General features: G+C 73.9%; 44 protein-coding genes and 2 pseudogenes. 18 read left to right on the top strand and 28 right to left on the bottom strand.

What is annotated here, in order from left to right; all coding sequences use genetic code 11:
* Positions 1–187 precede the first annotated feature (187 nt).
* On the bottom strand, positions 188–1,054 hold the full coding sequence (locus ACIRFL_RS35430; protein ID WP_404037072.1) for an endo alpha-1,4 polygalactosaminidase: 867 nt from the start codon (positions 1,052–1,054) through the stop codon (positions 188–190).
* Between the two features lie 242 nt (positions 1,055–1,296).
* Here ACIRFL_RS35430 and ACIRFL_RS35425 point away from each other — a divergent pair, with 242 nt between their 5' ends.
* Positions 1,297–2,265, top strand: a complete 969-nt coding sequence (locus ACIRFL_RS35425) for an aldo/keto reductase (protein ID WP_404037069.1) — start codon at positions 1,297–1,299, stop codon at positions 2,263–2,265.
* Positions 2,266–2,577: 312 nt separating this feature from the next.
* A complete protein-coding gene (locus ACIRFL_RS35420) occupies positions 2,578–4,566 on the top strand; it encodes an RICIN domain-containing protein (protein ID WP_404037066.1) in 1,989 nt (662 codons plus the stop codon).
* A 63-nt stretch (positions 4,567–4,629) separates the two neighbouring features.
* Here ACIRFL_RS35420 and ACIRFL_RS35415 read toward each other — a convergent pair whose 3' ends face one another.
* Positions 4,630–5,340 (bottom strand): DUF4232 domain-containing protein, encoded by a 711-nt coding sequence (locus ACIRFL_RS35415; protein ID WP_404037064.1) that lies wholly within the window; start codon positions 5,338–5,340, stop codon positions 4,630–4,632.
* Between the two features lie 234 nt (positions 5,341–5,574).
* Positions 5,575–6,960: a serine/threonine-protein kinase gene (locus ACIRFL_RS35410; RefSeq protein ID WP_404037061.1), complete on the bottom strand. Its 1,386-nt coding sequence runs from the start codon at positions 6,958–6,960 to the stop codon at positions 5,575–5,577.
* A 46-nt stretch (positions 6,961–7,006) separates the two neighbouring features.
* Between ACIRFL_RS35410 and ACIRFL_RS35405 the strand changes: the two genes are divergently transcribed.
* Complete coding sequence (locus ACIRFL_RS35405) at positions 7,007–7,552, top strand: RNA polymerase sigma factor (RefSeq protein WP_404037058.1); 546 nt, start codon at positions 7,007–7,009, stop codon at positions 7,550–7,552.
* A gap of 37 nt (positions 7,553–7,589) precedes the next feature.
* On the opposite strand, the gene ACIRFL_RS35400 is transcribed toward ACIRFL_RS35405, so the two are convergent.
* The 3 genes and pseudogenes from ACIRFL_RS35400 to ACIRFL_RS35390 all read right to left on the bottom strand — a co-directional run bounded on the left by ACIRFL_RS35400 (position 7,590) and on the right by ACIRFL_RS35390 (position 11,096).
* Positions 7,590–9,971, bottom strand: coding sequence for a SpoIIE family protein phosphatase (locus ACIRFL_RS35400; protein ID WP_404037055.1), 2,382 nt, complete (start codon positions 9,969–9,971; stop codon positions 7,590–7,592).
* 269 nt (positions 9,972–10,240) lie between these two features.
* Positions 10,241–10,579: pseudogene (locus ACIRFL_RS35395) on the bottom strand (2OG-Fe(II) oxygenase); the annotation flags it as partial.
* A 10-nt stretch (positions 10,580–10,589) separates the two neighbouring features.
* A complete protein-coding gene (locus ACIRFL_RS35390) occupies positions 10,590–11,096 on the bottom strand; it encodes a methylated-DNA--[protein]-cysteine S-methyltransferase (protein WP_404037052.1) in 507 nt (168 codons plus the stop codon).
* A gap of 201 nt (positions 11,097–11,297) precedes the next feature.
* On the opposite strand from ACIRFL_RS35390, the gene ACIRFL_RS35385 reads away from it, so the two are divergent.
* The 3 genes from ACIRFL_RS35385 to ACIRFL_RS35375 all read left to right on the top strand — a co-directional run bounded on the left by ACIRFL_RS35385 (position 11,298) and on the right by ACIRFL_RS35375 (position 14,171).
* Positions 11,298–11,543, top strand: coding sequence for a hypothetical protein (locus ACIRFL_RS35385; RefSeq protein WP_404037049.1), 246 nt, complete (start codon positions 11,298–11,300; stop codon positions 11,541–11,543).
* Between the two features lie 4 nt (positions 11,544–11,547).
* Entirely contained in the window at positions 11,548–11,925 is a 378-nt protein-coding gene (locus ACIRFL_RS35380) for a toxin Doc (protein ID WP_404037046.1), read from the top strand.
* A 596-nt stretch (positions 11,926–12,521) separates the two neighbouring features.
* Positions 12,522–14,171 carry an RICIN domain-containing protein gene (locus ACIRFL_RS35375; RefSeq protein WP_404037043.1) on the top strand — a complete coding sequence of 550 codons (1,650 nt, stop codon included), beginning with the start codon at positions 12,522–12,524 and terminating at the stop codon, positions 14,169–14,171.
* A gap of 78 nt (positions 14,172–14,249) precedes the next feature.
* Here the strand turns inward: ACIRFL_RS35375 and ACIRFL_RS35370 are convergent, their stop codons facing one another.
* Entirely contained in the window at positions 14,250–14,813 is a 564-nt protein-coding gene (locus tag ACIRFL_RS35370) for a hypothetical protein (protein WP_404037040.1), read from the bottom strand.
* A gap of 324 nt (positions 14,814–15,137) precedes the next feature.
* Between ACIRFL_RS35370 and ACIRFL_RS35365 the strand changes: the two genes are divergently transcribed.
* Complete coding sequence (locus ACIRFL_RS35365) at positions 15,138–15,572, top strand: subtilase-type protease inhibitor (protein ID WP_404037038.1); 435 nt, start codon at positions 15,138–15,140, stop codon at positions 15,570–15,572.
* Positions 15,573–15,822: 250 nt separating this feature from the next.
* On the opposite strand, the gene ACIRFL_RS35360 is transcribed toward ACIRFL_RS35365, so the two are convergent.
* The gene (locus tag ACIRFL_RS35360) at positions 15,823–17,322 is read right to left on the bottom strand and encodes an MFS transporter (RefSeq protein WP_404037036.1); all 1,500 of its coding nucleotides are present in this window, start codon (positions 17,320–17,322) and stop codon (positions 15,823–15,825) included.
* 254 nt (positions 17,323–17,576) lie between these two features.
* Here ACIRFL_RS35360 and ACIRFL_RS35355 point away from each other — a divergent pair, with 254 nt between their 5' ends.
* On the top strand, positions 17,577–18,104 hold the full coding sequence (locus ACIRFL_RS35355; protein WP_404037033.1) for an SRPBCC family protein: 528 nt from the start codon (positions 17,577–17,579) through the stop codon (positions 18,102–18,104).
* A 4-nt stretch (positions 18,105–18,108) separates the two neighbouring features.
* On the opposite strand, the gene ACIRFL_RS35350 is transcribed toward ACIRFL_RS35355, so the two are convergent.
* From ACIRFL_RS35350 to ACIRFL_RS35330, 5 genes are all read right to left on the bottom strand, one after another.
* A complete protein-coding gene (locus ACIRFL_RS35350; protein ID WP_404037030.1) occupies positions 18,109–20,934 on the bottom strand; it encodes an NHLP bacteriocin export ABC transporter permease/ATPase subunit in 2,826 nt (941 codons plus the stop codon).
* A 1-nt stretch (position 20,935) separates the two neighbouring features.
* Positions 20,936–23,158 carry an NHLP family bacteriocin export ABC transporter peptidase/permease/ATPase subunit gene (locus ACIRFL_RS35345; RefSeq protein WP_404037027.1) on the bottom strand — a complete coding sequence of 741 codons (2,223 nt, stop codon included), beginning with the start codon at positions 23,156–23,158 and terminating at the stop codon, positions 20,936–20,938.
* Entirely contained in the window at positions 23,155–23,958 is an 804-nt protein-coding gene (locus ACIRFL_RS35340; protein ID WP_404037025.1) for an HlyD family efflux transporter periplasmic adaptor subunit, read from the bottom strand. Before ACIRFL_RS35340 ends, ACIRFL_RS35345 begins: the two co-directional genes overlap by 4 nt.
* Positions 23,959–24,064: 106 nt before the next feature.
* Positions 24,065–24,280: a type A2 lantipeptide gene (locus ACIRFL_RS35335; RefSeq protein WP_404037023.1), complete on the bottom strand. Its 216-nt coding sequence runs from the start codon at positions 24,278–24,280 to the stop codon at positions 24,065–24,067.
* 426 nt (positions 24,281–24,706) lie between these two features.
* Positions 24,707–25,384: a hypothetical protein gene (locus ACIRFL_RS35330; protein WP_404037021.1), complete on the bottom strand. Its 678-nt coding sequence runs from the start codon at positions 25,382–25,384 to the stop codon at positions 24,707–24,709.
* A gap of 244 nt (positions 25,385–25,628) precedes the next feature.
* Here ACIRFL_RS35330 and ACIRFL_RS35325 point away from each other — a divergent pair, with 244 nt between their 5' ends.
* Positions 25,629–27,047: a S1 family peptidase gene (locus ACIRFL_RS35325; RefSeq protein WP_404037019.1), complete on the top strand. Its 1,419-nt coding sequence runs from the start codon at positions 25,629–25,631 to the stop codon at positions 27,045–27,047.
* Positions 27,048–27,132: 85 nt separating this feature from the next.
* Here ACIRFL_RS35325 and ACIRFL_RS35320 read toward each other — a convergent pair.
* Positions 27,133–29,272: pseudogene (locus ACIRFL_RS35320) on the bottom strand (PP2C family protein-serine/threonine phosphatase).
* Positions 29,273–29,999: 727 nt separating this feature from the next.
* On the opposite strand from ACIRFL_RS35320, the gene ACIRFL_RS35315 reads away from it, so the two are divergent.
* The 6 genes from ACIRFL_RS35315 (at position 30,000) to ACIRFL_RS35290 (ending at position 36,699) form a co-directional block, all read left to right on the top strand.
* Positions 30,000–32,447, top strand: coding sequence for a SpoIIE family protein phosphatase (locus ACIRFL_RS35315; RefSeq protein WP_404037017.1), 2,448 nt, complete (start codon positions 30,000–30,002; stop codon positions 32,445–32,447).
* 80 nt (positions 32,448–32,527) lie between these two features.
* A complete protein-coding gene (locus ACIRFL_RS35310; RefSeq protein WP_404037014.1) occupies positions 32,528–32,803 on the top strand; it encodes a hypothetical protein in 276 nt (91 codons plus the stop codon).
* A gap of 146 nt (positions 32,804–32,949) precedes the next feature.
* On the top strand, positions 32,950–34,017 hold the full coding sequence (locus tag ACIRFL_RS35305; protein WP_404037012.1) for a glucose-1-phosphate thymidylyltransferase: 1,068 nt from the start codon (positions 32,950–32,952) through the stop codon (positions 34,015–34,017).
* Positions 34,014–34,985 (top strand): dTDP-glucose 4,6-dehydratase, encoded by a 972-nt coding sequence (rfbB, locus tag ACIRFL_RS35300; protein ID WP_404037010.1) that lies wholly within the window; start codon positions 34,014–34,016, stop codon positions 34,983–34,985. Before ACIRFL_RS35305 ends, rfbB begins: the two co-directional genes overlap by 4 nt.
* Positions 34,982–35,899 (top strand): dTDP-4-dehydrorhamnose reductase, encoded by a 918-nt coding sequence (gene rfbD / locus ACIRFL_RS35295; RefSeq protein ID WP_404037007.1) that lies wholly within the window; start codon positions 34,982–34,984, stop codon positions 35,897–35,899. The genes rfbB and rfbD overlap by 4 nt, the downstream gene beginning before the upstream one ends.
* Positions 35,896–36,699: a class I SAM-dependent methyltransferase gene (locus ACIRFL_RS35290; protein ID WP_404037004.1), complete on the top strand. Its 804-nt coding sequence runs from the start codon at positions 35,896–35,898 to the stop codon at positions 36,697–36,699. Before rfbD ends, ACIRFL_RS35290 begins: the two co-directional genes overlap by 4 nt.
* On the opposite strand, the gene rfbC is transcribed toward ACIRFL_RS35290, so the two are convergent.
* From rfbC to ACIRFL_RS35270, 4 genes are all read right to left on the bottom strand, one after another.
* Positions 36,689–37,297 carry a dTDP-4-dehydrorhamnose 3,5-epimerase gene (gene rfbC / locus ACIRFL_RS35285; protein ID WP_404037001.1) on the bottom strand — a complete coding sequence of 203 codons (609 nt, stop codon included), beginning with the start codon at positions 37,295–37,297 and terminating at the stop codon, positions 36,689–36,691. The two genes, ACIRFL_RS35290 and rfbC, sit on opposite strands and share 11 nt — an antisense overlap.
* Positions 37,298–37,301: 4 nt before the next feature.
* Positions 37,302–39,281, bottom strand: coding sequence for a glycosyltransferase family 2 protein (locus ACIRFL_RS35280; protein WP_404036998.1), 1,980 nt, complete (start codon positions 39,279–39,281; stop codon positions 37,302–37,304).
* Between the two features lie 125 nt (positions 39,282–39,406).
* Complete coding sequence (locus ACIRFL_RS35275; protein WP_404036996.1) at positions 39,407–39,991, bottom strand: hydrolase; 585 nt, start codon at positions 39,989–39,991, stop codon at positions 39,407–39,409.
* A 58-nt stretch (positions 39,992–40,049) separates the two neighbouring features.
* Entirely contained in the window at positions 40,050–40,487 is a 438-nt protein-coding gene (locus ACIRFL_RS35270) for a MarR family winged helix-turn-helix transcriptional regulator (protein ID WP_404036993.1), read from the bottom strand.
* A 165-nt stretch (positions 40,488–40,652) separates the two neighbouring features.
* Between ACIRFL_RS35270 and ACIRFL_RS35265 the strand changes: the two genes are divergently transcribed.
* A complete protein-coding gene (locus ACIRFL_RS35265; RefSeq protein ID WP_404036990.1) occupies positions 40,653–41,147 on the top strand; it encodes a metallophosphoesterase family protein in 495 nt (164 codons plus the stop codon).
* A 130-nt stretch (positions 41,148–41,277) separates the two neighbouring features.
* On the opposite strand, the gene ACIRFL_RS35260 is transcribed toward ACIRFL_RS35265, so the two are convergent.
* From ACIRFL_RS35260 to ACIRFL_RS35230, 7 genes are read right to left on the bottom strand one after another with little or no spacing between them, the layout of a single operon-like run.
* Positions 41,278–41,883: an SRPBCC family protein gene (locus ACIRFL_RS35260; protein ID WP_404036987.1), complete on the bottom strand. Its 606-nt coding sequence runs from the start codon at positions 41,881–41,883 to the stop codon at positions 41,278–41,280.
* Between the two features lie 16 nt (positions 41,884–41,899).
* The gene (locus ACIRFL_RS35255; RefSeq protein ID WP_404036984.1) at positions 41,900–43,006 is read right to left on the bottom strand and encodes an XdhC family protein; all 1,107 of its coding nucleotides are present in this window, start codon (positions 43,004–43,006) and stop codon (positions 41,900–41,902) included.
* Complete coding sequence (locus ACIRFL_RS35250) at positions 42,999–44,210, bottom strand: VWA domain-containing protein (protein ID WP_404036981.1); 1,212 nt, start codon at positions 44,208–44,210, stop codon at positions 42,999–43,001. Before ACIRFL_RS35250 ends, ACIRFL_RS35255 begins: the two co-directional genes overlap by 8 nt.
* Positions 44,207–45,091, bottom strand: coding sequence for an AAA family ATPase (locus tag ACIRFL_RS35245; RefSeq protein WP_404036980.1), 885 nt, complete (start codon positions 45,089–45,091; stop codon positions 44,207–44,209). Before ACIRFL_RS35245 ends, ACIRFL_RS35250 begins: the two co-directional genes overlap by 4 nt.
* Before the next feature lie 15 nt (positions 45,092–45,106).
* Positions 45,107–45,961, bottom strand: coding sequence for an FAD binding domain-containing protein (locus ACIRFL_RS35240; protein ID WP_404036977.1), 855 nt, complete (start codon positions 45,959–45,961; stop codon positions 45,107–45,109).
* Complete coding sequence (locus ACIRFL_RS35235; RefSeq protein WP_404036974.1) at positions 45,958–48,339, bottom strand: xanthine dehydrogenase family protein molybdopterin-binding subunit; 2,382 nt, start codon at positions 48,337–48,339, stop codon at positions 45,958–45,960. The genes ACIRFL_RS35240 and ACIRFL_RS35235 overlap by 4 nt, the downstream gene beginning before the upstream one ends.
* Positions 48,336–48,836, bottom strand: coding sequence for a (2Fe-2S)-binding protein (locus ACIRFL_RS35230; RefSeq protein WP_404036971.1), 501 nt, complete (start codon positions 48,834–48,836; stop codon positions 48,336–48,338). The genes ACIRFL_RS35235 and ACIRFL_RS35230 overlap by 4 nt, the downstream gene beginning before the upstream one ends.
* Before the next feature lie 256 nt (positions 48,837–49,092).
* On the opposite strand from ACIRFL_RS35230, the gene ACIRFL_RS35225 reads away from it, so the two are divergent.
* On the top strand, positions 49,093–51,093 hold the full coding sequence (locus tag ACIRFL_RS35225; RefSeq protein ID WP_404036968.1) for a GTP-binding protein: 2,001 nt from the start codon (positions 49,093–49,095) through the stop codon (positions 51,091–51,093).
* Positions 51,094–51,173: 80 nt separating this feature from the next.
* On the opposite strand, the gene ACIRFL_RS35220 is transcribed toward ACIRFL_RS35225, so the two are convergent.
* Complete coding sequence (locus tag ACIRFL_RS35220) at positions 51,174–52,433, bottom strand: YncE family protein (RefSeq protein ID WP_404036966.1); 1,260 nt, start codon at positions 52,431–52,433, stop codon at positions 51,174–51,176.
* Positions 52,434–52,621: 188 nt separating this feature from the next.
* Between ACIRFL_RS35220 and ACIRFL_RS35215 the strand changes: the two genes are divergently transcribed.
* Complete coding sequence (locus tag ACIRFL_RS35215) at positions 52,622–53,275, top strand: TetR/AcrR family transcriptional regulator (protein WP_404036963.1); 654 nt, start codon at positions 52,622–52,624, stop codon at positions 53,273–53,275.
* A 515-nt stretch (positions 53,276–53,790) separates the two neighbouring features.
* On the opposite strand, the gene ACIRFL_RS35210 is transcribed toward ACIRFL_RS35215, so the two are convergent.
* Both ACIRFL_RS35210 and ACIRFL_RS35205 read right to left on the bottom strand, forming a co-directional pair.
* Positions 53,791–54,144, bottom strand: coding sequence for a hypothetical protein (locus ACIRFL_RS35210; RefSeq protein WP_404036960.1), 354 nt, complete (start codon positions 54,142–54,144; stop codon positions 53,791–53,793).
* The coding region (locus ACIRFL_RS35205) for a cbb3-type cytochrome c oxidase subunit I (protein WP_404036958.1) at positions 54,141–54,838 on the bottom strand (698 nt) is incomplete at its 5' end. The genes ACIRFL_RS35205 and ACIRFL_RS35210, both read right to left, overlap by 4 nt.

The raw sequence follows: 54,838 nt of genomic DNA, 5'->3' as shown, positions 1-54,838 counted from the left end.
CGAGCCGAGCACCGCGATGCGCCACCACCAACCACGGCAGTCCTCACGATCTCCAGACCGAACACCACCTAAGTCACCGGCATTGGTCCTAGACCCTGTCGTCAAACCCCCGCCCGCCCTCCGGGCGAACGACGGGAGTGTGACGACAGGACCCAGCCGCGGGGCCGTGCGCCGGGCAGGGCCAGGGTCAGCGGACCTTGCGCACGTAACCGTCGCTGCCCGGCGTCGACACCGCCAGGTCCCGGCGGACGATGCTGAGGCGGTCGCCGAAGCCCGCGAGGGCCTTGCGCAGTCCGTCGTCCGTGTACTCGACGATGAGGACGCGGTCGTCGAAGGCGTCGGCGTACGCGCCGCACTCGTCCCACTCGGCGCACTCCTCCACGACCGCGAAGTCGAGGCCCGCCCGTCGTCGCTGGTCGGCCAGCTCCAGGGTGTTCTTCTGCGCGATGGCCAGGTTCCGGGCGTGCGCGCGCCGGGACAGCAGGGTGATGAACGCGGTTGCGTCCTCGGCGGTCAGCAGCTTCCCGGACCGGGTGTAGCTGTCGTAGTTGTCCGGCTCCACCGCGTCGAACCCCCGGTCCGCGCAGCCGTCGATCCAGCGGCCCACCCGCTCGGCCACCCGTTCCCGCTTGGCCGCGGTGCCGATGTCGAGCAGCGGCTCGTCCCAGTCCTCGTCCACGACGACCTTGCCGTGGGCGTCCCGCAGCAGCAGGTCGGCGGGCCATGCGTCGGCCTCGTCCGGCTGGGCCTGGAAGGCGTTCACGTAGCAGATGTTGTACAGGCCGGGCGCGGGCGGGTCCGTGCGGTCACGGCTGACGACGCGGACGCCGGCCGGGGGCGGATAGGCGCCGCCGAGCTGGTAGTCGAAGCCGGCGTGCCGCGGCGGAAGCCGTACCCCGGACGACGCACGGCCGGAATCGGGCCGGGCCTTGTCGGAGTCTGCCGAGGATCCGCAGCCGGCCAGCAGCAGGGTCGCCGTGACGACCGTGGCCACGAGCCGCGCGCCGACGGTCGTTGCGCAACCTGCGACGCGGAGTGCACCCTTCGCGGGCATGACCGCTCCATCCATCGCGGGTACGGCCCCGCCTCGGACCCGCGGGGCGGTCCTGGCGACTTCGGCCGGGCTGAGAACGAGAACGTGTCCGTCACCGGCTGGGCGCACCTCTGCGTGCCCGCGCGGGGCGCCGGACACGTGATCACGATGAAAGCCCGCGCGCCCCGCCGCCGTCAAATCGGGGGGCCGGCGACCACGTACGCTCCGAGGAGGTAACCGTCCCGAAGGCAGGAGCAGCAACGATGCAGTACGTGAAGCTCGGTTCGACGGGCCTGGACGTGTCGCGGATCTGTCTGGGCTGCATGACCTACGGGGAGCCGGACCGCGGCGCCCACGAGTGGACCCTCGGCGAGGAGGCCGCCCGCCCGCTGATCCGCCAGGCGCTGGAGTCGGGCATCAACTTCTTCGACACCGCGAACGTCTACTCCGACGGCACCAGCGAGGAGATCGTCGGCAGGGCGCTGCGCGACTTCGCCAGGCGCGACGAGATCGTGCTGGCCACCAAGGTGCACGGCCGGATGCGGCCCGGACCCAACGGGGGCGGGCTGTCCCGCAAGGCGATCATGTCGGAGATCGACCACAGCCTCACCCGCCTCGGCACCGACTACGTCGACCTTTACCAGATCCACCGCTACGACCACGACACGCCCGTCGAGGAGACCATGGAGGCGCTGCACGACCTGGTCAAGGCGGGCAAGGTGCGCTACATCGGGGCCAGTTCGATGTACGCGTGGGAGTTCTCCAAGGCCCAGTACACGGCGGACCGGCACGGCTGGACCCGGTTCGTGTCCATGCAGAACCACTACAACCTGATCTACCGCGAGGAGGAACGGGAGATGCTGCCGCTCTGCGCGGACCAGGGCGTGGGTGTGCTGCCCTGGAGCCCGCTCGCCCGCGGCCGGCTCACCCGCGACTGGGGCGCCGTCACCGAGCGCAGCGCCAACGACGCCTTCGGCAGCCGGCTCTACCTGGACAGCGACCGCTCGATCGTCGAGGCCGTCGGCCGGATCGCCGCCGAGCGGGAGGTGCCGCGGGCCCGGATCGCCCTGGCCTGGCTGCTGCACCGGGCCACGGTGACCGCGCCGATCGTGGGCGCGGCCAAGCCGCAGCACCTTCAGGACGCCGTCGCCGCCGTGGAACTGGAGCTGACCGACAAGGAGATCGAGGAACTGGAGCAGCCCTACGCCCCGCACGCCATCAGCGGCCACTGACGGTCGGTGGGGTCCGTGCGGCGTGAGGCCGCCGCCGCACGGACCGGCTGCCGAGGGCACCGCGGCCGGACCGCATACCGGGACGTAATTCGGCCGTCGCCCGGCGGCAACCGGCAAAATGCCGCGCCCTGACTTTGCGTCAATTCCCCCTGCCCCGCCGGGCAATGCCAAAAACCTCGAATCCCTTGTTCTGTCATGAGGCCCTGTGCCAAGGTGTGCCGTGCGGCGCTGCGGACCATTGATTTTCCTTCAAAAAGGCCGCGCACGGCCGACGTTCGAGATGCCGCGTCCCCTGGTACGGACTTATTCCGCATGGCGTCTGGGAGGAATGCAGCCGTGAAAGACGCAGGCCCGCCGAATTCCCCGGTTTCCGCTCGGCCGTTCGATATCACGGACGAGCAGTTGAGCGCTGAACTGCGGAAGTGGACGGGGACGATGCCCGCACCGCATCCCGTGGGCGAACTCCTCGACCGGCACTGGGAAGCGGTGTTCGGCTACGCCCGGCTGTGCACCGACGGGCCGCGCGCGGCCGGCATGCTCACCACGGCCGCCTTCACCCGGCTCTTCGGCGAATCGCTCAGACAAGTGGGGCCGCGCACCTCCGCGTGGCGCCCCCAACTGCTGGTCACCGTGCGGCGCATCGCGGCCGAGTGGGACGGCGACGGACGCCAGGAACTGCTCCATGCCGCGCTGCGCTCCGCCGCCGGGGAACGGGCCGCGGCCCGGCTGCTGCCGCCCCGGGACCGGCGCCTGCTGTCCCGGGCGTTCCAGCGGCTGCCGCAGACCGCCCGCGCCCTGCTGTGGCACACCGAGGTCGAGGCGGAACCGCTCGCGGTGCCGGTCGCCCTCCTCGGCCTCGACGAGCGGGTCGCCGGCGTGGAACTGCGGCGGGCCCGGGAGCGACTGCGTGAGGAGTGCCTACAGGTCCACCGCGAACTCGCCCCGCAGGAGGAGTGCCTGCGCTACGTCCGGATGCTCGACGTCACCTACCGGCGCACCGGCGTCGACGTCGACCCGGACCTCGGACAGCACCTGGGCGGCTGCGGACACTGCCGGGACACCGCCGACCAGCTGAACCAGTTCAACGGGCTGCTCGGTATCGCGCTGGCCGAGGCCGTGCTCGGCTGGGGCGCCCGGGAATACGTCGCCTCCCGGGTCGGACCGGCAGAAGAGCCCGCCGGGGACCGGCCCGCACCGCCCCCGCAGGCCGGGCCGCCCGGAGGCGAGCCCTTCGGCCCGCCGGCGGACGCACCGGCCGCGTCATCCGCGGCGGCCGGAACCGAGGCGGCAGCCGCCGGTCGTGGGCCGGCGCGGCGCCGCGCCGCACCCCGCCGCCCCTTCGGCGGCGGTGCCTCCGGCCGTCCGGTGCCGTCCGCTCCGCGTGCCCGCGCCGCACGTTCGGCCGAGCGTGCGGCCCGCCGGGTCCGCCGGCGCAATCTCGCCCTGGCCGCGACGACCGTGAGCACGCTGGTCGTGCTGCCGTTCGTGCTGTGGTCAGTCCTGGGCCCCGGCCACGACGCCGCCCCCGGCCCCGGTACGGAGCCCGGCCGGACACCCGGCTCGGGCACCGCGTCGTCCGACCCGTCCTGGATCGGGGCGAGCGCGACCGCCCAGGGCACCCTGCGCGGCAGGCTGCACCACGTCGCCTCCGGACGCTGTGTCGGCATCGTCGGCAAGAAGGCCGTCGACGGCGCGGAGGCCGAACTGGCCCCGTGTTCCTCGGCCGCGTCCCAGCAGTGGGCGTACGAGAGCGACGGACTGCTGCGCAACGCCGCCGCCCCCGACCTGTGCCTCGACTCCCACCTCGGCTACTCGGTCCGGTTGGCGCCGTGCGCGGGCGCCGCGCAGCCCCGCACCAGGAACGTCCGCTACGACTTCACCCTCCAGGGCGCCCTCGTGCCCCGCTGGAACCAGGACCTGGCCCTCGTCCCCGCCGCCACCGACGGGTCGGGCGCCCTCGTCGTGAAGACCCGCTCGGCCGGCGACGCCCAGCGCTGGGTGATCGACACCTCGCGGCCCGAACTGCGGATGCAGGTGGTCAACTGGGGCACCGACGGCGGGCCGTCGCCCACGGCCACCGCCGGACCCCCGCCCGAGGCCGAGCCGGCCCCGTCCGCGTCCCCGGCGGCATCGCCGACGAGGCCGCCGGATCCGCGGCCCACCCCGTCCGGCACCGGCTCCACCGGCCCCTGCACCACCGGCGCAGACCGCCACCGCTACCCGTACCCCGGCACCTGCTCCTGGGACGGGTGGTACGGCGGAGGCGGATACGGCTCGGGCGGCGGTCACACGGGACGCTGACCGGCCATCACGAGGAGCCCGCCCCGGCGCCCCCAAGAGCAGGTGCCACGTGCCCGGGGACGGTCAGGCGCCGGTTCCGGGGGCGAGAACCGTCAGCGAGACGGCGGAGGCGTTGCCGGACACCGGCACCGCGCCGGCCGTCCACGCCACCTTCAGCTGGTCCCGCTCGTCCGGCGGGGTGACCAGCAGCGCGGCGGGCGTCGCCGTGCGGGCGCCGCTGATCTCCGGGTTGGAGAAGGTCAGCCCGGCCCAGGCGCTCTGACCCGGCTTCAGCGTCACCGTCGCGGGCGTGCCGGAGGTGCGCTTGGGGTCGGGTCCGAGCTGGCCGCCGGAGGCGTTCACGAAGGCGGCGCCCGGGTAGCCGTGCACGGTGCAGGTGCGGGCGGAGGTGTTGGTGAGCACGATCGGGAAGTTCTCCTGGCCCGCGCCCGGGTTGTTGCGGCCCACGGACGCGCTCAGCTCAGAGGTGTGACAGCGGGAGCCGCCGCCGGACGCGGGCGCCGCCGGGCTGTTCGCGCCCTCGTGCGAGGCGGGCGGCGAGGAGGGCTCACCGGCCGGGGTCCCGCTGTCCGCCGTCGGCGTGCGCGCCGGCGTGCCGCCCGCTGTGGCGTCCCCGGTCGTCGGGCCGCCGGTCGCGGGCGCCGCCGTGCCCGAAACCTGCTGCGGGCCGCTCCGGGTTCCGGTGCCGTCGCCGCACCCGGTCAGCAGGCCCAGCACGGCCACGGAGGCCACGAGGAGGACCGCCCGGTGCGAGGTCTGGGACGTGTACGCCATGTCTGTCCACACTCCTGGATCTTCGGGGCGCGCGCCGGACGCGTGCCCGCGGCGCCCCGTGCGCCGTCATCACACTGCGATGCACGGCCCGCGGAAAAGGTTCGCGGTCCGCGGGGATTCCTACCCGGCCCGCCGGTTCCCCCGCCGCCCTCACGGGTGACCAGGACCGGGCCGGGTATGCCGGGCCGTCCGCTCAGGCGACCCATACCGGGCCGAGTATGCGGCGCCGTCCGCTCAGGTGACCCGCAGTGAGCGGAGTATGCCGTCCGTAGCGTCGGGACTTCCGTGCTCGCGGACCTGCACGTACACCTGCCCCCCGGCCCCGCCGTCCGCCGCGAGCCCCGTCTCCGTGATCGAGCCGCCACCGGCGCAGCCGTCCCAGGTCCGGGTGCGGCCCCGCCAGCGTGCGTCGGTGAAGGCCCGGCTGCCCGCGTAGTGGCAGCCCGGGTGTGCGAGGGCGCTTACCTCGGGCGTCACCCCGCCGTGCTCGCTCAGGCCGATGAACACGCCGTTCACCGGCGCCGTCAGGTCCTGCCACCGGTCCAGGTCGTCGGCGACGGCCAGCCCCGGCTGCTGCCCGGACCGCAGGCCGAGCGCCCGTGGATTCCAGCCGGAGTCACGCAGCCGGCGGGCCCAGCCGGACGGCACCTCGGCCACGATCCGGCCGGTGGCGTCCGTGACCCGCACCGCGTCCGGCGCGGACTGCCGGGTCACCAGCGTGACGGCGACGGCCGCGACAGCGGCGGCCAGGGCCGCCGCGCCGGCCAGTGCGTGCATGCCGAACCGCTTCCTGACCCGGGCGGACCGGCCGCGCGGTGGCGGCGCCGGCGTCCGCGCGGCCAGCCGGTCCAGCTCCTCCGCGAACGCCCGCGCGCTCGGCCAGCGCCGCTCCCGGTCCGGCTCCAGCGCGCGCATCAGGGCCCGCCCCGCCTCCGCGTCGAGGTCCGCACGCAGCCGCTCGGGCCGCACCACTCTGCCCGGAGCCGCCGGGACGGTGCCGGTGACCAGTTCGTAGCCGACCGCGCCGAGGCTGTAGACGTCGGCGCGCGCGTCGATGCCCGTGCCCGGCTCCGCCTGCTCGGGCGGCCGGTACCCGGCCGAGCCGGCGGCCAGGGTGAGCCCGGACGCCTCGGCCAGGCTCTTGGCCAGCCCCAGATCGGCGAGCAGCACCCGGCTGCTGCCGTCCGGCGCGGTGCGCAGCAGCACATTGCTCGGCTTGATGTCGCGGTGCACGATCCCCGCCTCGTGCAGCGCCGCCGCGGCGCGCGCCGCCTGCGCCGTCAGCCGCAGCGCCCGCGCCACCGGCACTTGGCCCGCGGCCGGCAGTTCGGCGAGGGTGCCCCCGTCGGCGTACTCCATCACGAAGTAGGGCCTGCCGTCGGGCAGTTCACCGATGTCGTAGACCTGTACGACCCGGTCGGAGCCGGCCCGGCGCAGCAGCCGGGCCTCGGACAGGAACCGGTCGTGGATGTCGAGGCGGTGCGACCAGTTCTCGGCGAGGACCTTCACCGCGACGGGCGCCTCCAGCTGGTCGTCGTGGGCGAGCCACACCGTGCCGAAGGCGCCGCTGCCCAGGCGCCGTTCGAGACGGTAGCGGCCGATCCGCTCGCTGGATTGCATGGGACTATCATGCCTGCCCTGAGATCGACTTCGAGGGGGCCCTTACGTGCACGACCCGGCGCTGACCGAAGACCTCGCCCGGCGCGCCGCAGCCGGCGACCCGGCGGCCCTTGAGCGGCTGCTGAGCGAGGTCCGGCCCGAGGTCGTGCGGCGCTGCGGACGCTTCCTGCCGTGCCGGGAGGACGCGGAGGAGGCCGCCCAGGACGTGCTCCTTCAGGTCGCCCGGAAGATATCCACCTTCGAGGGCCGCAGCCGCTTCAGCACCTGGCTGTACACGGTCGTCGCCAACTGCTCCCGGCAGAAGTACCGCGAACTCAAGCGCCGCGCCGCCGAACAGCCGGCCACCATCGAGCCCGCCGCGCAGGTCGACCCGCGCACCACCAGCGTGATCGCCGGCTCCCGGGTGGACCTGCTGGAGGCGCTGGAACGGCTGGAACGCGAGCACCCCGACCTGGTCGCTCCGCTGGTCTACCGCGACATCTGCCAGCTGGACTACGCCGAGATCGCCGACCGCGTCGGCATCCCCCTCGGCACCCTCAAGTCCCGCCTCCACAAGGCCCGCAGACACATCCGCCCCTGGCTCACCGCCTGAGCCGTGGATGACGTCCTGGGCTGTGTCCGACCGGGTGTCACTCCGGCTCGGCCAGGCTCAGTTCCGCCCAGATCGTCTTGCCCTCCATCGTGTGCCGGCTGCCCCAGCGCTGGGTGAGCTGCGCGACCAGGAGGAGTCCCCGGCCGCCCTCGTCCCAGGTCTTGGCGCGCCGGAGGTGCGGTGCCGTGTGACTCGCGTCGGACACCTCGCAGATCAGCGTCCCCGCGCCGTGGATGAGCCGCAGCCGGATGGGGTGCGCGCCGTACCGGATGGCGTTGGTGACCAGCTCGCTCACCACCAGTTCCGCGGTGAACGAGACCCCGTTCAGCGCCCAGGCGTCCAGCTGGTCGACGGCGTCCTTGCGGATCGGCGCCACCAGGGCCGGGTCGGCGGGGACGTCCCACGAGGCCACCTGGGAGGCGGGCAGCCCCCGGGTGCGCGCCACCAGCAGGGCCACGTCGTCCGGGATGCCGCCCGGCGGGAGCACCCGGCCCAGGATCCGGTCGCAGGTCTCGTCCAGTGAGTCCCCGCGGCCGGTCAGGGCCTCCAGCAGCAGCCGCTGGCCGGCGCCCGCCTCCCGTTCCCGGTTGTCGATCAGGCCGTTCGTGTACAGGGCGAGCACCGTGCCCTCGGACAGCTGCACGTCAGCCGATTCGAAGGGCAGCCCGCCCAGGCCGAGCGGCGGCCCGGCCGGCAGGTCCAGCTGCCGGGGGGTGCCGCCGGGCGGCACCAGGACGGGCGGCGGATGACCGGCGCGGGCCACGGTGCAGCGGCGCGAGACCGGGTCGTACACCGCGTACAGGCAGGTCGCGCCGACCGCGCCGACGTCGCCGTCCGAATCGCCGGACTCCTCGGACAGCCGGACCACCAGGTCGTCGAGGTGGGTGAGCAGTTCGTCGGGTGCCAGGTCGATGTCGGCGAGGGTGCGCACGGCGGTGCGCAGCCGCCCCATGGTGGCCGACGCCTGGATGCCGTGGCCGACGACGTCGCCGACGACCATGGCGACCCGCATCCCGGACAGCGGGATCACGTCGAACCAGTCGCCGCCCACCCCGGCGCGGGCCGCGGGCAGATAACGGGAGGCGGCCTGCACCGCGGAGGTGTGCGGCAGGGTCCGGGGCAGCAGGCTGCGCTGCAGGGCGATCGCGGTGTCGCGCTCGCGGGAGTAGCGGCGGGCGTTGTCGATGCAGACCGCGGCCCGCGCGGTGACCTCCTCGGCCAGCAGGACGTCGTCCGCGGTGAACGGATCGTGCCGCCGGTGCCGGCTGAGGACCGCGACGCCGAGGGTCAGGCCGCGGGCCCGGATCGGCACGGACATCACGGAGTGCACGCCGTGTTCCAGGGCCCGCCTGGCGCGCGCCGACTCCGTGGCCAGCCACCGGGTCAGCCGCTCGGAGGGCACCGAACCGACGACCGTACGGCCCGAGGTGAGCGATCCGGCCTGCGGGGAGGACTGCGGGTAGACGGCGACCCGGCCGGCCGGGGTGACCACCTCGGGGCCGCCGGGCAGCACCGAGCGGTGCGCGACCCGGCGCAGCGTGACCGGCGCGGTGATCCGCCGCGGTGGCTCGCTGCCGTGTCCGCGCGGATCCAGCAGGTCGATGCTGACGAAGTCGGCGAGCGCGGGCACGCACACGTCCGCGAGTTCCTGCGCCGTGCGGGTGACGTCCAGGGTGGTGCCGATGCGCATGCTCGCCTCGTTGACGAGTTGCAGCCGCTCCCGGGCCTGCAAGATCTCGGTGAAGTCGTGGGCGGCCAGGCACACGCCCCGCACCCGCCCGTCGCCGTCGGTGACCGGGGCCATCCGGGCCAGCCAGGCGTGTGCCTGCTTCTCGCCGCCGGTGCGGGTGTGCGTGTGCACGTCCTGGGCCCGGCCGGTGGTGAGCACGTCCAGGAGGGCGGCTTCGAGCTCGTCGCTCTGCGGTTTGCCGCCGATCTCCGACAGCCGCAGGCCCCGGGCGCGCTCCTGGGACAGGCCCAGTACCCCGGCCATGGCGTCGTTCATGTGGCGCAGCCGCAGCCGGTCGTCGTAGACCGCGACGGCGCACGGCGACTGGGTCAGCGCGGCGGTGGCCAGCAGGTCGTCGGTCGGGTCGGGCGCGCCGCCGGTGAGCGGGGTGACGACGAGCCAGTCGCCGGGCCGGCCGTCGCGCGGCGGCCGGCGGTGGGCGAGCAGCCACACCGGTACGGCGCGGCCGTCCCGGTGGCGCAATTCCACCGTCCCGTCCCAGCGGGGGCCGGCGGGTGCGGTCGGGGTGCCGTCACCGGCCAGCAGCCGGGCCGCGGGGCGGCCCACGACCTCGGCCGCCGGGTGGCCGAGCAGCCGGCGGGCGCCCTCGTTCCACTCGACCAGGGTGCCGTCGTCGCCGATGACGGCCCGGGCCGTCGCCGTGTCGTCGAACGGATAGACCGGGCTCATCGTCGCCACTCCCAGCGCACACTCACAGTGAGCAGGTGCGTCACTTGTGTTCCAGGGTAGTGCTTCGGGCCCGTGGACGGTCGGCGACCGGGTGCCGTCGCATCGGCGACTCCCGGTCCGTCAAGAGCGAATTCCGGCCCACGTGCGCCATCGCCGGGGGTGCCCTCCGATCCTTGACCCGAGTGTATGACGCCTCGTCAGATACCGCTGGGTGGTGATCAGTTGCGAGAGGCGGCCGGTGGCCGGGGGTGCGCCGTGATGTGCCGCACGAGGGAGTCCGGCCACGGCGCCGGACGGCCCAGCCGCGCCGCCCGGTCGCGGGCGACCGGCAGCAGACGCGGATAGAGCGCGGCACGCAGCGCGGCCACCGGCGCGGGCAGGTCATGGGTGAAGTAGCGGTACTGGCCGGCGCCGAACCGGTGCCTGGCCAGGTCGACGGTGGTACGGAACAGCTCCGGCCTGTCGTACAGGGCGGCCAGCTCGCGGCACTCGGCGGGCGTCAGCAGCGCCGCCGTGGCCGCGCTGCCCTGCGCGTCCAGCTCCGCGGCGAGCGCGCCCCAGTCGGTGTGCGCCACGCGGCGGCGGACCTCGGCCTCGGTGGGAAACACGGCCGCCGCCTCAGTGGACCGGCAGCGGACGCAGCGCGCCCTCGTGGGTGAGCAGCCACACCTTGCGCTCGACCCCGGCCGCATAGCCCCGCATCGAGCCGTCGGCGCCGATCACCCGGTGGCAGGGGCGGACGATCAGCAGCGGGTTGGCGCCCACGGCGGCGGCGAGCGCCCGGACCTCCGTCCGTGGCACGCCCAGCCGCTCGGCCAGCGCGCCGTACGTCGTCGTGGTGCCGTACGGGATGTCCTCAAGGGCCCGCCACACCCGCTGCCGGAACGCGCTCCCGGCTGCGGCCGAGGGCAGCTCGAACCGGGTGAGCCGGCCCGCGAAGTACGCGTCCAGCTGGGTGGTCGCCGCGGCGAAGGCTCGGTCGTCGCGGCGCGGTCCGGGCCGGAGCGGGGGCGCGCCGCGCTGCCCGGGCAGGGACAGGGAGGTGAGCGCGATGCCGCCGGCCGACTCCTCGCCGGTCAGCAGCAGTTCGCCCAGCGGGCTGTCGTGGACGGTGTACAACGTCATCGTGATCCGCTCCTTCGCCTTGGGTGTGTCCTGGTGTGTTCAAGTGCGATCCCCCGTGCTCACGGATACGAGTCTGCTGCGCGGACCGCCGCGTCACCGGCGGAAGTCGGACATGGTGCTCACCCGCCGCGGGTACCGTGGAGCAACCAATGTGACCTGCGGATATTTACCGGCGAGTACCCCGGGCGGTACCGTGAGGGCATGCCAGCTCTGAATGTGGAGTTCAGCGAACGCGAGCTAGAGGATCTGCGGCAGATCGCCAAGGAACGCGGTACGTCGATGAAGGCACTCGTGCGCGAGGCGGCGGCGGCCGACATCGCCCGGCACCGGGCGCTCAAGGAGGGTGCCGAGGCGTTCCGCCGTTTCTTCGCCGCCCACGCCGCCGAGTTCGCCGCCGCCTTCCCGGACGACGAACCGCCTGCCAAGGGTGTGGGACGGGCCGCCTGAACCGATGCCGCCCGTGCTCCACATCGACGTGCCCTGGCTGCTCCAGCGACATGAGGAAGTGCTCCCCGACCAGCCCACGGTCAACGACTTCTCCGCGCTGGTCGCCGCCGTGGCCCGGCACCGCGTCGACCCGCCCCGGCTCGGCGTGGACTCCGACCCGGCCTGGCGGGCCGCCGCGCTGCTGCACACCCTCGCCCTGCTCAGACCCCTGCCGTCGGCCAACGCCCGCTTCGCCTGTGCCACCGCCGTGGCCTACATGTTCGCCAGCGGCGTCGGCATCGACCCGCCGTACGGCGCCCTCGTCGACCTCACGCGCGACCTGATGTCCGGCAAGGCGGACGTGTACGCCGCGGCCGACCGGATCCGCTCCTGGCAGCTGTGAGCCCGGCGGCCGGGCGCGCCGCAACCACCGGGCGGAGGACGGAGGACGGGGAACGGCGGCCGTCGAGCGCCCCGGCGACAGCGGCCCGGCCACTGCGCGGGGGAGCGCCCCCCGCCACCGGGGCGGCGGGGGAACGGCTCCCCGGCCGCCGGCCCCCCGCCCCGGGGCCGCCGACCGAGGGCGGGAGGAACGGGGTCGGCGGCCGGTTTCGCGCGGAAGAGCCGCCGTTCCGCGCGAGACCTTCGAGGAGGGCCGGTTCCCAGGGGACCATCCGGCCGGCCGTGGCGGGAGCGTGCGCGCCGGGCCGACGCGTGCGCGCGCTTCACACGGGGCGCGCTCCCGCACCGCGGCCCAAGGTGAACACCGGCTTTCCGCAAGGATTCTGACCTTCTTTCAAGGCGACCGATGTTGCGCGAGCGCCTTGTTGGTCGTGTGGGAGTTGTGCAAAGGTGAACCGGCCCGTGCGGGGGGAAAACGGCCGGGCCTCATTCCACCACCGAGGAACCCGGACCGGGACCGGATGAGACACCGGTGAATTCCCGCTCCCCGCGCGCACGCAACAGGGTCACCCCGTACGCACCAAAGGAATCCGCTCCGTGCTCACCCCCCACCCCCCTCGTCCTCCGTTTCCGCCGCCCGGCGCGGCACCCGGAGAATCGGACGAGTCCCTCGCCGCCCCGCTGCGCGCCGGCTCGGACGCGGAGGCCGCCCTAGCCGCCGGGCTGCTGATGGCACGGCACTGGCAGCCCGCCCAGGACTACGCCGCGATCTGCCTCGCCACCCGGGGCGGCCTCGCCCACCTGGTCACCGCCGCCGCCTTCCACCATGTGCTGGACCTGGTCGCACTGGGCGAGAGCGCCGACGCGCTGCGGCCCCGGCTGCTGGTCGCCGTCCGCGACACGGTCGGGAACTGGTCCGCCGACCCGCGCATGGCCGCGGCCCTGCCGGACCTGGGGAAACCCGCGGGGGGCCGTGGCATGCGCGCGGCGAAGTCGCTGACCCCGGAAAACCGCGCACTCGCCGAGCGCGCCTTCCGCTCTCTTCCGCCGCTCGCCCAGAGCCTGCTGTGGCACACCGAGGTCGAGGCCGAGCCCATAACCGTTCCCGCCGCCCTGCTCGGCATGGACGCGGACTCCGCGACCGTCGCCCTCGAACACGCCCGGGAGAAATTCCGGGAAGGCTGCGTGAACGCCCACCGCGAACTCGCGCCGAGCAAGGAATGCCGCTTCTACAACCGCCTCCTCGACGTGCCGATCCGGCGGGGCGGCGGGCTGCTGCCGGACGTCCGACGGCATCTCGCGGAGTGCCGCCACTGCCGGCACGCCGCCGAACAACTCGGCCATGTCGAGGCCGGTTTGGGGCTGTTGCTGGCCGAGGCCACGCTCGGCTGGGGAGCCCGCCGCTACGTCGACTCACGCCCCGGGCGCACGCGCACGGCCGGCGCACGAGCCCGCGGCACGGGCCGGCGCTCCCGCGGACGGGCGCACGGGGGCGGGCGGCACCGCCTGCTGGACCGGATACCGGCGCCCGCGCGGCGCGCCGCCCGGCTGGCGAGCCGGTCGCCGAGGACCCTGCTCACCGGCGTCGGCATCGCCGGGGTCGGGCTGCTCGCCGGCGTGCTCGCGGTCGGCCTGTGGCCGGACGGCGGCGACGGCTCCGAACCGGTCGCCTCCACCAGCGCGTCCGGCGCCCGCGGCACACTGCCGGGCCGCGACGCCGGCTCCCCGCCCGCCTCCTCGGGCCCGTCCCGGCCCGGCACGCTCGGCCAGACCCGGCTGCGCAACGCGGCGGCCGACCTGTGCCTCGACATCAAGGGCAGCCCGCGGGCCGGGGCCGGTGTCGTCCTCGCGGCGTGCTCCCCGGCATGGAGCCAGCAGTGGACGTACGAGAACGACGGGCTGCTGCGCAGCGCGGCCGACGCCGGGCTGTGCCTGGACTCGCACGCGGACGCCGGCGTGGTCATCCTCGGCTCCTGCGCCCCGGCCACCGGCGCCCGGGGTACCGATGTGCGCTACGACCTCACGGTCCAGGGCGAGTTGCTGCCCCGCTGGGACGAGACCCTGGCGCTCGCCCCGAGCGCCGCCGGCCCGGCCGCCGACCTCGTCGTCAAGGTCCGTGACGGGTCCGACGGCCAGCGCTGGCTCACCGACCCGCCCCCGGCCACCCCCGGCTCCCTGTCGATCACCGGCACCGGCGCCCCCACGGCCCGCCCGGCCCGACTCCCGGCCCGGCCCACCGCGGAGTAGACGCCCCGCCGGCCGGGTGACGGCCGGGTTCAGGCGGTTGTGGCCGTTCGGCTCCGGCCGCCGGGCGGCGCGGACGGCTCATCCCTCGTCCGCGTCGTCGCCGGGCGCGCCGTGCACCTCCTCGGTGTCCGGTCCCTGCGCCCGCACCCGCTGGACGTGCTCCAGCGACGCGCGCAGTTCGGTGAGCCAGTCGTCGGTGTGACGCTGGACCAGGCGTACGCACCAGGCGAGGGCGTCGCTGCGGCTGCGGGCCACACCCGCGGCGATCAGGGTGTCGAGGACCTGCCGCTCGGGCTGCCGCAGCCGGGTCATCACCGGCGCGGCGACATGGGTGAACAGGGCCCGCCGGCCGCCGCACTCCACGCCCCAGGACACCTTCCTGCCGAACCGGTGCTCGGCCTCGGCGGCCACCGCCATCCGGGCCTGGCGGGTGCGTTCCCGGAACTCCTGGACGCGGCCCTCGACGGCCGCCGCCCGCTCGGCGTCCGCGGTGCCCTCGGCGAGCCGGGGTTCGTGGATGCGTCCGATGACGGTGATCTCCTCGCGGTCGGCGGTCACCTCGACCAGTTCCGTGAAGAGATCCTCGGGGACACGGCCGGCGAACCAGCCGCGCAGTTTCTCCAGCTGCTCTTCCGTAATCATGTAATGACGATTACTCCGCCCGGGCGTGCATGCAAGGGTCCGGTGGGGAGGTCCGCCGAGAGCGGAACCGGAATGTTTCAGGACGTTTGCGGGGGCACCGCAATCCGGCCAGCCGGGGGTGGGCGCCGATCAAGGACCGCCGGGTTACTGGCCCGCACGGCCGCCGCCCCGTCACTTCCCGCCACTGATTCAATACGCAAGGTTACTGAAAGTCATGGGTCGGACGTGAGTTCCGGCGGCGGACTCGGCAGACTCGCGCTCGCCGCCCTGGCACCGACCGGGCCGGGCGGCACCCTCGTCGAATCGAGCGGAAGGGTGCACACAATGCGGAACACCGCGCGCCGGGCAGCGACCATCGGCCTCACGGCCGCCACCGTCTGCGGAACCCTGACCGGGGCCGCCGTCGCCTCTCCCGGCCCCACCCCGTCGTCGCTGTACGCCCCGTCGGCCCTGGTGCTCACCGTCGGCCGCGGCGACAGCGCGGCCCTCGCCGCCCCGGAGCGCGCCGTCACCCTCTCCTGTGCCCCCGCGCCGTCCGGTAGCCACCCGGCCGCGGCCCCGGCCTGCGCCGAACTGCGGCTCGCCGATGGTGACTTCGACGCCCTGACGCGGCGTGAGGAGGCGGTGTGCACCAGACAGTACGACCCGGTGGTCGTCACGGCCGAGGGTGTCTGGCAGGGCCGACGCGTCTCCTACGAGCGCACCTTCGCCAACGCGTGCGTGAAGAACGCCCACGGGGCCGGCGTCTTCGCGTTCTGAGAGACCGGGATTGCCGCCCCGCGCCCACCGGAGCGGGCCCGCGCACGGGGAGCGCGGACTCCGAGCGCGGATCGGTGATTCCCGCCCGGGGCGGCGGCCGGGGTGGGGCCGGCCGCCGCTTCCGGGATCGCACCACTCGCGGGATGTTCCTGTCGGCCTCTGTCGCGCGAGGGTGTCGGGGTGTCGGCGGACGACGGCGAGGGGGCGCCGTCTCCCTGGGGACCGGGGCCCCCTTGCCATGTGGGGGTGGTCACATGTGGACGACCGGGGCCGTCGTGGCGTCCTGCTGGGGCACTCCGCGGCGGAACAGGACCAGCGCGATGAGCGCGCCCGCGGCGAACAGGCCCGCCGACCACCAGAACGCGGTGGTGTAGCTCTCGATGGTCGCCTGCGCCTGGACCACCTTGCTGGTGGCGTCACGGCCGGCCAGGTAGTCCGTGGCGGCGCTCGCGGCGAGCGTGTTCAGCAGGGCCGTGCCGACCGAACCACCCACCTGCTGCATGGCGTTGACGGTCGCCGAGGCCACGCCCGCGTCCTCGGCGGCGACCCCGCCGGTGGCCAGCTGCATGGCGGGCGGCATGACCAGGCCGAGGCCCACACCGGTCACGATCAGCTGCGGCAGCACCGTGGAGGCGTAGGAGGAGCCGATGCCGATGCCGGTCAGCCAGGCCATGCCCACGGCCGCGACGGCGAAGCCCAGGGAGATGACGGCCTTGGGCCCGATCCGGGGCAGCAGCACCGTGGTCCCGAGCTGGGCGGTCACCATCAGGGCGCCCACCATCGGCAGGAACGCCACACCCGTCTTCGTCGGGCTGAAGCCGAGGTTGAGCTGGAGGTAGTAGGTGAGGAAGAGGAACACACCGAACATGCCCGCGCCGGTGATCAGCACCGAGAGGAAGGAGGCGGCCCGGCCGCGGTCGAGCAGGATGCGCAGCGGCAGCAGCGGGTGCTCGGCCCGGGTCTGCCACCAGGCGAACGCGGCCAGCAGCAGACTGCCCGCGATCAAGAAGCCCCAGGTCAGCGGCGAGCCCCAGTCGTGTGTCTCGGCGTTGGAGAAGCCGTAGACCACGGCGAAGAGGCCGGTGGCGACCAGGATCGTGCCCGGCACGTCGAGCTTGGAGTTCGCGGCGTCCCGGTGGTTGGTCAGCAGCAGCGTGCCGCCGATGAAGGCGACCACCGCGATGGCCACGTTGACGTACAGCGTCCAGCGCCAGTCGAGCGCGTCCGTGAGGAGACCGCCGAGCAGCAGCCCCACGGCACCGCCGGCCCCGGCGATGGCGCCGTACACGCTGAACGCCCGGGCCCGCTCCCGGGCGTCGGTGAACGTGGTGTTGAGCAGCGACAGCGCGGCGGGCGCGAGCAGCGCGCCGAAGGCACCCTGCAGGGCGCGCGCGGTGACCAGCATGGCGAAGCCGTTCGCGGCGCCGCCGAGCGCGGAGACGGCGGCGAAGCCGACGACCCCGACGAGGAAGGCCGGCTTGCGGCCGAACAGGTCGGCGATGCGCCCGCCGAGCAGCAGCAGCGAGGCGAAGGCCAGCGCGTAGGCGGTGACGATCCACTGCCGGTTGCCGTCGGAGAAACCGAGGTCCGCCTGTGCGGACGGCAGCGCGATGTTCACGATCGTGGCGTCCAGCACCACCATCAGCTGCGCGACGGCGACGACCGCGAGGATCCACCAGCGCCGCGCGGAGGGCGAGGGCGGCGCCGCGGCGCCCGCTACGGCGTCGTCGGTCAGGGTCTTCTGGGACATCTAGAAGCACTCCAGGGAATGTTCGTCCGGGGCTTGGGCAAAGAACCGGTAAACGAAACTGTTTCGTACACATCGAGCCTAGACCACCGTAAGCGAAACGGCAACGTTTCGCATTGTGGCTCGTCGCACCGCTCCCGAAGCGCCCGCGGCCGGCAGGGGAGATCGTGGAGGCGTGGGGTCCGAGCCCTGGGCCGCCGGCCCGGCGAGGCGTCGGACGACAGCACGGAACCCTCCAGCCCGAAGGACTGATCCCCATGTCCGTCGAACTCACCGGAACCTATGTGACCCTGGACGACGGTCGCCCCGCCGTCCGCTTCAGCCGCACCTACGACCACCCGCTCGACCGCGTCTGGCGGTTCGTGACCGAGCCCCGGGAAATGGCCCAGTGGTTCCCGTCCCACGCCGAGATCGAGCAGCGGCCCGGCGGCACCATCCGCTTCAGCGGCGATCCGCACATGCCGGAGTCCACCGGCCGGGTGCTCGCCGTCGACCCGCCCCGGCACCTCTCCTTCGACTGGGGCGGCGACGAACTGCGCTTCGACCTGGAGGAGGTCGCCGACCGGCGCACCCGGTTCACCCTCACCAACGTCCTCGGCGAGCGGAACGCGGCCGCCCGCAACGGCGCCGGCTGGGAGGTGTGTCTCGCCGCCCTGGACGCGATGGCCCGCGGCCAGGCCTTCACCGCGCCGCACGCCGGCGCGAGCGCCCCCTGGAAGGAGTACTACGCCGGCTATCTCGCCGCCGGCCTGCCCTCCGGCGCCCCCGTGCCCGGACTGGAGTGACCCCTCACGCCAGCTGCCGCCGCACCAGCTCGTGCAGCCGCCCCCCGGTGTCGGCCAGCAGCTCGGCGGGCGGGCCCTGCTGGGTGATCCGGCCGTCCTCAAGCACCACGATCCTGTCCGCGTCCAGCACCGTCGACAGCCGGTGGGCGATCACGATCCGCGTGGCGTTCAGCTTGCGCGTGCTCTCGATGACCGTGCGCTGGGTGTCGTTGTCCAGGGCGCTTGTCGCCTCGTCGAAGAACAGGATGCGCGGGCGCCGGATCAGCGCCTGGGCGATCATCAGCCGCTGCCGCTGACCGCCGGAGACCGCGCCGCCACCGGAGACGATCGTGTGCAGGCCCATCGGCATCCGCTTGATGTCCTCGGCGAGCCCCGCCAGCTCGGCCGCCGCCATCGCCTCCTCGGGGGTGTACGGCTCGGCACCGCAGATGACGTCCAGGATCGACCCGGTGAACGGCTGGGCGTGCTGGAGGACCACCCCGCACTGCCGGCGCACCGCCGCCTGGTCGAGCGCCGCCAGGTCCTGCCCGTCGTACAGCACACTGCCCGAGACCGGCCGGTCGAACCCGATCAACAGCCTCAGCAGGGTGGACTTGCCGCAACCGCTCGGGCCGACGATCGCCACGAACTCGCCCGGCCGCACCTCGAAGGACACGTCGTCGAGGACCAGCGGCCCGTCGTCGGCGTACCGGAAGGAGAGCCGACGGGCCTCCAGGGCGCCCGACAGCGGCCCCGGCCGGGTGCTCGCCGAGCGCACCTCGGGGCTCGCCTCGAAGACCGGCTTGATCTGCTCGAACAGCGGCAGCGCGGCCACCGCCGAGACGAAGGAGCCGGTCAGCTGGGTGACCGAGGTGAGCACCATCGTCACCGAGGTGTTGAAGGTGAGGAAGTCCGCCGCCGACATCGTGCCCTTCGCCGGACCCGCCAGCAGCATGAACATCAGCAGCGTGCAGGCCGGCAGATAGACCGCGCCCAGCACCGTCGTGAGGTTCTTGATCCGGCCGACCCGCTGCTGGAGCTCCCGGCTGCGCGCGAACTGTCCCGCCCAGGCGGCGTACGCGTAGTTCTCGGCCGCCGCCACCCGCAGCTTGGGCAGGCCGCGCAGGGTCTGGAACGCCTGGTTGTTCAGCTTGTTGCCGAGCACCACCAGCCGCCGCTGCCAGCGCACCTGCCACAGCCCGAGCCCGAGGAACACGGCCGCGATGACGACCAGCATGCCGAGCGCCGCCATCGCCATCGACGGGCTGTACCAGAACAGCAGGCCCAGGTTCATCGCACCGACGGTCACCGACTGCGCGACCACCGGGCCGACGCCCGCCAGCAGCCGGCGCACCGCGCTGACACCCATCGCGGCGCTGGCCAGTTCACCGGTGGAGCGCTGGGTGAAGAACCGGGTCGGCAACCGCAACAGCCGGTCCCACACGGCCGGTTGCAGCGCGGCCTCGATCCGGCCCTCAAGACGCAGGATGGACAGGTTCTGCAACAGCGTGAACGCCGCCGCCACCACACCGCTGACCATCACGGCCAGGCAGACCTGGACGATCAGATCCGTCTGCGCCTTCGGCACGTACGCGCCGAGCACCCTGCCGGTCGCGACCGGCACCAGCGCGCCGACGGCCACCGTCACCAGCCCCGCGAGGAGCAGACCGAGCAGGTCGCGGCGGGTGCCGTGCAGGCTGAACCGCAGCAGGCCGAGCGGCGTGAGACCCTTGTCGGGCAGCGGCCGGTAGAACATCACCGCGCGCGGCTCGAACTCCTCGGCGTTCGCCTTCTCGACCGGCGTCTCGCGCCCGGTGCCGGGATGGACGGCCACATAGCCGCCGCGCCGCCACAGCAGCGCGACCGGTGCCCCGGACAGCGCCCGGTGCCCGACCAGTGGGCCCACGTTCTCCCGCCACCAGCGCCCCTGGAGCCGCACGGCCCGGGTGCGCACCCGGGAGGCGAGGGCCACCCGCTCCACCGGGTCGAGGCGGTCGCTCTCGGTGCCGCTGCGGGCGGGCTCGGCCAGCCTGATCCCGGCGGCCTCGGCGACCAGCTTGCAGGCCGCGTACCCGGCATCCGCGTCGGCGGCCGTGCTGCGGCGCGCCGAGCGCCTGCCGATGGCGGCGAGCAGCGTCCGGTCGGCCTGGGCGCGGACCTCCTCACCGGCCTTGATGCCGGCGGCCGCCCGGGACTCATGGGTGCGCTCCACCTGCTCGATCCAGCGGTCGAGTGCGGTCAGCAGCCGGTACTGCTGGTCCACCATGGACTGCCACAGCGCCGGGTCCATCAGCAGATCGGCGGCGGCATCCGCACCGTAGAGCGAGCCGTACTGGACGCTGCCCGGCGGCACCTGCATCCAGAAGACGTCGTCGTCGGCGGGCGCCTGGGAGCGGTCCTCGGCCATCGGGGCCTGGAAGAGGACGGACAGCCCGCGGCCCACGCCGAGCGCGACCGCGTACTCCAGCGGGCTGGTGGCGGGCGGAACGTACTGCGGGGTGCCGTACTCGTCGTACGACCAGGTCTGGGTGTGCGCCGGCTGGTACAGCTCGCGCAGGCCGACGCGGTGCACCACGCAGTCGCGCACCGGGCGGGCCACCAGGGTGTGCTGGGGGCCGGTGACCGGACCGAGCAGCAGCGCGCCCGCCTCCAGCCGGCCCAGGTGGTGCCAGTGGCCCTGCTGGGCGGCGTCCACCGCGAACAGGTCCAGGGCGCCGGCCGCGACCAGCCACAGCACCTGCGGGCCGTCCAGGTCGACGCGGGTGAGGCCGGCGCAGTCCACGCGCGTGCCCAGCGAGCCGAGCGCGCCGAGGACGACATCGCCGTCGTACCCCTCCTGAACCGTCGTCATCTCAGCACTCCCTGACCAGAGCCGCATACGCGCCGCCGCGGGCCACCAGCTCCTCGTGCCGGCCGCGCTCGACGACCGTGCCGTGCTGGAGCACCACGATCTCGTCGCTGTCGCGGACCGTGCTCAGCCGGTGCGCGATCACCACACAGGCGCAGCCGCGCCGACGCAGGTTGTCCATCACGACCAGTTCGGTCTCCGCGTCCAGCGCGCTGGTCACCTCGTCCAGCACCAGGATGCTGGGCCGGCGCACCAACGCCCGTGCGATCTCAAGGCGTTGGCGCTGCCCGCCGGAGAAGTTGCGGCCGTCCTGCTCGACCCTGCCGTGGATGCCGCCCGGACGGCGCAGCACCATGTCGTACAGCGCCGCGTCCTTCAGCGCCTCCACCACGGCCTCGTCCGGGATCGAGGGATCCCACAGGGCCACGTTGTCGCGGACCGAGCCCTCGAAGAGGAAGACGTCCTGGTCCACGAAGGAGACGGAGGCGGCCAGCGCGCCGCGCGGAATGTCCTCCAGCCTGCGGCCGTCGATGCGGATCACCCCGTCCCACGGGGCGTACAGGCCCGAGATCAGCCGGGAGACGGTGGACTTGCCGCTGCCCGAGCCGCCCACCAGCGCCACCTGCTGTCCCGGGCCCACGGTCAGGTCGAACCCGTCCAGCAGCGGCTTGTCCAGCGGGCTGTAGCCGAACGTCACGTTCTCCAGCTCGACATGCCCGTGCAGCCGGCGCGTCGAGTCGCCCGAGCCGGGCCTGGCATAGCGCGGATCGGCCTGGAAGTTCTCCACGTCCTTCAGCCGGGCCACGTCGGCCGCGAAGTCCTGGATGCGGCCCGCCACCCCGTTCAGCCGGGTCAGCGGTGCCGTGAAGCGGGCCACCAGCGCCTGGAACGCCACCAGCAGACCGACCGAGATATGGCCCTCCACCGCCCGCAGACCGCCGATCCACAGGATCAGCGCGCTGTTGAACGTGGCGAGCGTCGGCGCGACCACACCGAGCCATGCGCTCGGCACCCCGAGCCGCTGCTGCTCCTCCAGCGTGGTGGCGTGCTGCCCGGCCCACTTGCGGAAGTAGCCGTCCTCGCCGCCGGTCGCCTTCATCGTCTCGATCAGCTGCAACCCGGTGTACGACGTGTTGGTCAGCCGTGCGGTGTCCGCCCGCAGCTTCGCCGTGCGGGTCGCCCGCAGCCGTACGACCAGCCGCATGGCCACCACGTTGAGCAGCGCCACACCGATGCCGACGAACGTCAGCTGCGGGTCGTAGGTGTAGAGCAGCACCGCGTACAGCAGGACCACGACGGCGTCCACGCCCGCCGCCGCGAGGTCGCGGGCCAGGGTCTCGGCGACCTGGTCGTTGGACTGCAGCCGCTGCACCAGGTCGGCGGGGGAGCGCTGGGAGAAGAACGTGACGGGCAGCCGCAGCAGATGGCGCAGGAAGCGGGCGCTGGACAGAGTGGAGGAGATGATCCGGCCGTGCAGCAGGTTGGCCTGCTGGAGCCAGGTCAGCACCAGGGTGAGCAGCACACAGGTGGCCATCGAGGCGAACAGCACGCCGAGCAGCGAGGTCTGGCCGCCGATGAGGAACATGTCGATGTAGGTGCGGCTGAGCGCGGGCACGGCCGCGCCGACCGCGACCAGCAGCAGGCTGGCCAGGACGGCGGCGGGCAGGGTGCCCGCGGTGCCGCGCAGCCGGGCCGGCATCGCGCCGAGCACGCCCGGCCGGCGCCCGCCCCTGCGGAAGCCGTCGCCCGGTTCCATCACCAGCACCACGCCGGTGAAGCTGCCGTCGAACTCCTCCATGGGCACGAACCGGCGGCCCTTGCCGGGGTCGTTGATGTACACCCCGCGCCGGCCGAAGCGGCGGCCCATGCCGTCGTAGACGACGTAGTGGTTGAACTCCCAGAACAGCACGGCCGGTGCCGCGACCTGGGCGAGCGCGGCCAGGTCCATCTGCATGCCCTTGGCCGTCAGGCCGTAACTGCGGGCCGCCTTCAGCAGGTTGGAGGCGCGGGAGCCGTCGCGCGAGACACCGCAGGCGATGCGCAGCTCCTCCAACGGCACATGCCGGCCGTAGTGGCCGAGGACCATCGCGAGACAGGCGGCGCCGCATTCGACGGCCTCCATCTGGAGCACCGTAGGGGTGCGGACCGTGCCGCCGCGGGGCCTGGGCACCGGACGCTTCGCCGAACCGGCGCGTCGGCGGTCACGGGTCTTCTCTGTCGTGCTCACGGCAGCAGCCAATCGACGGGACGCTGGTCGGCCAGCTTGACCGAGGCGGAGGCGAGGGTCATGGAATCGAGCCCGAACGGCGGCCCGCCGGCCGTGGACCACCGGAAGCCGCTCTTCGTCGCCGACTTGTCGAGCGCGACCAGGACGGCCACCGGGCGGCCCGCTCGGGTGAACTGCTCGCCCAGCTGGCTGTCGCCGAGGAACGCCGCGATCGACTGCGCGGACTGGGCGGTGCGGTCCACCGACTTCACATGGCCGCGCAGCACCCCGTACACCTGCGTGGGCACCGACGACACGGTCAGGTCGACGGGGGCGTGCGCGGGGATGGCGGCGGCGTTCTCGGCGGGCACGTACACCGTCGCGTACAGCGGGTCCGAGGCGTGGGCGACCTTCTCCACGGCGGCGATGTTCGCGCCGGTGCCGATGATCTGGCCGATGGTGGCGGACAGCGCGGTGACCCGGCCGGGGGCGACCGTGCGCACGACGGAGTCGCCCTTGGCCGTGCGGACCTTCAGCACGGGCGCGTCGGCGGGCAGCCGCTCGCCCTGCCGGGCGAGAACGGCGGTGACCTGTCCCGCGACCGGGCTCTGCAGGAGGTAACTGCCCTGCCCGTGCGTGAGGACGGCGGGTGCGCCGACCGTGGAGGCGACCGAACCGGTCACCGCCCACACGGCGGCTGCCGCCAGCACGACGAGCGTGACGGACAGCGCGAGCCAGCCCTGCGGGCGGGCGAGGCGCACCGGAAGGTCCAGCTCCTCCGGTGACTGGAGCTTGGCGAGGGCCTGTTGGCGGAACTGCACGGAACTTCCCTCACCTGCGAGGTGATGTGGTCACGGCGGACGGCGCAACGCCGGAGGGTCCCGGAGCCGTCGGACGGCTCCGGGACCCGGCGGCAACGAGGTGCGGTCAGAGACCGGCGACCAGGCTGGTGACCGGCTGGGTGTTCAGACCGGTGACACCCTCGACGGTGCCCACGGCGGTGTTGACCAGGCCGGAGACCGGGGCGACGCCGTCCACCAGGCCGGTGACGGTGCCGACGGCGTTCAGGGAGAGGCCGCCGGAGACGTTGTCCAGCTCGGCGTCGGAGATCTCGGCGGTCTCGACCTGGGGGGTGGAGTTCATGTCGGAACTTCCCTTCATATGGATATTCACAAGGGGGAGAGCGGCCCCCTCTGGGGACGGCCGCGGGCCGCGGGCGCCGGGCGCCCGTCTCCGGGAACCCCGCAAGGCCCCGCGGTGCGTTGGATCAAAGCACGCACGCGGCTCGCCCTTCCAATCACTCACCGCCCTCACCTGGGCACTTGGGAACCACCGGGGCCTGTGCGGTGCAGGTGTGCGCACGGCTTGTCGGCGACTCCTTCACATGCGGCACGGCATCGGTGCACCCGAACGCTTGCCACCACCGCGCGGATTCCGGCACTCCGCGCCAAAGACATGGGAGGGGGCGCGCGGTTGTGCAGATCCGCCGGTTCCCGTGACCCGCTTGGGCAATCGATGTGCAGATTCCCTGAACCGGTGATTCCGCCACCCGTTCGAAACGCGCAGTGATCAAGTGAGTGCGGAGCGTGTCAAGGGAACTGCCTGGATCAGGACATCCGAACCCGTCACCGCCCGCCGGCAGGGCGTCGGTTGCCCCGACCGTCCGCCGCCCATCCGGGCCGTCCGCCCCGACCGGGGCGGACGGCCCGGCACGGTCCTCGCCGAGCGCCCCGACGGACGGCCCGGGACCGAACACCCGGGGAGCGAGGCCGGCGCGGCGGACGTGCCGGCTTCGGCGGTGGTCATCGTCATAGGGGATTGTTCCCGGGCCCGCGTGCGTGTCCACTGCGCGCGGGCGTCCGTGGCCGGCCGGGCGACGGGCCCCGCCGCGGGCAGCCCGGACTCGTCGGCCCGCTCCAGCAGCCGGGCCAGCGGCCGGGCGCCCGGCAGGGCCGCCAACCGCCGCCAGGCATCGGCCCGTTCACCGCCCAGCCGCACCTCCGCCGCACCCCGCGCGAGCCCTTCCCCGACGGGTCCCGCCAGGGCCTCGCCGACGGCCTGAGCGGCGATCACCGGGCCGGCACCGGCCGCGACGCACGCCGCCAGGAGGTCCGCGGCGAGCGGCAGTTGGCGAGCGACCTCGGCGGCATCGGCCTCCCCCGCCCCGGCCGCGGCCCTCTGCCGGCGCCGCCACCGCCACAGCGCCCCGGCCACGCCCAGCCCCACCACGGCCCCGCCGACCAGCACCCGACCGGCGCACACCGCACCGGCCCACGGCAGCCACCGCCGTACCGCAGCACGCGCCTCGAAGGCCGACTGCCCGGCGGCCCCCGCGGCACGTACCGCATGGCCGATTCGCCTGTGCGCAGGGCGAGTTGGCGGACGTGATTGAACGCCCCGCGCGACCCGTCCGTACCTAGGGCCAGCCAGGCGCGCCCCCGATCCACTGCCCGACAGCGGCACAGACCCCGTCCCCAGGAGGTCGAGAAGGTTGAGTCACAAGCGAATTCCGAAGCGCAAGGCCGCGATCGCGGTGGGCGGTGTAGCGGCGCTCGGGGCCGCGGCCCTCCTGCTGCCCAACGCCAACGCGTCCCAGGACGAGGAGGCGGCCGGCGCGGCCCCCAGGACCCTGAGGGCGAACGACGCCTCGGATCTCGCCGCGCAGGTGCGCGGCCTGCTCGGCGACGCCTTCGCCGGCTCCTACTACGACAGCGGCAGCCGGCAACTCGTCGTCAACGTGGCCGGCGGCGACGAGAACGCGACGCTCCGCGCGGAGCAGGCCGGCGCGGTCGTCCGCAGGGTCGACAACAGCACGGCCGAACTGCAGTCCGCCGCGCGGACGTTGCGGACCGAGGCGACCATCCCCGGCACCTCATGGGCCGTCGACCCGCGGACCAACCGGATCCTGGTCACCGCCGACAGCACGGTCACCGGCGCCCGCTGGGACAGGCTGGAGTCGACCGTCCAGGGCCTCGGTTCCGGCATGGCGACCATCAAGAAGTCCGCGGGCACCTTCAAGACCTTCGTCGCGGGCGGCGACGCCGTCTTCTCCCAGGTGCAGGGCGGCACCGTCCGCTGCTCGCTGGGTTTCAACGTCACCGCCTCCGACGGCAGCCCCGCCTTCCTGACGGCCGGTCACTGCGGGGTCGCCGCCGAGAACTGGTCCGACTCCGAGACCGGTCAGCCGATCGCCACCGTGGACCAGGCGACCTTCCCGGGCGAGGGCGACTTCTCCCTGGTCACCTACGACGACGCCACCACGCAGGCGCCCAGCGAGGTCAATGTCTCAGGCGGGCAGAGCGTGCAGATCGCCCAGGCCGCCGAGGCCACCGTCGGCCAGGCGGTGCTCCGGATGGGCTCGACGACCGGTCTGCACGACGGCACGGTCACGGGGCTCGACGCGACCGTGAACTTCCAGAGCGAGACCGACCCGAGTGGCGTGGACACCGTCACCGGGCTGATCCAGACGGACGTGTGCGCCGAACCCGGCGACAGCGGCGGACCGCTGTTCACCCAGGACGGCAGCGCGCTCGGCCTCACCTCCGGCGGCAGCGGCGACTGCACCAGCGGCGGCGAGACCTTCTTCCAGCCGGTGACCACCGCCCTCCAGGCGACCGGCGCCACCCTCGGCGCCGGCGGCGCGGGCGACCAGAACGGCGGCGGCGACCAGGCGGGCGGCGGCGACCAGGCGGGCGGCGACGGGGTCGGCGGGGCCGCCGACCCGTCCGCGTCCGCACAGGACCCGTCCGGCGCGGGCGGCCCGATGGACGGCGGCCAGTCCGGTACCGGCGACCAGTCCGGCAATGGCACCGGTGACCAGTCCGGCGCCGGCACCGGTGATCAGTCCGGCACCGGTGATCAGACCGGCACCGGGGCGCACGCCGGGGCGTCCCGCTCCAGGACCCACTGATCGGCCTCACCCGCGGTTCCGGCCGACAGTGGACGGCCCGGCCCTCCGGCGGGAGGGCCGGGCCGCGTCGCGCGCCGGCCGCGGCTCAGCCGTCCGCCCGCGCCCGCAGCAGCAGCACCGCCACGTCGTCGGCCCGCTCGCGCGCCGCCACGCTGTGCCGCACGACCTCGTCGGCCAGGTACTCCAGCGGCTGGTCGCCCGCCGTGGCCAGCAGTTCGCCCAGATCGGCCAGCGCGTCCTCGATGTCGATGCCGGGCGACTCGATCAGGCCGTCCGTGTACAGGGCCAGCAGCGTGCCGGGAGCGAGCCCGACCTCCGTGGTCGGATATGTCGCCGCAGCGTCGATGCCCAGCAGCGGGCCGCCCGCCAGGTCCAGGACCCGCACCCGGCCGTCCGGCCGTCTCAGCAGCGGCGGCGGATGCCCCGCCCGCGCCATCACGGCCCGCCCGCGCGTCGGGTCCAGCCGCAGATACAGACAGCTCGCGAACAGCTCGGCCCCCAGGTCGATCAGCAGCCGGTTGGTGCTGCTCATGACCTCCTCGGGCGACTGACCCCCGGTCGTGAACGCCCGCACCCCGGTACGGATCTGCCCCATCAGCCCGGCCGCGGTCACATTGTGGCCCTGGACGTCCCCGATCACCGCCGCCGCGAACGGCCGGGTCGGCACCAGGTCGTAGAAGTCGCCGCCGATCTCCATGCCCTGCGTGGCCGGAAGATAGCGGGCCGCCGCCTCGATGCCGGGCAGCCGGACCAGCGAGTGCGGCAGCAGGGCCGCCTGAAGCCCGTGCGCCAGCTGGTTCTTGGCGTCGTAGAGCCTGGCCCGCTCCAGGGCCTGCGCGATCAGCCCGCCCAGGCTGGTCAGCACGGCCCGCTCGTCCGCGGGGAAGGCGTGCGGCTGCGCGTAGGCGAGCACACAGGTGCCCACCGGCCGCCCCGACGCGATCAGCGGCAGATGGGCCCAGGCAGCGAAGCCGTCCGGGGCCGCGCGCCGGTTCGGATACAGGTGCTCCAGCTGCTGCCGCGACTCGAAGAAGGCCGGCACCCCGCTCCTGAGGACATGCGTTTCGGGCGTGCGTTCGGCAAGCGGCAGGCCGTCGAACCGCTCGGCGACCCGCGTGTCCGCGTACCCGCGGTGCCCCAGCACATGCAGCCGCCCGGCCTGGGAGCCCAGCAGGACGAGGGCCTGACTGCCCACGGCCGGGCAGATCTCGTGCGCGACGAGCTGCACCACGTCCTGCACGCCCACCGCCTCGGTCAGCGCACCCGTGAGGCTCAGCACCTGCGAGATCGTGACCAGCCGGGACGCTCTCGGCGCGCGGCGCGTGCTGCGCCAGCTCCGCCGCCGCGCGGGCCCTGCCGATGCGCACGCTCAGCCCGCTCGTGCTCGGGTACAGCCGGAAGGACAGCCAGTCGCCCGGCGGGCGCAGCGCCACGAACGAGGTGGTGCGCTGGCTGATCAGCGCCGCCCGGTAACGGTCCTCGTAGACGGGGTCGTTCAGCCAGGGCACCGAGGCCCACAGATGGGTGCCCAGCAGGTCCTCGGCGGCGGCGCCGAGCAGTTCGGCCGCCGCGGCGTTGGCGAAGCCCACCCGGCCGTGCAGATCCAGCGACACCAGCCCGTACGGCAGCCGGGCCACCATCCGGGCCGCCTCGACGGTTCCCGGCGTGCCCGCCAGGTCCGGCGCCGGGGCCGCCGGCAGGTCCGGCTCGTGCCGTGTGGCGCGCCGCTCCCGCGCGGCCCGTTCCAGGCGTGCCGCGAGCAGATGGCAGGCCCGCGTGAGATGGTCGCGCTCCCGGTCGGACAGCTCCGGCGGATGCGTCGCCGGCCAGGTCACGTACACCGCGCCGTAGGCGGCGCCCGCGGTGGCCAGGGGCAGCGCGGCCAGCGCGAAGGGGTAGGGGAGGACAACCGAGATCCGCGGGTAGCGGCGTGCCATGTCCTCCTCGCCGCCCACCCAGACCAGCCGGCGCTCGCGGACCGCCTCGGACACCGGGACCGGCGCGCTCAGCCCGATCCGCTCCCACGGCGCCGCGAACGCCCGCGGCAGCCCCGCCATCACCGCCATCTCCAGCACGGGCTCGTCCGGAGCCAGCAGATAGACCGCGCCGGCGTGCGCGTCGACCTGCTCCATCATCGCCGCCAGGGACAGCGACAGCAGCGGCCGGCCGGACCGCGCGTCGGCCGCGGTCGGCGGGGGCGTCCGCCCGTCGGACACGGCGACCACCTCCTCACGCGGCGCGCCGCGCATCCCAGGCCACAAGACTCCCTCGCGGCGCCGCCCCCCGCACGGCGAACGCCACCCACGGCCGGCCCCCGGGCCGGTGAAACCACCGGCCACCCCGTCGGCCGAGGGGCGGCGGGCGCTTGGGGCGGGACGGTGACCGCCGGGCCTGACGGCGACGGCGTACGGCGACGGCGACTGGGGTGAGGGAGGCGGGCGATATGGGGGTGCGCGGGAGCGCCGCGCCGAGGGCCCCTGCATGCCCCTGTCCGCCGCCGGGCCCGGCGGCGGAGGCCGGTGCGGCGTCTGCCGGGGTCGCCGGCCCTCCGCGTGGCGCCTCAGCGGTGCCGGCCACACCTCCGGCACCGCCGTCCCCTCGGCCGGCCACCGCCCTCACGGCGCCGCCCATCCCGCCGGACCACCGTCCGCCCCGGCCGGTCACCGTCCGTGGGGCGCGGTCCGTCCCCGCTGGTCGTCGTCCGCGCGGTGCCGTCGATCCCGGCTGGTCGCCTTTCCTTCGGTGCCGCCCGTCACGGCGGGGCGCCGTCCGTGCGGGGCCGGCCGGGTGGGGCGGTGACTGTGTGTGAGGCAGGGGCCGTCAACCTGGCACAAACGCGCGGTGTCGCCCCCGCGGGCGCTCGCGGATTGCGCCGTAGGGCCCGGTGGACGGCCGGTCCGTGGCTCCACGGGACGGTCGCAGGGGCTGCGCAGACCTCCCATAAGCGCTGTAATGGCGGACGTGGTCAGTGAGGGCGCTGCGGTGCGCGGAACGAGGACGGAGCGTGCCGAAGCCGCCCTCGAAGCGCTCGCCGCCGACCCCAGGACCGCCGACCGGCCCCGCCGCGTCCTCGAACAGGCCCTCGTCCTCGCCGGCGCGGCCTTCGCCGGCCTGTACACCCTCGGTGACGACGGCACCCTGCTCTGCCTCACCGAGTCGGCGGGACTGCCGCGCACCCTGTACGGACTGCGCGACAGCTATCCCGTCTCCGGCCGCTCCCCGGCCGCCGAGGCACACCGCACCGGGCAGCCGCGCTGGCTCGGACCCGAGGAACTGGCCGGCTCGCCCGGGGCGCGGCGCACCCCGTCACCGGACTTCTGGGTGGCCGCACTCCCGGTGCACGGCGACGGCGTGCTGCTCGCCGCGACCGAGAACCCCCACGGCTTCGACGGCGCGGACCGCGCCGTCCTCGCCCTGGTCGCCGGCGCGGTCCCGCTGCCCGAGGCGGCCCGGCCCGAGGAGTCCGGCGAACTGCCCGCCGACGCGTTCAGCCTGGCCATGGACACCGGCCGGATCGAGGTCGGCGAGCGGATCCTGGAGCTGTTCCGCATCGCCCGGGGCACGTTCGACGGCAAGGTGGAGACGCTGCTCGGCCTGACCGTGCCCGAGGACCTGCCCTCGCTCATGTCCGTCGTCGAGGCCGACCACATGTCGGTCGGCGAACGCGAGCTGGAGTTCCGCGTCGTGCAGCCCTCAGGCCCGCCGAAGTGGCTGCGGCTGCGCGGCCGGCTGCTGCCCGGCGGCGACCGCCGCCCGGCCCGGCTCGTCGGCACCGTGGCGGATGCCTCCACAGTCCGCTCCGACGTCACCGATGTGGCCCGTGTGCAGCGTCTTGCCGCGTCCCTCGCCATCGCGGGCACCGTCAAGGACGTCAGCCAGGCCGTGGTGGCCGCCCTGCGCGGACCGCTCAAGGCCGACCGGATCGCCCTCGCCGAGCTGGAGAACGACCGGCTCGTGGTCATCGTCCTCGACCCGCCCGAACCCGCGGCCTGGCCCGAGCTGTGGCGCAGCGAGTGGCGCAGCGAGTGGCCCGACGCCCCGGTGCGCTCCATGCCCACCCTCGCCGCGGCCCTCAGCGAGGGCCGCGCCCGGATCTGGCCGGCGGGCACCGCCCTGGAGCCCGCACTCGCCGGCGTCGGGCCCGGCGGCCTTGCCGTGCTGCCGCTGTCCGCCGCCGGCCGCACCGCCGGCGCCTGCCTGATCGGCTGGGACCGCCCCCACGACTTCGGCCCCGACGAGCGCGCCCTGCTCACCGCCTCCGCGGGCCTGGCCGGGCAGGCCCTGATGCGCGCCCGCGCCTTCGACGCCGAGCACGAGCTGGTCGGCATGCTGCAACGCGCCCTGCTGCCGCGCCGGCTGCCCCGGCTGCCCGGCGGGGTCGCCGTCGCCCGCTATCTGCCGACCACCGCGGGCCTGGAGGTCGGCGGCGACTGGTACGACGTGATCCCGCTGCCCGACAACCACGTCGCCCTCGTCATCGGCGACGTCCAGGGCCACAACGCGGGCGCCGCCACCCTCATGGGGCAGATGCGCACCGCGCTGCGCGCCTACGCCGCCGAGGGCCACCCGCCCGACGTGGTCGTCTCGCACGCCAACCGGCTCCTGATGGAGATGGAGACGGACCTCTTCGCCACCTGCGCCTATGTCGACGTCGACATGGAGGAGGGCTCGGCCTGGTGCGTACGGGCCGGTCACCTGCCCCCCGTGCTGCGCCACCCGGACGCCGGCACCCAGGTCGTGGAGGCGGCGGGCGGACCCCCGCTCGGCGTGCTGCCCCAGGCCGACTTCCCGATGACCCAGCTGCGGCTGCGGCCCGGCACCCTGCTCGCGCTGACCACCGACGGCCTGGTCGAGTCCGCCGAGGAGGACGTCGACGCGGGCCTGAACCGGCTCGCCCGCGAGCTGGCCGCCGCCGACCCGGCCCACCTGGGGCAGGTCGCCGACGCCCTGCTCCGCGGCGCCCACCGCGGCGACGACGTGGCGCTGCTGCTCCTGCGCTACGACGGGATGGCCGTACGCCCGCGACGGGAGAGCTGGACCGTGTGGCGGGTGCCCGAGGCGGTGCGGCACGCCCGCCGCTTCACCCGGCGCACCCTGCGTTCCTGGGGAGTGCCCGCCGACACCGGGGACGCCGTGCTCCTCGTCGTCTCCGAACTGGTCACCAACGCGCTCGTGCACACCGACGGCCAGGTACGCCTCGACCTCACGCTGGTCAACCACCGCTTCCGCGTCGCCGTCGCCGACGTCTCGCCCCGCACCCCCGTCAAACCCACCAGCCTCGGCTGGGAGGCCACGGGCGGCCGGGGCATCCTGCTGGTGGAGGCCATGTCGGCGGCGTGGGGGACGGTACCGGCGGGCGGCGGCAAACAGGTGTGGGCCGAGCTGACGCTCGGCGGCTGACCGCCACACGGGTACCGGTGCCCGGCCCGCCCGGCAGGTCGCGGTGGCACGGCGCGCACGCCGTGCCTAGGGTCCATGCCGTGTCGCACACCTTCGAAGAACTCGTCGCCAAACAGCGCGCGGCCGACGCCGCCCACGCCCAGGTACAGGAGCTGCGGGAAGCCTACGGACCCCCGGCCGAGGCCCAGTTGACCGCCACCCAGGCCGACACCTACGAGACCGCCGTACGGGCCTGGCGGGACCTGGCCCGGGACCTGCAGACCGCGCTGAGGGAGTACGCCCGCGACGAGGGCCGGTCCCTGACCGACGTCGAGGCCGAGGTGCAGCGGGACGCGATCGAACCGGAGGGGACCTGACACCGTCGCCCCGGTGACGGCAACCCTGCGCCCAGCCGGATTCCACCCCCCGGCAAGGTTCCGGTAGCGCCGAGGACGTACCGTCGTAACCGGCCGGCAAGACAAACGAAGGTCCGATCCGGACGATCGCCTATAGGGTGTGGCAGATGAAGGCACTCGTGCTCTCCGGCGGCGCCGGTACACGGCTGCGTCCGATCACGCACACATCGGCGAAACAGCTCGTGCCGGTGGCCAACAAACCCGTGCTGTTCTACGGTCTCGAGTCCATCGCGGCGGCCGGGATCACCGAGGTCGGGATGATCGTCGGCGACACCGCCGCCGAGATCGAGGCGGCGGTCGGCGACGGCTCGGCGTTCGGCCTGAAGGTGACGTACATACCCCAGGAGCGGCCCCTGGGACTGGCCCACGCGGTGCTGATCGCGCGGGACTTCCTCGGGGACGACGACTTCGTGATGTATCTCGGCGACAACTTCGTGGTCGGCGGCATCAGCGACCTCGTCGAGGAGTTCCGGGTGTGCCGCCCCGACGCCCAGATCCTGCTCACCCACGTCCCCGACCCGCGCTCCTTCGGCGTCGCCGAACTCGACGCGTCCGGCAGGGTGGTGGGCCTCGAAGAGAAGCCGCGGCAGCCCAAGAGCGACCTGGCGCTGGTCGGCGTCTATCTGTTCACCCCCGCCGTCCACGAGGCCGTACGCGCCGTGCAGCCGTCCTGGCGCGGCGAGTTGGAGATCACCGACGCCATCCAGCACCTCATCGACGCCGACGCCGACGTGCGCTCCACACTCGTCGAGGGCTACTGGAAGGACACCGGCAACGTCGGCGACATGCTGGAGGTCAACCGGACCGTCCTGGAGTCCGTGCAGCGGCGCATCGACGGCGAGGTGGACGAGCGGTCCGAGACCGTCGGCCGGGTGGTGGTCGAGCGGGGCGCGCGCATACTCAACTCGCGGATCGTCGGCCCCGCCGTCATCGGGGCCGGGACCGTCGTCCGCGACTCCTACGTCGGGCCCTTCACCTCCGTCGCGGAGAACTGCCGGATCACCGGCAGCGAACTGGAGTTCTCCATCGTGCTGCGGGACTCGTCCATCGACGGGGTGGGCCGGATCGAGTCCTCGCTGATCGGCCGGCATGTCGAGGTGACCCCGACGGCCAAGGTGCCCAGTGCCCACCGCCTCGTCCTCGGAGACCACAGCAAGGTGCAGATCCGTTCATGAATCTCCTCGTCACCGGCGCCGCCGGGTTCATAGGCTCCGCATACGTGCGCGCGCTGCTCGCCGCCGACGCCCCGCAGGCGCCCCGGATCACGGTGCTCGACAAGCTCACCTACGCCGGCACGCTGACCAACCTGCCCGTCGGCCACCCACGCCTCGACTTCGTGCACGGCGACATCCGCGACGCCGGCCTGGTCGACAAGCTGATGGCGGACGCCGACCAGGTCGTGCACTTCGCCGCCGAATCGCACGTGGACCGGTCGATCGACGCGGCCGGCGAGTTCGTGCTCACCAACGTGGTCGGCACCCAGACGCTGCTGGACGCGGCCCTGCGCCACGGCGTCGGCCCGTTCGTGCACATCTCCACCGACGAGGTCTACGGCTCCATCGAGTCCGGCTCCTGGCCCGAGACCCACCCGCTGGCCCCCAACTCCCCCTACTCCGCCTCGAAGGCGTCCGCCGACCTGCTCGCCCTCGCCTACCACCGCACCCACGGGCTCGACGTCCGGGTCACCCGCTGCTCCAACAACTACGGCCCGCACCAGTTCCCGGAGAAGGTCGTCCCGCTGTTCGTCACCAACCTGCTGGACGGCCTCAGGGTCCCGCTGTACGGGGACGGGCGCAACGTCCGCGACTGGCTGCACGTCGACGACCACTGCCGGGGCATCGAACTGGTCCGTGCGAAGGGCCGCCCCGGCGAGGTCTACAACATCGGCGGCGGCACCGAGCTGAGCAACCGGGACCTCACCGCCCTGCTGCTGGCGGCCTGCGGCGCCGACTGGGACCGGGTCGACCACGTTGCCGACCGCAAGGGCCACGACCTGCGCTACTCGGTCGACTGGAGCAAGGCCCGCGACGAGCTGGGCTACCGCCCGCGGCGCGACTTCACCACCGCCCTCGCCGAGACCGTCGCCTGGTACCGCGACCACCGCGCCTGGTGGCAGCCGCTCAAACAGCGGGGGACGCGATGAGGTGGCTGGTCACCGGGGCGGGCGGCATGCTCGGCCGGGACACCGTCGGGGAACTGCTCCGCCGCGGCGCGCACGTACGCGGCCTTGACCGCGCGGCACTCGACATCACCGAACCCGACGCGGTACGGCGGGCGTTCGAGGAACACCGCCCGGACGTCGTCGTCAACTGCGCGGCGTACACCGCCGTCGACGCCGCCGAGACGGACGAGGCCCGCGCGCTCGCCGTCAACGGCGACGGGCCGCGCCTGCTCGCCCGCGCCTGCGCCGCCCGGGGCGCCCGCCTGGTGCACATCTCCACCGACTACGTCTTCGACGGCGAGCGGCAGCCCGGCACCCCGGACCCGGCCACGGGGGCCACCGTCCGCACGCCCTACCCCGAGGACCACCCGCCGGCCCCGCGCACCGCCTACGGCCGCACCAAGCTCGCCGGCGAGCGTGCGGTGCTCGGTGAACTCCCGGGCGCCGCCGTCGTCGTCCGCACCGCCTGGCTGTACGGCGCCCACGGACCGAGCTTCGTGCGCACCATGCTGGAACTGGAGGCCCGCCGCGACACCGTCGACGTGGTCGACGACCAGCGTGGCCAGCCCACCTGGAGCGCGGACGTGGCCGCCCGGATCGCGGACCTCGGCGCCCGGCTCGCCCCGGACGGCGGCCCGCACGGAGTGTTCCACGCCACCAGTTGCGGCGAGGCCAGCTGGCACGAACTCGCCCGGGAGGTGTTCGCGCTGGTCGGCGCGGACCCGGACCGGGTGCGCCCGGTCGGCAGCGCCGCCTTCCCGCGCCCCGCGCCCCGGCCTGCCTACAGCGCCCTCGGGCACGGCAGGTGGCGGGAGATCGGCCTGGCACCGCCGCGCGACTGGCGGGCCGCCCTGCACGAAGCACTGCCCCACATCCGCGAGGAGATGTCCCAGTGAAACGGCACGAGTTCCTGCGGGAACTGCACAAGGTCACCGCGAACCGCAACTACCTGGAGATCGGCGTCAACGACGGCCGCAGCCTGACGCTGTCCCGGGTGCCGAGCATCGCGATTGACCCCGCGTTCAAGGTGGTCACGGAGATCCGCTGCGACGTCCACCTCGCCAAGGCGACCAGCGACGACTTCTTCGCCCGCGAGAACCCGCTCGCGCATCTGCGGGGCGGCCGGCACCCGCTGCGCAACATCGCCCGCAACCGCAGCCCGCTCGGGTACTGGCGGCGCACCACCCTCGATCTGTCGTTCATCGACGGCATGCACCTGTTCGAGTACGCGCTGCGCGACTTCATGAACATCGAGCGGCACTCGGACTGGGCCAGCGTGATCGTCTTCGACGACATGCTGCCGCGCACCGTGGACGAGGCGGCCCGGGACCGGCACACCAACGCCTGGACCGGCGACGTCTACAAGCTCGTGGAGATCCTGGGCCGCCACCGCCCCGACCTCGTGACGGTCCTCGTCGACACCGCTCCCACCGGTCAACTCCTGGTCTTCGGGGCCGACCCGTCCGACACGGTGCTCAGGGACAGGTACGACGAGATCGTCGCCGAGTTCGAGGTGCCCGATCCGCAGAAGGTGCCCGAGTCGATCCTGGAGCGCACCACGGCCGTGCGGCCCGAGGCGCTGCTGTCGGCCGGCTTCTGGGGGCCGCTGGCGGCGGCCCGCAACCGTGGCACCAAGCGGTCCCGCGGCTGGGAGCCGCTGCGCCGTGCGGTGGCGCAGTACGCCGTCAGCCGCTGAGCCGCCCCGAGCGCAGCCGCTCGTAGTGGGCGGAGCAGTCCGCGTAACCGGGCAGCAGACCGGACCGCTCCGCCTCGGCCAGAGTGGGGGCCGCGGCGTCCTTCTCGGACAGCACGGGTGCGATGCCCCGCGGCCACTCGATGCCCAGCCGCGGGTCCAGCGGGTGCACCGCGTGCTCACGCTGCGGCGCGTAGCCGGTCGAGCACAGGTACAGCACCGTGGCGTCGTCGGTGAGCGCCATGAACGCGTGGCCGAGCCCTTCGGCGAGGAAGACCGCGTGCCGGTTGTCCTCGTCCAGCCGCAGCGCCTCCCACCGGCCGTAGGTGGGCGAGCCGACGCGGATGTCCACGACCACGTCGAGCACGGCCCCGCGGACACAGGTCAGGTACTTGGCCTGGCCGGGCGGCACGTCGGCGAAGTGCACCCCGCGCAGCACGCCCCGCCGGGACACCGAGCAGTTGGCCTGGGCGAGGTTCAGGTCGTGGCCGGTGGCCTCGCGGAACTCCTCGCCGCGGAACCACTCGTGGAAGCTGCCCCGGTGGTCCGGGAAGACCTTGGGCTCCAGGACCCAGGCGTCCGAAATCTCCAGTTCCCGCACTGTGTCATCCCTTCCGTGCCGTCGCCCGTGATGCCCCCGCCCCCGATGCCGTCCCGCGCAGTACGGCGCCCAGGACGCGCCGCGCCCGGCGCACCAGCCGGCGCACCGGTCCCGGCGCGGCGGGACGGCTCAGCAGGGCGCCGCCGCCGCGTCCGGGCCGCAGGACGAGCGGCAGCGGCAGGAAGCGGGGCGCCTCGGCCTGCGGGACGAGGCACACCTCGAGCCGCCAGGCGGCCCCGCGCAACTCGCGCAGCGGCACCCCGGCCTCCAGCAGCGAGCGGGTGCCCTCGGCCGGGGTGAGCGTCCCGGTCCGCTGCCGCCGCTCGCCGGTCGCGGCGTTGGTCAGCCGCACCAGGACGGCGATGCGGTCGGGGACGTACAGGGGCAGCGCGACGCTCAGCGGATGGGTGTCGGAGACCGCGGCGTCCTCGGGTGTCAGCCGGCCGAGGCCGAGCGCCTTGCCCGCCCGGTCGACGTCCAGGGAGAAGTTGTCGTACTGCTGGGTCCAGTACGGCAGCACCACGCGGTCCGCGACGACTCCGGCGGGCGGCGTGGGGCGGTCGGGCCCGCGGACCGGGCCCAGCCGGCACTCCTTGGTCCAGCCGCCGAGGCCGAACCGCACATACGCGTCCCACAGGCCGGCGTGCAGCGCGGTGCCGCCCGCCGCGGTGCCGGCATCGACGCCGGCCGTCGCGTGCAGCACCAGCCGGACGCGGCCGTCGCCGGCCGGGACCCGTTCGCGGGTGACCTCCACCGGCTGGAAGAAGGAGGCGGAGCTGGCGCGGTCGCGCAGGACGAGGTCGACGGTCGCCTTCTCGAAGCCGTCGACGGCGTCCGCGCCCAGCCAGGCCACCGCCTGGTCCAGGTCCCGTGGCGGGGTGGCCGCGGGGGTGCCTTCCCCGTCGACGGGGAAGGTCAGGGGCTCGCCGCCGTGCTGGTACTCGGCGCGGAAGGAGACCCGCAGCGTGCCGTCGCGCCACTCGACGCCGGTCGGCACGGCCCGCGGGCCGATGCCGGCCTCCCACTCGGCCTGGGCGAACAGGTCGTCGTACCGGCCGTCCCTGATCAGCGCGGCGACGATGCGCTGCCCCGGGCGCAGACCGGGGGCGACGCCCGGCCCGAACCGCTCCACGACCACCTTGTGCATCTCCTGGAACAGCTGCCGCCGGTAGTCGTCCGGGAGGCCGAGCAGGCGCCGACCGCTCATCCGGTCGACGATCTCGACGCGCAGCCAGCGGCGCAGCAGCCGGTCGCGCAGCGGGCCCGGCTCGGTGTACCGCTCGACGACGTCCAGGGCCTCGCGGAGGTTCTTGAAGTAGCCGACCGGTTCGAAGGGCTGGAAACCGGCGTTCGAGGCGTCGCCCCGCTTCACGTGGTAGTAGCAGACGTAGTCGCTGAGCACGGAGACGTTGTCCGCGCGCAGATACGCCTCCGTGACGAAGACGTGGTCCTCCAGACGGCGCCGGCCCTCGGGGAAGCGTAGCCCGGTGCGCTCCAGGAAGGCGCGCCGGACCATCTTGTGCGGGGTGAGGCTGTCGATGAGCGGGGCGTTGCCGACGGTGGCGCGCGGGTGGTTGCGCCGGAACAACTCCACCGGGACCGGCCGGCCCTTGCCGGCCATCTTGCCCACGATGACGTCGGCCTTGTTCGCCACCCCGTACTCGTACATCCGCTCCAGGGCCTCGTCGCCGAGGTAGTCGTCGTTGTCGACGAACATCACGAACTCGCCACGGGACGCGGCGATCCCCACGTTGCGGGGCTTGCCCGACCAGCCGGAGTTCGGCTGGTGGATGACCGTGATCTGCGGGTGCTCGGCGGCCAGCTCGTCCAGTCTCGCCGGGGTGGCGTCGGTGGAGCCGTCGTCGACGAAGATCACTTCGTACTCGTCGTCGGGCAGCGACTGCCGCAGCACCGAGGCGACGCAGTCCTCGATGTACGGCCCGGGGTTGTAGACGGGGACGATGACACTGACCTTGACCGGCATCCGGCTTCCAAGCCCCCTTAGCTCGCTTCCCGTTGCCTTGGTGGCACGGCATGCGTTGCCGAATGTTAACCCGGGTGCCGGTGCGGGCGGCGACCACCCCGCACCGGGGGCCGGGCCGGGCGGGGTCAGCCGTGGGTCTTGGCCAGGAGCTGAAGGATCTCCTGTGTCGTGCCCGTCTCGCCGAGCCGCGGGAAGATCCGCTCGACGCTGTTCGCGTGCGCCTCGGGCGTCATGTCGGCCACGGCGTCCGTGGCGACCGTGACGTGGTAGCCGTGCTCGTAGGCGGCGCGGGCGGTGGACTCGACGCCGATGCTGGTGGCGATGCCGGTCAGCACGATCTGGGTGACGCCCCGGCGGCGCAGCTGGACATCGAGGTCGGTGCCGTGGAAGGCGCCCCAGTTGTGCTTGGTGACGCGGATGTCGCCGGGGTGTCCGGACAGCTCGTCGACGATCACGTCCCAGCCCTCCGGGTAGGCGCCGCCGGGACCCTGGCGCTCGGTGCGGCCGGGGACCCGGTCCGCCCAGTCCGCCGCGAAGGAGACCCGGACCAGGACCACGGGCAGCTCACGGGCCCGGAAGGCGTCGGCCAGCTGCGCCGAGCGGGCCACCACCTCGGGGCCGCCGTACGGCTGCGTGGGAGCGGAGGCGATGCCGCGCTGGAGGTCGATCACGACGAGGGCGGTACGGGGGTCGAGGGCGGTGAGTGCCATCGGTGGGCCTTTCGGGGATGTGTCTCGGTGGATGGTGCGCGCGGGCCGATCCTCGGCGTCACTGCTGCGACAGGCGTTCCATGAGGGTCAGCGCCTTCAGGACCGTGCGGCGCTCGTCCTCGGTGAACCGGTCCTGGAAGGCCCGGGCCAGCCACTCCTCGCGCGCCTGCCGGTTGCCTGCGACGCGGGCCCGGCCCGCGTCGGTGAGGGTGACCAGCTGCCGGCGGCCGTCGTCGGGGTCGGGGGCGCGCCGGATCAGGCCGTGCTGGTCGAGCGCGGCGAGGGTGGCGGCCATCGACTGCGGTCGCACGCCCTCGGCGGACGCCAGGGCGCTGGCGGTGGCCGCGCCGTGCTTGCCCACCAGGGTGAGCGCCGACTCCTGGGAGGGCGTGAGGTCGGTGTCCCGCGCGACCTCCCGTATGCGGCGCCGCAGCCGGCTGAACACCACGCGCAACTCGCGTGCGGCCCGGGCGGCGGAGCCGGAGATGTCGTCCATGGCGAGCACCCTAGGTCGCACAGTCCAAACTGTCCAGCTGGAACTGTTCAGTTTTACCTGATGGATTCTCCCTGATGGGTTCTGCCTGATGGGTCCGCCTGACGGGTGCTGCATGAGCGGATCTCGCCGCGCGTCCGCCGGGGCGCGCTGCCCTACGCTGACCCTGTGCGCCTGCTCCTCATGTCCGACACCCATCTGCCCCGGCGCGCCCACCGGCTGCCGGAGCCGCTGCTCGCCGAACTCCCGCACGCCGACGTGGTGTTCCACGCCGGCGACTGGGTCGACACCGCCACCCTCGATCTGCTGGAGAGCCGCAGCCGGCGGCTGGTCGCGGTGTACGGCAACAACGACGGACCCGAGCTGCGCGCCCGCCTGTCCGAAGTGGCCCGTGCCGAACTCGGCGGCCTGCGCTTCGGCGTCGTCCACGAGACCGGGCCCGCCGCGGGCCGCGAGGCGCGCTGCGCCGCCCGCTTCCCCGACCTGGACGTGCTGGTCTTCGGCCACAGCCACATCCCCTGGGACAGCACGGCCCCGACCGGGCTGCGGCTGCTCAACCCCGGCTCACCCACCGACCGCCGCCGCCAGCCCCACTGCACCTACCTCACGGCGACCCTGACCGACGCCGCCCTCACGGACGTGACGCTCCACCGACTGCGGTAGCGCTCCGCTGGTTGTGCCGCGCTGTGCTGTTGTCGGTTGGCTGCGGGTGTGTCGTGGTTGCTCGCGCCCGCGCGGCGGAGCCGCAAATCGATACAGCCCCGCGCCCCTTTCGGGGCGCTCTCGTGCGGGGTCAGCGGTGGCGCCCGGAGCGCAGGCATCTGCGCACGCCTGCGTACACCAGTACGAGTACGCCCAGTGCCGCCGCCACGACCGCCGCACGCTTGGCCACCGGTACGGCGGCCGCGCGGGCCAGGTCCAGTGGTTCCGGCTCTGCCGGGGCCGGCGCCTCGGGCCGCTCGCCCAGCCGCTCGGCCAGACACTCGGCGAACTGCCCCACCAGCCGGTCGCCGACCTCCGCGAGCACCCCACGGCCGAACTGCGCCGGCCGCCCGGTCACCGTCAGATCGGTGTCCACCGCCACCGCCGTGCCGCCGTCCCGCCCGCTCAGCGTGCCGGTGACGGTGGCCCGGGCCGTGCCCTGCCCCCGGGTCTCCCGGCCGCTCGCCACCAGCACCATCCGGTGCGCCGCCGCGTCCTTCTCCTCGAAGACGGCGGTGCCCCGGTAGGTCACGGTCACCGGGCCGACCTTGACCTTCACCCCGCCGGTCACCGTCGTGCCGTCGTACTCCTCCACTGTGGCACCCGGCAGGCACGGCGCGATGCGCTCGACGTCGAGGAGCGCGCGCCAGGCGTCGTCGACCGGGACGGGGACGGTGAACTCGTGGTGCAGCTCCATGACTTCCTCCTCGCACTCAGCGGGCGCCCACCGGGTGGATGGCCCCGGCGGTCGCGGTGAGGGGCACGCCGCTGCCGCCCCAGCGCAGCGCGACGATCTCGGCGGCGACGGACACGGCGACCTCCTCGGGCGTACGGGCCCCGAGGTCAAGCCCGAGCGGCGAGCGCAGCCGTGCCAGCTCCCGCGCGCCGACCCCGGCCTCGGCCAGCCGTTTCCTGCGCTCGTCGTGGGTGCGGCGGCTGCCCATCGCCCCGATGTACGCGGCCGGCCGGCGCAGCGCCTCCTCAAGCAGCGGCACATCGAACTTCGGATCGTGGGTGAGCACGCAGATCACCGTCCGCTCGTCGGTGCCGGTGCCGCTCAGATAGCGGTGCGGCCAGTCCACGACGACCTCCACGGCCGCCGGGAACCGCTTCGGCGTGGCGAAGACCGGGCGGGCGTCGCACACGGTGACCCGGTAGCCGAGGAAGTCGCCGATGCGGGCCACCGCCGCCGCGTAGTCGATCGCGCCGAAGACCAGCATCCGGGGCGGCGGCGCGAACGAGTGGAGGAACACGGTGACGGCGTCCTCGCGGCGCTCACCGCGCCGGCCGTAGTGCCTCGACCCGGTGGCGCCGACGGCCAGTTCGCCGCGCGCGTCCGCGGTGACCGCCGCGTCAAGACCGGATGTGCCGAGCGTGCCGGCCACCGCGCCCGGCCACACCGCGAGCGTGGCGCCGCGCGGTGCCGGCCCGTCGACCACCGTGGCCACCGTCACGGGTTCGCCGCGCGCCACCGACGCGGCGACGGCACCGAAGACGGGATCGGCCGCGGGCGTCACGGGCCGCACCAGCAGGGTGATCTCACCGCCGCAGGTCAGACCGACCGCGAACGCGTCCTCGTCGCTGTAGCCGAAGGTCTCGACGCGGGCCTCGCCGCTCGCCACGACCTCCTGCGCCAGTTCGAAGACGGCGCCCTCCACACAGCCGCCGGACACACTGCCCACGACCTCGTCGCCGGGCCCGACCGCCATGGCCGCGCCGGGCCCGCGCGGCGCGCTGCGACTGACCGCCACGACCGTGGCGAGCCCGAACGGGACGCCCGCCGCGTACCAGCGCTCCAGGGCCGGAAGAATCTCACGCACACTCCGCTCCTCTCCGTCCGGCGGCCTCGGCCGGATCATCCGCCGCCGCCCCGCCCAGCACGGCCGCCAGTCGTTCGAGCGCCGCCAGGCTGTGCCCCTCGACGAACGTGTCCACGCTGGGCAGGGCCGCCGCCATCCCCCCGGCCAGCGGCGCGTAACCGGGGCGCGCCTTGCGGGGGTTGGCCCAGATCACCCGGTGCGCCAGCGCGTGCAGCCGGCGCATCTGCGCCCCGAGCAGTCCGGGGTCGCCGCGCTCCCAGCCGTCCGAGAGCAGCACGACGACCGCGCCGCGCGCCATGCCCCGCTTCCCCCAGCGGTTCAGGAACTCGCGCAGCAGCACGCCGAGCCGGGTGCCGCCGCGCCAGTCGGGCACGGCCGCCGCGAGCGCCGCCATCGCCAGGTCGGGGTCGCGGTGGCCGAGTTCGCGGGTCACCCGGGTCAGCCGGGTGCCGATGGTGAACACCTCCGTCGGTGCCCGCCGGGCCGCCGCGTGCGCGAACCGCAGCAGCGCGTCGGCGTACGGCGCCATCGAACCGCTCACGTCGACCAGCAGCACCACCCGGCGCGGCCGGCGCACCCGCGCGTGCCGGCGCAGCAGCGCGGGCTCCCCGCCGCGCCGCAGCAGCTCCCGCACGGTCCGGCGCGGGTCGACGGCGCCGTGCCGGGCCGGCCGGCGCCGCGCGGACAGCCGGGTCTGCCCGTGCGGCGCGAACGCGGCCAGCAGCCGGTTGAGCTGGGCGCGTTCGGCGGCGTCCAGCTCGCCGAGGTCGCGGTGGCGCAGCACCTCGGTGGAGCTGGCGAACGCCAGGGCGGGCGGCCCCGGCGGCGCGCCGTCGTGCGCCGCGCGGGCCCCGGACGCGGCGTCCCGCACGGCGGTCCGGGTCCGGGCCCGGGGCGGGGCGGCGGCACGGGCCGGGGGCGGCGCGGGGCCGCCGGCCGGCCCGAAGTACGCGGCGAACACCCGCTCGTACCGCTCCAGGTCGTCCCGGCCGCCGCACAGCGTGGCCCGGCCCGCCGCGTGCACGTCCGCACGCACCCCGGGCCGCAGGACGTCGACCGCGCGCAGGAAGGCGTACAGCCGCTCGGTGCTCGCGTCGACCCCCGCCGCCCGCAGCGCGCGCACGAAGCCGAGCAGCACCGTGTCGGGCCCCGCGGGCCCGTCCGCCCACCGCCCTTCGACCGGTCCGCGTCCGCTGTCCGTCATGGCGTCCGCGCTCCCCGGGCCGCCAGCACCGCCGTGAGGTCGAGACCCCGCGCCCGCTCCGTGTCCTCCCGGTACTTCAGCACCGAGCCCAGGGTGGCCACCGCCAGCTCCGCGTCGACCTCGCTCGCCCCGAGGGCGTCCAGGGCCTGCGCCCAGTCGATCGTCTCGGCCACGCCCGGCGGCTTGAGCAGATCGGCGCCCCGCAGCGCCTGCACCAGGGCGGTCACCTGCTCGGCCAGCCGCTCCGCGACCTGTGGCAGCCGGCGGCGCACGATGGCCAGTTCGCGGGCGAAGGAGGGATGGTCGAACCAGTGGTACAGGCACCGCCGCTTCAGCGCGTCGTGCACCTCCCGGGTCCGGTTCGAGGTCAGCACCACGACCGGCGGCACCTCGGCGCGCAGCGTGCCCAGCTCCGGCACGGTCACCGAGTACTCGGACAGCAGCTCCAGCAGGAACGCCTCGAACTCGTCGTCGGCCCGGTCGATCTCGTCGACCAGGAGCACCGAGGGCCAGGTCTGCAACGCCCGCAGCAGCGGCCGGGCGATCAGGAACCGCCGGTCGTACAGCTCGCTCTCCAGCCGGTCGGCGTCGGTGATCCCGGCCGCCTCGGCGGCCCGCAGATGCAGCAGCTGGCGCGGGAAGTCCCAGTCGTACAGGGCCTGCGCGGCGTCGATGCCCTCGTGGCACTGCAACCGGATCAGCGGGGCGTCAAGCGCCTCGGCGAGGGCGGCGGCGAGCGCGGTCTTGCCGACGCCCGCGTCTCCCTCGCAGAACAGCGGCCGGTGCAGTCTCAGGGCCAGGAAACAGGTGACGGCCAGCCCCTCGTCGACGAGGTACCCCGTCTCCTCCAGCCGGGCCCGTACCTGCTCCGGGTCTTCCATCCGGGTGATCGGCGCTCACCTCGCTCCGGTGGCGGCCAGGACCGCCCGCCGGGTCAGCACCCGTGCGAGGTGCGCCCGGTACTCGGGCGAGCCCGACACGTCCTGGGCGGGCCGGGTGCCCTCGGCGGCCTGCTCGCCGGCCCGGGCGACGGCGTCCTCATCCGCGGCGCCGGTAAGGGCCCGCTCGGCGGCCACCGCCCGCAGCGGGGTGCTGCCCATGCCGGTGAGCCCGATGCGGGCCTCGGCGATCCGGCCGTCGTCCCGGCGCACCAGGGCGGCCACGCCGACGATCGCCCAGGCCTGGGCGGCCCGGTGGAACTTCTCGTAGTGGAAGTCCCAGCCGTCCGTCTTCGGCACCCGCACCTCCACCAGCAGCTCGTCGGGGGCCAGCGCGGACTGGAAGTAGTCCACGAAGAACTCGCCCACCGGGATGGTGCGCCGCCTCTTTGGGCCTACGGCGACCATGTCGCCGTCCAGCGCCAGCAGCACCGCGGGCAGATCACCGGCCGGGTCGGCGTGCGCCAGGGAGCCGCCGAGGGTACCCCGGTGCCGTACGGCGGGGTCGGCGACGGTGCGCGTGGCCGCCGCGAGCAGTCCCGCGTGCCGGCGGACCAGCGGGTCGCGGATCAGGTCGTGGTGGGTGGTCAGCGCGCCGATGACGAGGCTGTCGCCGTCCTCACGCACCCCGCGCAGCCCCGGGATCCGGCCGACGTCCACGACGAGTTCGGGGAAGGCCAGCCTGAGGCGCAGCAGCGGCAGCAGGCTCTGCCCGCCGGCCAGCACCTTCGCCTCGTCGCCCGCCTCGGCGAGCGCGCGCACCGCCTCGTCGACGCTGTGCGGACGGGTGTACTCGAACGCGGGTGGAATCATGCCGCGGCCTCCTTCCCGGCGGTGGCCGACCGCACGGCCCGCCAGACCCGCTCCGGTGTGCAGGGCATCCGCACGTCGTGCACGCCGAACGGCCTGAGCGCGTCCACGACCGCGTTGACCACGGCGGGCGTCGAGGCGATGGTGCCCGCCTCGCCGACTCCCTTGACGCCGAGCGCGTTCGACGCGGCCGGTGTCTCGGTGCGGTCGGTCACGAAGTCCGGCAGGTCTGCCGCGGACGGCACCAGGTAGTCCGCCATGGTGCCGGAGACCAGGTTGCCCTCGTCGTCGTAGACGGCCTCCTCGTACAGGGCCTGCGCGATGCCCTGCGCGAGCCCGCCGTGCACCTGCCCCTCGACGATCATCGGGTTGACGACCCGGCCGACGTCGTCCACGCAGACGTAGGACCGGATACGGGTCGCCCCGGTCTCCGTGTCGACCTCGACCGCGCACAGGTGGGTGCCGTGCGGGTAGGAGAAGTTCTCCGGGTCGACCAGGTACTCGGCGTTGATGGTCGGCTCCATGCCGTCGGGCAGGTCGTGCGAGGAGAACGTCTCGAAGGCGATCTCCTGAATGGTCCTGCGTGCCTCCGGCGAGCCCTTCACGGAGAACACGCCGTCCGTGAAGTCCAGGTCCTGCTCGCTCGCCTCCAGCAGGTGCGCGGCCACCTTCCGGGCCTTGTCCACCACCTTGGCCGCCGCCCGGTGCACGGCCTCGCCGCCGACCACCAGCGACCGCGAGCCGTAGGTGTCCATGCCCTGCGGTGCGGACTGGGTGTCGCCGTGCACCACCTCGACGTCCTCGAACGGCACGCCGAGCACATCGGCGGCGATCTGGCTCCAGCAGGTCTCGTGCCCCTGCCCGTGCGGGCTGGTGCCGGTGACCACCTCGACCTTGCCGGTGGGCAGCATGCGGATGCTCGCCGCCTCCCAGCCGCCGGCCCCGTACCTGAGGTCGCGCAGCACCCGGCTCGGCGCGAGGCCGCACATCTCGGTGAAGGTCGACACACCGATGCCGAGGCGTACGGTGTCGCCGCGCGCGTTGCGTTCGCGCTGCTCGGCGCGGAGTTCGTCGTAGCCGAACAGGGCGAGGGCCTTGTCCGTCGCGGCCTCGTAGTCGCCGCTGTCGTAGGTGAGCCCGGCGATGGTGGTGTACGGGAACTCCTCGTGCCGGATCCAGTTGCGGCGCCGCAGCTGAACCGGGTCGAGGCCCAGCTCCGCGGCCAGCTCGTCCATGATCCGCTCGATGGCGAACGTGGCCTCCGGGCGCCCGGCACCGCGGTAGGCGTCGGTGGGCGTCCGGGTGGTGAAGACACCCGTGCAGGTGAACTCGTAGGAGTCCATCTTGTAGATCGCCGGGTACATGAAGGCGCCGAGGATCGGGATGCCCGGGGTGACGAGCATCAGATAGGCGCCCATGTCGGCGATCAGGTCCACCTTGAGGCCGAGCAGCCTGCCCTCCCGGGTGGCGGCCACCTCGATGTCCTGGATCATGCCGCGGCCGTGGTGGGTGGCCAGATAGCCCTCGGAGCGGGACTCGGTCCACTTCACCGGGCGGCCCAGCCTGCGGGCGACGGCCAGGGCGATGGCCTCCTCGCCGTACACCTGGAGCTTGGAACCGAAGCCGCCGCCCACGTCCGGGGCGATCACGCGCAGCTTGTGCTCGGGCACGCCCGTGACGGTCGCCAGCATGATCCGCAGGATGTGCGGGATCTGCGTCGCCGAGTAGACCGTGTACTCGCCGGAGGCGGCCAGCGGAGTGACGACGACCGCGCGGGGCTCCATCGCGTTGGGGATCAGGCGCTGCTGGTGGTAGCGGCGCCGCAGGGTGACCTCGGCGCGCTCGCGGACCGCGGCGAAACTCTCGCCGGTCGCCAGCGGCCACACATAGCTGCGGTTGGTGCCCTTGTCGGAGTGGACCAGCGGGGCGTCGTCCGCGAGCGCGGCCTCCAGGTCGAGGACCGGCTCCAGCGGCTCGTAGTCGACCTCGACCGCCTCCAGCGCGTCGGCCGCCGCGTACCGGTCGCGGGCCACCACCACGGCGACCGGGTCACCGGCGTAGCGGACCTCGTCCACCGCGATCGGCGGGTGCCCTGGCAGCACGATGTCCTCGGTCACCGGCCAGGCGCACGGCAGCGAGCCCAGCCCGTCGGCGAGGTCGGCGCCGCTGAACGCCGCGACCACACCGGGCCGGTCGAGCGCCGGGGAGACGTCGACCGCGCGGATGCGCGCGTGCGCCATCGGGCTGCGCAGCACCGCGAGATGCAGCAGGCCGGTGACCTGGATGTTGTCGGTCCAGTTGGTCTGGCCGGTGATCAGCCGGGCGTCCTCCTTGCGCAGCCGGGAGCGACCGACCTCGCGTGCTACGGCCTGATCGGTCATGCCGTGACCTCCTGAGCGCTCTCCTGCCCGGACGCGGGCTGCTGTCCCGAGGCGGCGAGCACCGCGCGGACGATGTTCTGGTAGCCGGTGCAGCGGCACAGGTTGCCCTCAAGGGCTTGGCGCACCTCGTCCGGGCCGGGGCGCGGGTTCTCGCGCAGCAGGTCCCGTGCCGCCATGATCATGCCCGGGGTGCAGTAGCCGCACTGGAGCGCGTGCCGCTCGTGGAAGGCGCGCTGCAACGCCGTCAGCCGCCCGTCGCGGGCCAGGCCCTGCACGGTGGTCACCTCGGAGCCGTCGGCCTGGACGGCCAGCACCGAGCAGCTCTTGACGGTCGCCCCGTCCAGGTCGACCGTGCAGGCCCCGCAGTTGGAGGTGTCGCAGCCGATCGGGGTGCCGGTCAGGCCGAGCCGGTCGCGCAGGTAGTGGGCGAGGAGGAGACGGGGCTCCACGTCGTCCTCGTAGTGCGTGCCGTCCACCTTCACCTTGATGTGGGTCATGTGCCCTCCAGACCGTGCGGGCGTGAGCGAGGGATACCGGCGACCGGACGTGATGTACGTCACTCTAAGACCGGGGTGGGGTCGCGGCGAGCGCTGCGCCGCCGCCTCGTGCCCGGCCGTTAATCCGTTGCGGCCCGAGTGCCGGTGCTGCTGCACTGCACCGGACCAGTCGTCACACAGAGAGGACCCACGATGCGCGCTGCGTGCATGTCTCCGCAGGAAGGAACCCCACCCATGCCGAAGGACATCACGCACAGTGCATCTGCTCAATCTCGGAATCCTCGCGCACGTAGACGCCGGTAAGACCAGCCTGACCGAACGGCTGCTGCACTCCGTCGGAGTGATCGACGAGGTCGGCAGCGTCGACGCCGGCAGCACCCGGACGGACACGCTCGCGCTGGAACGGCAGCGCGGCATCACGATCAAGTCGGCGGTCGTCTCCTTCCCGCTCGACGGTGTGACCGTCAACCTCATCGACACACCCGGCCACCCCGACTTCATCGCCGAGGTGAAACGGGTCCTCGGCGTGCTCGACGGCGCCGTCCTGGTCGTCTCGGCCGTCGAGGGCGTCCAGGCGCAGACCAGGGTGCTGATGCGGACCCTGCGGCGGCTGCGCATCCCCACGCTGGTCTTCGTGAACAAGATCGACCGGCGCGGGGCGGGCGAGGACGAGGTGCTGCGGGCCATGGCCCGCCGGCTCACCCCGGCGCTGGTGCCGATGGGCACCACCACCGGCCTCGGCACCCGCGGCGCCCGCTTCCTGCCCGGCCTCTCCCCGGGCGCCCTCGACGTCCTCGCCGACCAGGACGACGACCTGCTCGCCGCCTATGTGCAGGACCGTGTCCCGCCCACCCGGCTGCGCGCCGCGCTCGCCGCCCAGACCCGGCGGGCCCGCGTCCACCCGGTCTACTTCGGCTCGGCCGTCACCGGCGCGGGCGTGGCCGACCTGCTCGGCGCCATCGAGGAACTGCTGCCCGCCGCCGCGGGCGACCCCGACGGGCCGCTGTCGGCGACGGTGTTCAAGGTCGACCGGGGCCCGGCGGGGGAGAAGGTCGCCTACGCGCGGGTCTTCACCGGCACCCTGCGCACCCGCGACCGCGTCCTGTTCGGGGACGGCCCGCAGGAGGGGAAGGTCACCGCGGTCAGCGTCTTCGACGGCGGCACCGACGCCCGGCAGGAGAGCGTCGGCGCGGGCCGGATCGGCAGGCTGTGGGGCCTCGGCGGCATCCGGATCGGGGACACGATCCGCCGCAGCGCGGACACCGGCGTGCGCGCGGACGCGCCGCGCTCCGCCTACCGGCGCCACTTCGCGCCGCCGACGCTGGAAACCGTCGTCGTGCCGGGCCCGCATGCGGACCGGCGGGCGCTGCACGTCGCGCTCACCCAGCTCGCCGAGCAGGACCCGCTGATCGGCGTGCGCCACGACGAGAGGCGGCAGGAGACCTCCGTCTCCCTCTACGGCGAAGTGCAGAAGGAGGTGATCCAGGCGACCCTCGCCGACGAGTACGGCCTCGACGTCACCTTCCGGGAGACGACCGTCATCTGCGTCGAGCGCCCGGTGGGCAGCGGAGCGGCCGTCGAGTTCAACAAGAAGGACGGGAACCCGTTCCTCGCGACCGTAGGCCTGCGGGTGGACGCCGCCCCGGCGGGCTCGGGCGTCGGCTTCCGGCTGGCGGTGGAGCTGGGCTCGATGCCGTACGCCTTCTTCCAGGCCGTCGAGGACACCGTGCGCGACACCCTCGGGCAGGGGCTGCACGGCTGGCGGGTCACCGACTGCGCGGTGACCATGACCCACAGCGGCTACTCGCCCCGGCAGAGCCACGCCCACCAGGGCTTCGACAAGAGCATGTCCAGCACCGGCGCCGACTTCCGCGGTCTCACCCCGCTCGTCCTGATCGAGGCGCTGCGGCGCGCGGGCACCCGGGTGTACGAACCGATGCACCGCTTCCGCATCGAGGCCCCGGCGGACACCCTGGGCACCCTGCTGCCGGTGCTCGCGCGGCTCGCCGCGGTGCCGCAGAGCACCCAGGCGCACGGCTCGGTGTGCGTGCTGGAGGGCGCGGTGCCCGCCGCCCGGGTGCACGGACTCGACCAGCGGCTGCCCGGACTGACCCGCGGCGAGGGCGAGTTGGAGACAGCCTTCGACCACTGGGCCCCGGTCACCCGCGGCACGGTCCCCGAGCGCCCGCGCACCGACCACAACCCGCTGAACCGGAAGGAGTACCTGCTGAACGTCACCAACCGGCTGGGTGGCTGAGGCGTCGGCGACCGCGCGGCCCCGGCGGGACGGGGCGGCCCCCTTCTCCGGCAGGTCGCCGTCCGGCGCCGCACCCGCCGTCAGCCGCCCGCGGGAGCCGTCCAGTCGGCCTGGACATGGCCCAGCCTGACCCGTTGCGGATGGTCGCCGACCGCGACCGAGGCGACCTTCCGCCCGGTCGCGAAGTCGATCGCGGTCACCTGGTCGGCGCCGCTCTCGGAGACCACGCAGTCCTTGCCGTCGCCGCTGACCGTCGCCCAGTACGGCTTGGACGTGGCGACCAGCGGGCCCTGCTGGAGGGTCGCCCGGTCCACGACGGTGGCGTAGTCGTCCATCGTGCCCGCGACGCACAGCTTGGTGCCGTCCGGGCTCATCGAGATGCCGTGGTGGCGCGAGTCGTTGACCCAGGTGGTGCGGTCCTCGCTGGTCGCCGGGTTCTTCGGCAGGGTCTTCACCCGGGTGATCCGGTCGGCGGCGACGTCGTACTCCAGGAAGCCATTGAAGAAGGAGACCTGGAAGTACAGCTTCGACTCGTCCGGGGAGAAGACCGCGGGGCGGACCGCGTCCGAGAAGTCGTCGAGGCCGATGGCGTCCAGGCGCTCGCGCATGTCGATGACCTTGACCTGCCGATAGGTCGTCGCGTCGACCACCGTGATGTGCCGGTCCCCCTTCGTCCAGTCCCAGAAGGGGTCGTCCAGGGCGGTGTTGACGTCTCCGATGGACATGTTCCAGATGTATCTGCCGTCCTTGGTGAAGACGTTCTCGTGCGGCTTGTCACCGGTGGCGAAGGAACCGAGCTGCCGGCCGGTGCCGATGTCCAGCACATGCACCGTGTTGCCGGTCGAGGCGGACACCGCGACCCGGGTGCCGTCGGGGGAGACCGCCATGTGGTCGGCGCGGTAACCGGACACCGGGAAGCGCCAGTTGACCGCTCCGGTGGCCAGGTCGATCGAGACCACGTCGGCGAAGCTGGGCCGGGAGACCACCACCGACCTGCCGTCCGGGGTGGAGTACATGTCGTCCGCGAACTGGTCGTGGCCCTCGCCGACGCCATTGCGGATGGCCATGAAGTAGATCCACTTGATCGGATCGGCGTTGATCTCCGCCATCCGCCGGTCCTTGTCCGGGACGACGTCGATCCGGCCGATCTTCGTGAAGTCGCCGCGGGAGGCGATGACGTCCGCGGTGCCGTCCCAGTTGTTGCCGACGAACAGCACCTCGCGCAGCGCCGGGGCGGCGGGCGCGGTGGCGGTGGCGGCGGTGGCGGTGGCGGGAGCGGCGACGGTCAAGGCGAGTGCGGCGGCCACGGCGCAAAGGTGCCTGGTGGTGAAGGCGGGCATGACTGCTCTCTCCTCTGGGTGGGGGAGGTGCGGGTGCGTGCGGGGGCGTGCCCTGACAGGGCGAGAAGTCTGAACACGGGCGCCTTCAGAGTTAACTTACTGAAAAGTAAGGTGGGGTGGCCCTCTCCACAAGACCGCGTACACGACAAAATTGGCCGGCACATGGACGCGTCGGGTGAGGAGGGACCGTGGCGGGCAGGCTCAGGGCCCCGACCGGCCGCTACGCGGGCAGGAGCGCCGAGGAGCGGCAGGCCGAACGGCGGCGGCGCTTCCTGGACGCCGCGCTCGGGCTCTTCGGTGACGCCCCGGGCTTCCGGGCCGGCACGGTGGCCGCGCTGAGCGAGGCGGCGGGGCTGTCCACCCGCCAGTTCTACGAGGAGTTCCGCACCCTGGAGGACGTCCTCGCCGCCCTCCACCTCCAGGTCAACGACTGGGCCGAGCGGGCCGTCAGATCCGCGCTCGCCGACGCCGAGGGGCTGCCGCTGGCTGAGCGCGCCGCCGTGCTCTTTCGCGCCTACGCCGCGAACGTCACCGCCGACCCGCGCCGCGTCCGCATCACCTTCGTCGAGATCGTCGGGGTCAGTCCGCGCCTGGATGAGCAGCGCCTGGCCCGCCGCGCCCGCTGGGTCGAACTCATCTGCGCGCAGGCGCGGGCGGCGGTCGCCCGCGGTGAGGCGGCGCCCCGCGACTACCGCATCGCCGCTGCCGCGTTCATCGGCAGCGTCAACGGGCTTCTGCACGACTGGAGCGCCGGGTGGGTGGACGCGACGCTGGACGAGGTGACCGACGAACTGGTGCGCCAGCTACTCGGCATCCTCCGCCCCCGAAACTGGCCCCCCTGACCAACCCCGGCCGCTCGCCCTACCTGTGCCCCGACGCACGGAGATTTGCACCGGGGTCAGGGGTGTGGGCCGGGGTACTGAGGTATTGAGGTTTGCGTTGGGGTCGGAGGTGGGTGCCGGGGCGCGGAGGTTTGCGTCGGGGGCAGGGTGCGGGGGTGGGGTGTCGGGGCGGTGAGTGCGGGTGTGGGGTGTGTGGGCCGGGCGTCGGGGACGGGGTCGCCCAGTGCCACGGCAGTGTTCCCCGAACACCCAGACTGGGGCGGCGCCCTCACCCGGTCGGCGTTGGGGTGGGGCGGTGCTCTGACCGGTTTGTTGCCCGCCCGTGGGGGTGTGTTTGCACGGCCGGTCCGGGCCACCGGGCGGAGGTTCCGGTAACTCCGGTGCGGTGGGCGCGGGGGTGCGGGGTGTGTGGGCCGGGCGTTCGGGACCGGGGCGCCCAGTGCCGGGGCAGTGTTTCCCAACACTCTGACCGGACCGTGTCCGTGCGGGGCCGTGCCCTGGATGGGGCGGCGGGTTCAGCGGGCTGTGGACAGGGTGAGTAGCAAGGTCGCCGAAGGCACCGCGCAGGCGAGCAGGAAGCAGGCCAGCAGGCGTTGCCGCAGCGCCCGGTAGCGGCCCTCGTACGCATGGCGCAGTTCCTCGGCCCGCTCCGCCGTGCGCTGCCAGCAGGCGCGGGCCAGGCCCAGGTATTCCGCCTCGAACTGCCGCTCCAGATCCTCGCGTTGGGTATCGGTCAGCCAGCCCAGCCGCCCCGCGAGCCGGGCCGCGGCCATGCGGCCCTCCTCGCGGGCGGCGGCCAGCAGCAGATGACCCTCGATCTCCCGGACCAGCGCCCGCGCCTCGCGCGCCCCGTCGTCCGTGGCGGTCACGGGGCCGTCAACTCCCGTTCCTCGGCGCCGGACACCCCGGGGTGGTGCAGGTCGAACGCGGGGGATTCGCTGCGGATCCGCGGCAGGGTGAGGAAGTTGTGCCGCGGCGGCGGGCAGGACGTCGCCCACTCCAGCGAACGGCCGTAGCCCCACGGGTCGTCGGCCTCGACCTTCTTGCCGTACTTGGCCGTCTTCCACACGTTGTACAGGAACGGCAGGATCGACAGACCCAGCAGGAACGAGAAGACCGTGGAGACCGTGTTCAGCACGGTCAGTCCCTCCACCGCCAGATAGTCCGGGATCCGGCGCTGCATGCCCTCGGCGCCCAGCCAGTGCTGGACGAGGAAGGTGCCGTGGAAGCCGGTGAACAGCGTCCAGAAGGTGATCTTGCCGAGGCGTTCGTCCAGCATCTTGCCGGTGAACTTCGGCCACCAGAAGTGGAATCCGGCGAACATCGCGAAGACGACCGTACCGAACACCACGTAGTGGAAGTGGGCCACCACGAAGTACGAGTCGGAGATGTGGAAGTCGATGGGGGGAGAGGCGAGCATGACGCCCGTCAGGCCGCCGAAGACGAACGTGACGAGAAAGCCCATGACCCACAGCATCGGTGTCTCGAAGGACAGGGAGCCCTTCCACATGGTGCCGATCCAGTTGAAGAACTTCACCCCGGTCGGTACCGCGATCAGGAAGG

This window comes from Streptomyces sp. NPDC102462 (assembly GCF_044765425.1).
GTDB lineage: Bacteria > Actinomycetota > Actinomycetes > Streptomycetales > Streptomycetaceae > Streptomyces.
Note: the sequence above shows the minus strand (reverse complement) of the source record. Positions and strands in the feature narration are given on the sequence as shown.

What these genes read in the sequence shown, in the direction of transcription:
- ACIRFL_RS35370 (WP_404037040.1), bottom strand. Translation starts at nt 14,813, where the DNA reads ATGATTACGGAAGAGCAGCTGGAGAAACTGCGCGGCTGGTTCGCCGGC.
- ACIRFL_RS35220 (WP_404036966.1), bottom strand. Translation starts at nt 52,433, where the DNA reads ATGCCCGCCTTCACCACCAGGCACCTTTGCGCCGTGGCCGCCGCACTC.
- rfbD (WP_404037007.1), top strand. Translation starts at nt 34,982, where the DNA reads ATGAGGTGGCTGGTCACCGGGGCGGGCGGCATGCTCGGCCGGGACACC.
- ACIRFL_RS35355 (WP_404037033.1), top strand. Translation starts at nt 17,577, where the DNA reads ATGTCCGTCGAACTCACCGGAACCTATGTGACCCTGGACGACGGTCGC.
- ACIRFL_RS35245 (WP_404036980.1), bottom strand. Translation starts at nt 45,091, where the DNA reads ATGGAAGACCCGGAGCAGGTACGGGCCCGGCTGGAGGAGACGGGGTAC.
- ACIRFL_RS35280 (WP_404036998.1), bottom strand. Translation starts at nt 39,281, where the DNA reads ATGCCGGTCAAGGTCAGTGTCATCGTCCCCGTCTACAACCCCGGGCCG.
- ACIRFL_RS35430 (WP_404037072.1), bottom strand. Translation starts at nt 1,054, where the DNA reads ATGCCCGCGAAGGGTGCACTCCGCGTCGCAGGTTGCGCAACGACCGTC.
- ACIRFL_RS35365 (WP_404037038.1), top strand. Translation starts at nt 15,138, where the DNA reads ATGCGGAACACCGCGCGCCGGGCAGCGACCATCGGCCTCACGGCCGCC.
- ACIRFL_RS35335 (WP_404037023.1), bottom strand. Translation starts at nt 24,280, where the DNA reads ATGAACTCCACCCCCCAGGTCGAGACCGCCGAGATCTCCGACGCCGAG.
- ACIRFL_RS35400 (WP_404037055.1), bottom strand. Translation starts at nt 9,971, where the DNA reads ATGAGCCCGGTCTATCCGTTCGACGACACGGCGACGGCCCGGGCCGTC.
- ACIRFL_RS35350 (WP_404037030.1), bottom strand. Translation starts at nt 20,934, where the DNA reads ATGACGACGGTTCAGGAGGGGTACGACGGCGATGTCGTCCTCGGCGCG.
- ACIRFL_RS35270 (WP_404036993.1), bottom strand. Translation starts at nt 40,487, where the DNA reads ATGGACGACATCTCCGGCTCCGCCGCCCGGGCCGCACGCGAGTTGCGC.
- ACIRFL_RS35230 (WP_404036971.1), bottom strand. Translation starts at nt 48,836, where the DNA reads ATGACCCACATCAAGGTGAAGGTGGACGGCACGCACTACGAGGACGAC.
- ACIRFL_RS35250 (WP_404036981.1), bottom strand. Translation starts at nt 44,210, where the DNA reads ATGACGGACAGCGGACGCGGACCGGTCGAAGGGCGGTGGGCGGACGGG.
- ACIRFL_RS35390 (WP_404037052.1), bottom strand. Translation starts at nt 11,096, where the DNA reads ATGACGTTGTACACCGTCCACGACAGCCCGCTGGGCGAACTGCTGCTG.
- ACIRFL_RS35380 (WP_404037046.1), top strand. Translation starts at nt 11,548, where the DNA reads ATGCCGCCCGTGCTCCACATCGACGTGCCCTGGCTGCTCCAGCGACAT.
- ACIRFL_RS35240 (WP_404036977.1), bottom strand. Translation starts at nt 45,961, where the DNA reads ATGATTCCACCCGCGTTCGAGTACACCCGTCCGCACAGCGTCGACGAG.
- ACIRFL_RS35315 (WP_404037017.1), top strand. Translation starts at nt 30,000, where the DNA reads ATGGCGGACGTGGTCAGTGAGGGCGCTGCGGTGCGCGGAACGAGGACG.
- ACIRFL_RS35410 (WP_404037061.1), bottom strand. Translation starts at nt 6,960, where the DNA reads ATGCAATCCAGCGAGCGGATCGGCCGCTACCGTCTCGAACGGCGCCTG.
- ACIRFL_RS35360 (WP_404037036.1), bottom strand. Translation starts at nt 17,322, where the DNA reads ATGTCCCAGAAGACCCTGACCGACGACGCCGTAGCGGGCGCCGCGGCG.
- ACIRFL_RS35305 (WP_404037012.1), top strand. Translation starts at nt 32,950, where the DNA reads ATGAAGGCACTCGTGCTCTCCGGCGGCGCCGGTACACGGCTGCGTCCG.
- ACIRFL_RS35385 (WP_404037049.1), top strand. Translation starts at nt 11,298, where the DNA reads ATGCCAGCTCTGAATGTGGAGTTCAGCGAACGCGAGCTAGAGGATCTG.
- ACIRFL_RS35420 (WP_404037066.1), top strand. Translation starts at nt 2,578, where the DNA reads ATGGCGTCTGGGAGGAATGCAGCCGTGAAAGACGCAGGCCCGCCGAAT.
- ACIRFL_RS35235 (WP_404036974.1), bottom strand. Translation starts at nt 48,339, where the DNA reads ATGACCGATCAGGCCGTAGCACGCGAGGTCGGTCGCTCCCGGCTGCGC.
- rfbB (WP_404037010.1), top strand. Translation starts at nt 34,014, where the DNA reads ATGAATCTCCTCGTCACCGGCGCCGCCGGGTTCATAGGCTCCGCATAC.
- ACIRFL_RS35425 (WP_404037069.1), top strand. Translation starts at nt 1,297, where the DNA reads ATGCAGTACGTGAAGCTCGGTTCGACGGGCCTGGACGTGTCGCGGATC.
- ACIRFL_RS35260 (WP_404036987.1), bottom strand. Translation starts at nt 41,883, where the DNA reads ATGGAGCTGCACCACGAGTTCACCGTCCCCGTCCCGGTCGACGACGCC.
- ACIRFL_RS35275 (WP_404036996.1), bottom strand. Translation starts at nt 39,991, where the DNA reads ATGGCACTCACCGCCCTCGACCCCCGTACCGCCCTCGTCGTGATCGAC.
- ACIRFL_RS35415 (WP_404037064.1), bottom strand. Translation starts at nt 5,340, where the DNA reads ATGGCGTACACGTCCCAGACCTCGCACCGGGCGGTCCTCCTCGTGGCC.